At 72.2% G+C, this 57,149-nt stretch carries 51 protein-coding genes (1 of these 51 running past the window's edge); 23 read left to right on the top strand and 28 right to left on the bottom strand.

The window, feature by feature from the left end; translation table 11 throughout:
- The 3 genes from QCZ28_RS22235 to QCZ28_RS22225 all read right to left on the bottom strand — a co-directional run.
- Positions 1–1,612 carry the 5' portion of a discoidin domain-containing protein gene (locus QCZ28_RS22235; RefSeq protein ID WP_279518462.1) on the bottom strand. 776 nt of this gene lie to the left of the window's left edge, so 1,612 of the gene's 2,388 nt are visible here — the first part of the coding sequence; its start codon is at positions 1,610–1,612; its stop codon lies beyond the left edge, outside the window.
- A gap of 125 nt (positions 1,613–1,737) precedes the next feature.
- A complete protein-coding gene (locus QCZ28_RS22230) occupies positions 1,738–2,778 on the bottom strand; it encodes a GDP-mannose 4,6-dehydratase (RefSeq protein ID WP_279518461.1) in 1,041 nt (346 codons plus the stop codon).
- Between the two features lie 265 nt (positions 2,779–3,043).
- The gene (locus QCZ28_RS22225) at positions 3,044–4,897 is read right to left on the bottom strand and encodes an adenylyl cyclase (protein WP_279518460.1); all 1,854 of its coding nucleotides are present in this window, start codon (positions 4,895–4,897) and stop codon (positions 3,044–3,046) included.
- A 206-nt stretch (positions 4,898–5,103) separates the two neighbouring features.
- Here QCZ28_RS22225 and QCZ28_RS22220 point away from each other — a divergent pair, with 206 nt between their 5' ends.
- The gene (locus QCZ28_RS22220; RefSeq protein WP_279518459.1) at positions 5,104–5,565 is read left to right on the top strand and encodes a hypothetical protein; all 462 of its coding nucleotides are present in this window, start codon (positions 5,104–5,106) and stop codon (positions 5,563–5,565) included.
- A 91-nt stretch (positions 5,566–5,656) separates the two neighbouring features.
- Here the strand turns inward: QCZ28_RS22220 and QCZ28_RS22215 are convergent, their stop codons facing one another.
- Positions 5,657–6,406: an alpha/beta hydrolase gene (locus QCZ28_RS22215; protein WP_279518458.1), complete on the bottom strand. Its 750-nt coding sequence runs from the start codon at positions 6,404–6,406 to the stop codon at positions 5,657–5,659.
- A 122-nt stretch (positions 6,407–6,528) separates the two neighbouring features.
- Between QCZ28_RS22215 and QCZ28_RS22210 the strand changes: the two genes are divergently transcribed.
- Positions 6,529–9,567 (top strand): BTAD domain-containing putative transcriptional regulator, encoded by a 3,039-nt coding sequence (locus QCZ28_RS22210; protein ID WP_279518457.1) that lies wholly within the window; start codon positions 6,529–6,531, stop codon positions 9,565–9,567.
- Between the two features lie 7 nt (positions 9,568–9,574).
- On the opposite strand, the gene QCZ28_RS22205 is transcribed toward QCZ28_RS22210, so the two are convergent.
- From QCZ28_RS22205 to QCZ28_RS22180, 6 genes are all read right to left on the bottom strand, one after another.
- Positions 9,575–10,123: a dihydrofolate reductase family protein gene (locus tag QCZ28_RS22205; RefSeq protein WP_210862741.1), complete on the bottom strand. Its 549-nt coding sequence runs from the start codon at positions 10,121–10,123 to the stop codon at positions 9,575–9,577.
- 73 nt (positions 10,124–10,196) lie between these two features.
- Positions 10,197–10,799 carry a hypothetical protein gene (locus tag QCZ28_RS22200; RefSeq protein ID WP_279518456.1) on the bottom strand — a complete coding sequence of 201 codons (603 nt, stop codon included), beginning with the start codon at positions 10,797–10,799 and terminating at the stop codon, positions 10,197–10,199.
- 17 nt (positions 10,800–10,816) lie between these two features.
- Positions 10,817–12,655 (bottom strand): prolyl oligopeptidase family serine peptidase, encoded by a 1,839-nt coding sequence (locus QCZ28_RS22195; RefSeq protein ID WP_279518455.1) that lies wholly within the window; start codon positions 12,653–12,655, stop codon positions 10,817–10,819.
- On the bottom strand, positions 12,656–14,434 hold the full coding sequence (locus QCZ28_RS22190; protein ID WP_279518454.1) for an N-acetylglutaminylglutamine amidotransferase: 1,779 nt from the start codon (positions 14,432–14,434) through the stop codon (positions 12,656–12,658).
- A 98-nt stretch (positions 14,435–14,532) separates the two neighbouring features.
- Positions 14,533–17,202, bottom strand: coding sequence for a carboxylate--amine ligase/circularly permuted type 2 ATP-grasp protein (locus QCZ28_RS22185; RefSeq protein WP_279518453.1), 2,670 nt, complete (start codon positions 17,200–17,202; stop codon positions 14,533–14,535).
- A gap of 151 nt (positions 17,203–17,353) precedes the next feature.
- On the bottom strand, positions 17,354–17,920 hold the full coding sequence (locus tag QCZ28_RS22180) for a DJ-1/PfpI family protein (RefSeq protein WP_279518452.1): 567 nt from the start codon (positions 17,918–17,920) through the stop codon (positions 17,354–17,356).
- A 53-nt stretch (positions 17,921–17,973) separates the two neighbouring features.
- Here QCZ28_RS22180 and QCZ28_RS22175 point away from each other — a divergent pair, with 53 nt between their 5' ends.
- Complete coding sequence (locus QCZ28_RS22175) at positions 17,974–18,918, top strand: DJ-1/PfpI family protein (RefSeq protein ID WP_279518451.1); 945 nt, start codon at positions 17,974–17,976, stop codon at positions 18,916–18,918.
- A 102-nt stretch (positions 18,919–19,020) separates the two neighbouring features.
- Here the strand turns inward: QCZ28_RS22175 and QCZ28_RS22170 are convergent, their stop codons facing one another.
- The 6 genes from QCZ28_RS22170 to QCZ28_RS22145 all read right to left on the bottom strand — a co-directional run bounded on the left by QCZ28_RS22170 (position 19,021) and on the right by QCZ28_RS22145 (position 22,873).
- Entirely contained in the window at positions 19,021–20,367 is a 1,347-nt protein-coding gene (locus tag QCZ28_RS22170; protein ID WP_279518450.1) for a cellulase family glycosylhydrolase, read from the bottom strand.
- Positions 20,368–20,465: 98 nt separating this feature from the next.
- A complete protein-coding gene (locus QCZ28_RS22165) occupies positions 20,466–20,948 on the bottom strand; it encodes an SRPBCC family protein (protein ID WP_279518449.1) in 483 nt (160 codons plus the stop codon).
- Entirely contained in the window at positions 20,945–21,289 is a 345-nt protein-coding gene (locus tag QCZ28_RS22160) for a metalloregulator ArsR/SmtB family transcription factor (RefSeq protein ID WP_279518448.1), read from the bottom strand. Before QCZ28_RS22160 ends, QCZ28_RS22165 begins: the two co-directional genes overlap by 4 nt.
- 59 nt (positions 21,290–21,348) lie before the next feature.
- Positions 21,349–21,915 (bottom strand): helix-turn-helix domain containing protein, encoded by a 567-nt coding sequence (locus QCZ28_RS22155; RefSeq protein WP_279518447.1) that lies wholly within the window; start codon positions 21,913–21,915, stop codon positions 21,349–21,351.
- A gap of 4 nt (positions 21,916–21,919) precedes the next feature.
- Positions 21,920–22,480, bottom strand: a complete 561-nt coding sequence (locus QCZ28_RS22150; protein WP_279518446.1) for a carboxymuconolactone decarboxylase family protein — start codon at positions 22,478–22,480, stop codon at positions 21,920–21,922.
- 33 nt (positions 22,481–22,513) lie between these two features.
- Positions 22,514–22,873, bottom strand: a complete 360-nt coding sequence (locus QCZ28_RS22145) for a hypothetical protein (protein ID WP_279518445.1) — start codon at positions 22,871–22,873, stop codon at positions 22,514–22,516.
- Positions 22,874–23,025: 152 nt separating this feature from the next.
- Between QCZ28_RS22145 and QCZ28_RS22140 the strand changes: the two genes are divergently transcribed.
- On the top strand, positions 23,026–23,436 hold the full coding sequence (locus QCZ28_RS22140) for a VOC family protein (RefSeq protein WP_279518444.1): 411 nt from the start codon (positions 23,026–23,028) through the stop codon (positions 23,434–23,436).
- A 110-nt stretch (positions 23,437–23,546) separates the two neighbouring features.
- On the top strand, positions 23,547–24,524 hold the full coding sequence (locus QCZ28_RS22135) for an aldo/keto reductase (RefSeq protein WP_279518443.1): 978 nt from the start codon (positions 23,547–23,549) through the stop codon (positions 24,522–24,524).
- Here the strand turns inward: QCZ28_RS22135 and QCZ28_RS22130 are convergent.
- From QCZ28_RS22130 to QCZ28_RS22120, 3 genes are read right to left on the bottom strand one after another with little or no spacing between them, the layout of a single operon-like run.
- A complete protein-coding gene (locus tag QCZ28_RS22130; RefSeq protein ID WP_279518442.1) occupies positions 24,518–25,282 on the bottom strand; it encodes a DUF2071 domain-containing protein in 765 nt (254 codons plus the stop codon). The two genes, QCZ28_RS22135 and QCZ28_RS22130, sit on opposite strands and share 7 nt — an antisense overlap.
- 35 nt (positions 25,283–25,317) lie before the next feature.
- On the bottom strand, positions 25,318–26,475 hold the full coding sequence (locus QCZ28_RS22125) for a winged helix DNA-binding domain-containing protein (protein ID WP_279518441.1): 1,158 nt from the start codon (positions 26,473–26,475) through the stop codon (positions 25,318–25,320).
- Entirely contained in the window at positions 26,472–27,605 is a 1,134-nt protein-coding gene (locus tag QCZ28_RS22120) for an epoxide hydrolase (protein ID WP_279518440.1), read from the bottom strand. The genes QCZ28_RS22125 and QCZ28_RS22120 overlap by 4 nt, the downstream gene beginning before the upstream one ends.
- A 63-nt stretch (positions 27,606–27,668) precedes the next feature.
- Here QCZ28_RS22120 and QCZ28_RS22115 point away from each other — a divergent pair, with 63 nt between their 5' ends.
- The 4 genes from QCZ28_RS22115 to QCZ28_RS22100 all read left to right on the top strand — a co-directional run bounded on the left by QCZ28_RS22115 (position 27,669) and on the right by QCZ28_RS22100 (position 31,234).
- Positions 27,669–28,637: a YafY family protein gene (locus QCZ28_RS22115; protein ID WP_279518439.1), complete on the top strand. Its 969-nt coding sequence runs from the start codon at positions 27,669–27,671 to the stop codon at positions 28,635–28,637.
- 94 nt (positions 28,638–28,731) lie between these two features.
- Positions 28,732–29,655, top strand: a complete 924-nt coding sequence (locus QCZ28_RS22110) for a sigma-70 family RNA polymerase sigma factor (protein WP_279518438.1) — start codon at positions 28,732–28,734, stop codon at positions 29,653–29,655.
- Between the two features lie 111 nt (positions 29,656–29,766).
- Positions 29,767–30,651 (top strand): alpha/beta hydrolase, encoded by an 885-nt coding sequence (locus QCZ28_RS22105; protein WP_279518437.1) that lies wholly within the window; start codon positions 29,767–29,769, stop codon positions 30,649–30,651.
- A 121-nt stretch (positions 30,652–30,772) separates the two neighbouring features.
- Complete coding sequence (locus QCZ28_RS22100) at positions 30,773–31,234, top strand: DUF5709 domain-containing protein (RefSeq protein ID WP_279518436.1); 462 nt, start codon at positions 30,773–30,775, stop codon at positions 31,232–31,234.
- Between the two features lie 54 nt (positions 31,235–31,288).
- Here the strand turns inward: QCZ28_RS22100 and QCZ28_RS22095 are convergent, their stop codons facing one another.
- The 4 genes from QCZ28_RS22095 to QCZ28_RS22080 form a co-directional block, all read right to left on the bottom strand.
- Positions 31,289–32,869 carry a DHA2 family efflux MFS transporter permease subunit gene (locus QCZ28_RS22095; RefSeq protein WP_279518435.1) on the bottom strand — a complete coding sequence of 527 codons (1,581 nt, stop codon included), beginning with the start codon at positions 32,867–32,869 and terminating at the stop codon, positions 31,289–31,291.
- Between the two features lie 466 nt (positions 32,870–33,335).
- Entirely contained in the window at positions 33,336–34,586 is a 1,251-nt protein-coding gene (locus tag QCZ28_RS22090; protein ID WP_279518434.1) for an HNH endonuclease signature motif containing protein, read from the bottom strand.
- A 124-nt stretch (positions 34,587–34,710) separates the two neighbouring features.
- Positions 34,711–35,220: a pyridoxamine 5'-phosphate oxidase family protein gene (locus QCZ28_RS22085; RefSeq protein WP_279518433.1), complete on the bottom strand. Its 510-nt coding sequence runs from the start codon at positions 35,218–35,220 to the stop codon at positions 34,711–34,713.
- A 75-nt stretch (positions 35,221–35,295) separates the two neighbouring features.
- On the bottom strand, positions 35,296–35,421 hold the full coding sequence (locus QCZ28_RS22080) for a hypothetical protein (RefSeq protein ID WP_279518432.1): 126 nt from the start codon (positions 35,419–35,421) through the stop codon (positions 35,296–35,298).
- A 187-nt stretch (positions 35,422–35,608) separates the two neighbouring features.
- On the opposite strand from QCZ28_RS22080, the gene QCZ28_RS22075 reads away from it, so the two are divergent.
- Both QCZ28_RS22075 and QCZ28_RS22070 read left to right on the top strand, forming a co-directional pair.
- Positions 35,609–37,033, top strand: coding sequence for an aldehyde dehydrogenase family protein (locus QCZ28_RS22075; protein ID WP_279518431.1), 1,425 nt, complete (start codon positions 35,609–35,611; stop codon positions 37,031–37,033).
- A gap of 259 nt (positions 37,034–37,292) precedes the next feature.
- Positions 37,293–38,126, top strand: a complete 834-nt coding sequence (locus QCZ28_RS22070) for a helix-turn-helix transcriptional regulator (protein WP_279518430.1) — start codon at positions 37,293–37,295, stop codon at positions 38,124–38,126.
- 9 nt (positions 38,127–38,135) lie between these two features.
- On the opposite strand, the gene QCZ28_RS22065 is transcribed toward QCZ28_RS22070, so the two are convergent.
- A complete protein-coding gene (locus tag QCZ28_RS22065) occupies positions 38,136–38,939 on the bottom strand; it encodes an AraC family transcriptional regulator (RefSeq protein ID WP_279518429.1) in 804 nt (267 codons plus the stop codon).
- Between the two features lie 50 nt (positions 38,940–38,989).
- Here QCZ28_RS22065 and QCZ28_RS22060 point away from each other — a divergent pair, with 50 nt between their 5' ends.
- Complete coding sequence (locus tag QCZ28_RS22060) at positions 38,990–39,412, top strand: DUF2000 domain-containing protein (protein WP_279518428.1); 423 nt, start codon at positions 38,990–38,992, stop codon at positions 39,410–39,412.
- Positions 39,413–39,508: 96 nt separating this feature from the next.
- Positions 39,509–41,122, top strand: a complete 1,614-nt coding sequence (locus tag QCZ28_RS22055) for a ricin-type beta-trefoil lectin domain protein (protein WP_279518427.1) — start codon at positions 39,509–39,511, stop codon at positions 41,120–41,122.
- Between the two features lie 51 nt (positions 41,123–41,173).
- Here QCZ28_RS22055 and QCZ28_RS22050 read toward each other — a convergent pair whose 3' ends face one another.
- Both QCZ28_RS22050 and QCZ28_RS22045 read right to left on the bottom strand, forming a co-directional pair.
- Positions 41,174–43,705, bottom strand: a complete 2,532-nt coding sequence (locus tag QCZ28_RS22050; RefSeq protein ID WP_279518426.1) for an ABC transporter permease — start codon at positions 43,703–43,705, stop codon at positions 41,174–41,176.
- The gene (locus tag QCZ28_RS22045) at positions 43,702–44,460 is read right to left on the bottom strand and encodes an ABC transporter ATP-binding protein (protein ID WP_030338156.1); all 759 of its coding nucleotides are present in this window, start codon (positions 44,458–44,460) and stop codon (positions 43,702–43,704) included. The genes QCZ28_RS22050 and QCZ28_RS22045 overlap by 4 nt, the downstream gene beginning before the upstream one ends.
- A gap of 146 nt (positions 44,461–44,606) precedes the next feature.
- Between QCZ28_RS22045 and QCZ28_RS22040 the strand changes: the two genes are divergently transcribed.
- From QCZ28_RS22040 to sthA, 4 genes are all read left to right on the top strand, one after another.
- On the top strand, positions 44,607–45,809 hold the full coding sequence (locus tag QCZ28_RS22040; RefSeq protein WP_279518425.1) for a histidine kinase: 1,203 nt from the start codon (positions 44,607–44,609) through the stop codon (positions 45,807–45,809).
- Positions 45,806–46,444, top strand: a complete 639-nt coding sequence (locus QCZ28_RS22035) for a response regulator transcription factor (protein ID WP_279518424.1) — start codon at positions 45,806–45,808, stop codon at positions 46,442–46,444. Before QCZ28_RS22040 ends, QCZ28_RS22035 begins: the two co-directional genes overlap by 4 nt.
- Positions 46,445–46,532: 88 nt before the next feature.
- Positions 46,533–47,555 (top strand): cellulose binding domain-containing protein, encoded by a 1,023-nt coding sequence (locus QCZ28_RS22030; protein WP_279518423.1) that lies wholly within the window; start codon positions 46,533–46,535, stop codon positions 47,553–47,555.
- A 53-nt stretch (positions 47,556–47,608) separates the two neighbouring features.
- Entirely contained in the window at positions 47,609–49,012 is a 1,404-nt protein-coding gene (gene sthA, locus QCZ28_RS22025) for a Si-specific NAD(P)(+) transhydrogenase (protein WP_279518422.1), read from the top strand.
- On the opposite strand, the gene QCZ28_RS22020 is transcribed toward sthA, so the two are convergent.
- Positions 49,009–49,416, bottom strand: a complete 408-nt coding sequence (locus QCZ28_RS22020) for a MerR family transcriptional regulator (protein ID WP_279518421.1) — start codon at positions 49,414–49,416, stop codon at positions 49,009–49,011. The genes sthA and QCZ28_RS22020 overlap by 4 nt on opposite strands.
- A 28-nt stretch (positions 49,417–49,444) precedes the next feature.
- Here QCZ28_RS22020 and QCZ28_RS22015 point away from each other — a divergent pair, with 28 nt between their 5' ends.
- The 6 genes from QCZ28_RS22015 to QCZ28_RS21990 all read left to right on the top strand — a co-directional run bounded on the left by QCZ28_RS22015 (position 49,445) and on the right by QCZ28_RS21990 (position 56,006).
- Entirely contained in the window at positions 49,445–50,140 is a 696-nt protein-coding gene (locus QCZ28_RS22015) for a methyltransferase domain-containing protein (RefSeq protein ID WP_279518420.1), read from the top strand.
- Between the two features lie 141 nt (positions 50,141–50,281).
- Entirely contained in the window at positions 50,282–53,029 is a 2,748-nt protein-coding gene (locus QCZ28_RS22010) for a LuxR family transcriptional regulator (RefSeq protein WP_279518419.1), read from the top strand.
- 46 nt (positions 53,030–53,075) lie between these two features.
- Positions 53,076–53,360, top strand: a complete 285-nt coding sequence (locus QCZ28_RS22005; protein WP_030338145.1) for a hypothetical protein — start codon at positions 53,076–53,078, stop codon at positions 53,358–53,360.
- The gene (locus QCZ28_RS22000; protein WP_210862896.1) at positions 53,357–53,890 is read left to right on the top strand and encodes a hypothetical protein; all 534 of its coding nucleotides are present in this window, start codon (positions 53,357–53,359) and stop codon (positions 53,888–53,890) included. The genes QCZ28_RS22005 and QCZ28_RS22000 overlap by 4 nt, the downstream gene beginning before the upstream one ends.
- Before the next feature lie 47 nt (positions 53,891–53,937).
- Positions 53,938–54,519: a DUF3558 family protein gene (locus QCZ28_RS21995; protein WP_279518418.1), complete on the top strand. Its 582-nt coding sequence runs from the start codon at positions 53,938–53,940 to the stop codon at positions 54,517–54,519.
- Entirely contained in the window at positions 54,516–56,006 is a 1,491-nt protein-coding gene (locus tag QCZ28_RS21990) for a hypothetical protein (protein WP_279518417.1), read from the top strand. Before QCZ28_RS21995 ends, QCZ28_RS21990 begins: the two co-directional genes overlap by 4 nt.
- 157 nt (positions 56,007–56,163) lie before the next feature.
- Here the strand turns inward: QCZ28_RS21990 and QCZ28_RS21985 are convergent.
- On the bottom strand, positions 56,164–57,149 hold a 986-nt coding region (locus tag QCZ28_RS21985), incomplete at its 5' end, for an endo-1,4-beta-xylanase (protein ID WP_279518416.1).

Raw genomic sequence — 57,149 nt, 5'->3', positions numbered from 1 at the left:
GGATGTGGCGGGCCGTGGTGGTCGTCAGCGTGCGCGTCACGGTGTTGCCGGTGGCCGGGTCGAAGGTGAACGCGGAGGCGGCGGCGATGGTCGAGAAGGAGCTGCCATCGACGCTGCCCTGCACCGTGATGGTCTGGGTACGCGCGCCCCAGCCGGCGGGCAGCCGCACGACGAGCTTGTTGACCTGGTGGTTGGCGCCGAGGTCGACCTGCCACCAGTGCGGGAACGCGCCGCCGCCGCTCTCCCAGTAGCTGCCGGCGTCGGAGTCGACGGCGTTCGACGCCGGGAACGGGCCGTTCTGGCTGCTGGCCGCTGTGGACCGCCCGGCCGCGAGGTCACCGCCGGTCGGGGGCGGGGTGCCGACCATCGGCGGTGTGGGCCGGACGGCGGTGAGGGCGAGCTGCCCCTTGAGCATCCGGCCGCCGTCGGCGGTGATCCGCAGGTAGTAGTCGGCGGAGCAGGCGACGCCGTCCTCGTCCAGGGCGCGGATGTTCGCGCCGGCCGGGGTGGTGGCCTGGGTCTCGGACGTCTTGGCGATCTGGTTGCCCTCGTTGTACTCGTCGAACATGGACACGTACAGGCCCTGGGAGCCGAGCCGGACCATGTTGTAGATGTGCCGCCAGTAGAAGTCGCCGTGTTTGCGGTGCCCACCGGCCAGGTCGCCGGGCATCACGCAGGGCAGGTAGTCGATGCCGCGGGCCGCGCAGTCGGCCATGTCGCCGACGTTGACGTTGTTGTAGTACGAGTCCAGCTCCTCCACCGTCCTGGCCCGGTAGACCATCCACGGCGAGATCGCGTGGAAGGCGTGGTAGACGTCGAGGAAGCCGGGGCGGGAGTCCTCGATGCCCTGCCGCCACCAGGTGGGCACGCCGCCGATGACGTAGCAGCCCTGCGCCTTGAACCAGTTGATCACCTCCAGGCAGGGCCCGGGGGTGAAGGGCCGGCTGGGTTCGCTGAACCCGAAGCCCCAGATGCAGACGACCGGCTTGCCGTTCTGCCGGGCGTACGCGGACGACGCGGTGTGCGCCGCCATCTTCGTCGTCCAGTCGGTCTTGATCTCCGACTGGAAGCTGAACCAGTCGGTGACGTCGTACATGATGTAGAACTTGCGGCTGTACCGCTCGGCCGCGGAGCGCACCTTCTGCGCCATCGCGTCGCGGGTCGGGCCCTCGTCCCCCATCGGGTTGAACCGTTGCAGGGCGGCGGTGTCGCAGCCGTACTCCTGCATCCAGCGGAAGTGGGTGTCCACCGTCTGCTGGTCGTACGAGGAGAAGAGGGTGGCCGGCTGGCCGTTGCCCAGGTTGGGGTACGCGGTGGGGTAACTGCGGGTGTACTCCCGCATGTCGGGCCAGGACACGATGGTGGTGTTGGCGGGCGAGGGCGGCTGGAACCGGTCGCGGCTCCAGTGCCACCACCCGCCGATCGGCGCGCCGTCGCCGGGGGCGCTGAACCAGCCCTGGTAGCCGACGGTCACCTTGCCGACCACGTCCCCGGGGGGACTGGCGGCGTGCGCGGGGCCGGCCATTGTGGTGAGCAGCTCGGTGGTGGAGGCGGTGGCGAGGGCGGACCCGGCCAGTACCGATGTGACGAACCTGCGGCGGGACACCGCCATGACGGCCACTCCTTCTTCGACGGAAGGCATTGACGGTCATCGTGGCAGCAGTGGATGCCGCACCGCAAGAGTGAGACTGTTCGATGAAATTCCCGATCAGATGACGGGAAATACGCGCTGGACTGTCAGCGACTGAGCGCCCACGCCGGGGACAGGATCTGGCTGCCGGTCTGGCGCCGGCGCGCTTCGCGCACCGTCATCCGGACGCCCTCGGTGAAGCCGACAGTGGGGTGCCAGCCGAGCAGCTCGCGCGCCCGGCGGGTGTCCAGCGCCATGTCGCGGACCTCACCCCACCAGGGCAACGGCTCGTAACGGGCCACCTCGTCGACGCCGAACGCCTCGCGGACCGTGTCGTACACCTCGTTGACGCTGGTCTGCCGTCCCGAGGCGATGTTGACAGTCCCCACCCCGTCGTGGTGACAGGCGAGCGCGATCGCCTCGGCGACATCGCCGACGTAGACGAAGTCCCGGGTCTGCGTACCGTCGCCGTGGATGACCGCCTGCCGGCCCCCGAGCAGCGCGTCGACCATCAGGGACACCACACCGCAGTCGCCGCCCTCCTGCCGGGGCCCGTAGACATTGCCCAACACCATCGAGGTGTACGACAGGCCGTGCTGACGTCCGTACCAGTCGAGGTAGTGCACGCCGACGGCCTTGCTGACGCCGTACGGGCTCACCGGCGCGATCGGGTGGTCCTCGCGCACCGGCAACTCGTCCGCGGCGACGCTGCCGAAGATGTCGCTGCTGGTCGCGTTGACGATCAGCCGTACGCCGCTGCGGGCGCAAGCGTCCAGCACGTTGACGGTGCCGAACACGTTGACGTCGGCGTCGTACAGCGGTGCACGACGGGCCGTGGGAAGGCTCGGCTGCGCGGCGAGGTGCACCACCACGTCCGGCTGCCACTCGTGGATGACCTCGACACCCTCCGACGCGCGGATGTCACCGGAGATGACGTCCGCCTCGGTCAACCCGCCGCACACGGCGTCGGCCAGGTTCTCGATCCGGCCGGTGGAGAAGTTGTCGAGCACCCGGACCTGGCTGCCCATCAGCATCAGCCGGGCGACCACGTGGCTGCCGATGAAGCCGGCGCCTCCGGTGACCAGCACGCGCCGGGGCACCAGGCCCGTCGGCGAATCGACACCGACGGCGGTGACGGGCAGGTCCATGAGGAACTCCTTGGAACGACGGAACGGTCGGCCCGCAGCTGCAACCGGCCGACCGTAACCCACCCAACAGCTACCAAACGGACACTTAGCCCAATGTCCCGGGTGGATACCCGAGATTCGGTCCCTTGAGGTCAGTTTTGCGCCAATCAGCTGCACGTCGCCGGTGACGCTAGTAATTTGCGCGGCCTGTGCGTCGATGGCTGCTTGTCGAGACGGCGCCGGAGCCGAGACCGGCTCCGGCACCGTCGTTACGCCCGGATCCCCGCTACGGGCTCGGGTACTGGCTCAGGTAGACCGGGGCGCCGACACGAGTCGTGTCAGCCGCGTCGCCGACGCCGTTGACCACGTGGTCGATCGTGCCGGCGCTGAGGTTGACGGTCATGATGTGGTGCAGTCGCACCCCCGGCCGGTTCGGGACCTCGAAACCGTTCTCGGTGTGGATCGACGGGTTGTTCTGGTTGAAGACGTACACCCCGCCGCCGTACAGGGTGTGGTGACGCACCCGGTCACCGACCTTGTACCCGGCCCAGCCCTCGACCGGGCCGTTCATCCAGTCGGCCTGCGTCGGCGGGTCGTACGGCAGCTCGTTCTGGTAGAGGATCGTGGTGCCGTGCTCGCCGTTCCAGACCGTGTTGTACCGCTGGAAGTGCTCGACGAACAGCCCGGTAGCGGTCACCCGGTCGCCGTTGATGACGGCCCCGTAGCGACCGGTGTTGGTCCGCCAGCGGTCGGTGTCACCGTTGACGCCCTCGGTGAAGCCCTCGACGCCGTGATCGCCGCGCCACACCCAGGTGTGGTCGATGAGCACGTTGTCGCTGTTGACCTCCAGCGCGGTGTTCGTCCGTCCGATGTGCGGACCGCCGACCCGGAAGTACACGTCGGAGAGCGTGGTCGGGTTGTGCGGGCTGCTCGCGTTGTGGCCGTGCTGGCGTCCGACCCGCAGCAGGACCGGCGACTCGACGGTGCCGGCGTCGATCGTGACACCGGCGACGATCACCCCGGGCACACCGGCCACGTCCAGCGGGATCGTGCCGTTCACGGCGGTGAGCGTGGCGTGCCCGATCCCGAGCACCACGGTGTCCGGACGCCGGACCTCGATGCTGCGCGCGATGTCGTACGTGCCGGGGGTGAGCAGCAGGTGCTTGCCCCGGGCCAACTGGCTGTTGATGACCCGCACCGGGTCGGAGGGCTTGGCGATGAAGAAGTCGCCGATCCCGATGGTCCGCCCCGGCGTCATGCCGTCGGCCCAGGAGACGCCCCGGCTGTCCCGCTGAGCGGCGGGCACCCGCACCTGGTAGCGGCCCTTGCCGTCGACGAAGAGGTAGGGCTTCTCCCGGCTGAGCGGGGTGGTCTCCAGCGTGGTGTACGGCGGGTCGGGGAAGCTGGCGTCGTCCGGCGCGCCCTCGACACCGGCGAACACCTGGTTCCACACCGCGTTGGACCAGCCCGCGACCTCGCTGTTGCGGGTGAGCCACTGCTGCTGGGAGCCGTTGGTGGTGGCGGGCAGCCGCGAGTCGGCGATGAAGCCGCCGCTGGCGTACTGCGGACCTGCCGTGCAGTAGTCCATCAGCGACAGACCACCACCGCCGATGTTCAGCCGGCGCATCGACACCGCCTGGGACACCGCCCAGAAGTTCGCCGACGACCGACAGTCGTCCTGGCCGGCCGCGTTGATGGTGAGCGAGAGGTTGGACAGGGTGCGCCAGAAGTTCACCAGCGCCAGGCAGTTGCCGGTGCCGCCGTCGGCCAGGCAGCGGTTGTAGACCTCGAGTTTGCCGGTGATGGCCACGTCGGTGGGCGAGGCGCCCAGGCCGGACACCTCGGTGTAGTAGCCGACCCTGGCCTGCAACGGTTGCGCGGCGGTGCCGTACGTGCCCGGCTTGAACAGGTAGGCGTGCCGCTCGCTACCCATCTCGTTGTCGACCTGCCGGGCGTGCGCGGCGTCGAGGGTCTGCTGGATCTGGCCGACCGGCATGGACGGGTCGAAGATCGTCACGTTCGGGCCGAAGTCGGGCGCGCCGTGCGTCGGGCGGCCGGCGGTGGCGGCGGTGCTGGACATGGTGACGGCGGCGGTCACCACCAGGGCAAGGGTGAGGGTACGTCGGGACGGGCTTGTCATGTGGTTCGTCCTCTCCGCTGACCGGACCGTCTCGTCCGGCGCAGCTGGGGCGGCGTGAGAGCGCTCTCTGACCACAGCGGCCGAGAACGGGTCGCGCGCCGAAGGGGTCGACATGTTTCTACCCGTTAATTCGGCCGGCCGCCATGACCGGGACGGCGAACTTCGCACCGGGCGGAGGAGGATGACAGGCGACCTGGGAGGTGCCGATGCCGATCGACCCACTGCCCCACCTGGACGAACACACCACGATCATCAACGCCGGGCCCGACCGGGTCTGGCCCCACCTGATCGACGTCGTGCAGCGGTCCTTCTCGCGGTTCGGCGCGAGCGGGTACGCCCGCCTGGTGCGTGCCGCCGACCCCGTCATGTCCGGGCCCCGACCTCTCACCGAGGGCTCGACACTGCCCGGATTCCACGTCGCCACCGCGATCCCCGGTCAGGAGCTGGCCCTGCGGGGCAGCCACCGGTTCTCGACGTACGCGCTGATCTTCCGCCTCGACGCCGACGGTCCGACCCGGTCACGTCTGCGCGCCGAGTCACGCGCCGTCTTCCCCGGCCTGGCCGGCGGCCTGTATCGGCAGATCCTGCTGGCCTCGGGCGGCCACGTGCTCGGCGTACGCCGCCTGCTCGCGGCGGTCCGCCGCCGATCCGAGCAGGACCCCCGGTAACCTTCCGACGATCGTGCACTTTGTGCTGCCGTAACGCGGCTTCCATGCCTTGTGTCACCGCAGAAAGTGCACGATCGCGAATCGGGGTCGGTCAGGTCAGGAACTCGTCGATCATCGGGGCCAGCCAGTCGGCGCGCTGCGGGATCGTGGTGTGGGTGGTGCCGGGCAGGATGGCCAGCCGGCAGGCCGGCAGGCCGGTCAGGTCGCCGGGCACCGCGCCGCCGAGCAGCCGGAACATGTGCACCGCGTGCTCGGGTTGGACGATGTCCGCGTCGCCCAGCACGATCATGGTGGGTGCGGCCAGCGCGCGGATCTGCTCGGGCGTCCACCGGGGCAGGTTCGCGTCCAGCACCTTCATCTTCGTGACCAGGGTGGCCCAACCCGCCGGGTCCGGAGCGGTGCGCAAATACTCCTCGTGGAACTCCGAGCCGTGCAGGTGCTCCGGTTGCAGGTCCTGGATCCCGTCGAGCAGCCCGGGGTGCAGGCCGTCCTCGTCGAAACTCACCGAGGCGAGCACGAGGCGGCCCACCCGGTCGGCGTGGTGGGTGCCGAGGCGCAGCGCCACCGCCGCGCCCATGCTCCAGCCGAACACGTCCGCCCGCCCGATGCCCAACCGGTCGAGCAACTCGACGACGTCGGCGGCGAAGTGCTCCACGGTCAGCGGACGGTCCACGTCGGGGGTGTGGCAGTGGGCCTGCAACTCGACGGCGATCACCCGCCGGGTCTTCGCCAGCGACGGCAGGATCGTGCCGAACGACGTACCGATGCCGGAGAGCGCCCCGTGGATCAGCACCAGCGGGCGACCCTCACCATTGCCATGCGTCTCGTGGTAGATGTCCATGCCCACACCGTGCGCCCGCGCGCTTACGGTCGACTTCAGGTCGCCTTACCGGCGTCGGTGCCGGTGTCGAAGCCCCTGGCCGGCCTGCGGCGGGCCCGGACGGCGCCCGGCAAGGCCCTAAGATGACCGCCGTGCAGTTCGGGGTGCTCGGGCCGCTCGCCGTGACCACCGACGCCGGCGAGCCGGTGGTGGTGCCCGGCACGAAGGTACGGGCGTTGCTGGCCGACCTGCTGGCCAACCGCAACCAGGTGGTCTCGGCGGACCGCCTCATCGACGACCTGTGGGGTGACGACTCCCCCGCCAACCCGGCCGGCGCCCTCCAGGTGCGGGTGTCGCAGCTGCGTAAGGCGCTCAACGACGCCGAGCCGGGCGCCCGTGAGCTGGTCGAGTCCCGGCCACCCGGCTACCTGCTGCGGGCCGACGCCGTCGACGCGGATCGGTTCGTCGACCTGAGCCGCAGCACCGATGTCGAGCGGCTGACCGAGGCGCTGGCACTGTGGCGCGGCGAGGCGTACGCCGACGTGGCCGACGCCGCTTTCGCCAGTGCCGAGGCGGCCCGGCTCGCCGAGCAACGTCTCGTCGTGCAGGAGCGGTTGGCGCAGGCCCGGCTGGCCCGGGGCGAGCACGACCTGGTGGCCGCGGACCTGACCGAGCTGGTCGCCCGCCATCCGCTGCGCGAGGGGCTGCGGGCGGTGCAGCTGCGCGCGTTGTACGCGGCGGGCCGCCAGTCCGAGGCGTTGGACAGCTACGCCGACCTGCGCGAACGCCTCGCGGAGGAGTTGGGCCTCGACCCCGGCCCGGAGCTGGTCGCCCTGCACCGCAGAATCCTCGAACAGGACGCCGGCCTCAGCGCCCCACCCAAGGCGGCGATCATCCGGAACAGCCTGCCGGCCCAGCTCGACGAGTTGGTCGGTCGGGCCGAGGCGTTGGCCGAGCTGCGGGCGCTGCTGTCCCGGCAGCGGCTGGTCACGCTGGTCGGCCCGGGTGGCGTCGGCAAGACCCGCCTGGCCACCGAGACGGCCCGCGCGCGGTCCTTTCCGGACGGCGTCCAGCTGGTCGAGTTGGCGCCGCTGCCGGCCGGTGACGCCCGGGTCGCCGAACAGGTGCTCGGCGCGCTGGGCGGCTACGAGGCCGCCGGCACGAGCCTGTCCCCCGCCGACCGGGTGGTCAGCGCCCTGCGGCACCGGCAGCTGCTGCTCGTGCTGGACAACTGCGAGCACGTCATCGAGCCGGTCGCCGAGCTGGTCGCCCGGCTGCTGCGCGACGTGCCCGGGGTGAGCGTGCTGGCCACCAGCAGGGAGCCACTCGGGCTGACCGGTGAGCAGCTCTGGGAGGTACCCCCGCTGCCCGTGCCGGACGACGGTGACCTGGACACGGTCCGGCGCTCGGCGGCGGCCCGGTTGTTCGTCGCCCGCGCCGCCGCGCAGCAGCGCGGTTTCCGCCTCGACGGGCAGAGCGCGGCGGCCGTGGCCCAGCTCTGCCGTCGCCTCGACGGCCTCCCGCTGGCGCTGGAACTGGCCGCGACCCGGGTGCGTGCGCTGGGCGTGCGCGGGGTGGTGGACCGGCTCGACGACCGGTTCCGGCTGCTCACCACCGCGCAGCGGGACGTGCCACCCCGACAGCGGACGCTCACCGCGGTGATCGCCTGGAGCTGGGACCTGCTGGACGAGACCGACCGGATGGTGCTGGCCCGACTGGCGGTGTTTCCGGACGGGTGCACCCCGCACGCCGCCGAACACGTCTGCCGCACCGACCTGGACACCCTGGCCCGACTGGTGGACCGATCGCTGGTGGTGCTCGACGACTCCGGCGCGGCCCCGCGCTACCGGCTGCTCGAATCGGTGGCCGCGTTCTGCCTGGAACGCCTGAGCGACGCCGACGAGGTACGCGCCCGGCACGCCGCCTACTACACCGAGCTGGCCGAGCGCGCCGACCCCGGGCTGCGCGGGGCCGAGCAGCGGCGCTGGCTGGCAGAGCTGGACGCCGAGACGGCGAACCTGCGTGCCGCGCTGGGCCACGGTGGCGGGCTGCGGCTGGCCGTCGCACTGAGCTGGTACTGGTTTCTGCGTGGCCGGCTCACCGAGGCACGGCGTGCCCTGTCGATGCGCGGCGAGCTGGCGCAGGAAGCCCGCGCGGCGGCCTGGCGGGTGGGCTTCGCGCTGTTGCGGGGCGACGCCGTCGCGCCGGCGCAGGTGCGCGCCGCGGTCGCCGGCGACCCGGACGGGCGGGGCGCCTGGTTCGCGGCCAACGCGGTGACCGACCACAGTGACCTGGCCCTGGCGGCGGAGCTGTTGCCCACCCCCGCCGACGCGTGGACCGGGGCCGCGGTGCTCACCACCCAAGCCAAGATCGCGCACGTGCTGGGCGACCAGGCGGCGCTGGAGCGGGCGGCGACCCGCAGCGCCGCGCTCTTCGCCGACCTCGGCGACCGGTGGGGGCAACTTCAGGCGACCGGGTGGGTGGGCGCGTTGGCGGAGATGCGCGGCGAGCACGACCGCGCCGCCGCACTGCACCGCGACGGGCTGCGCTGGGCCGAGGAGCTGGGGCTGTGGCCGCAGGTCGGCACCGAGCTGTCCTGGCTGGCGTGGCTGGCGGTGCAGACCCGCGACTACCCGCAGGCCAGGGAGTTGGCCGAACGCGCGTACCGGCTGGCGCGGGAGCAGGACTCCCCCAGCGCGCTGGTCTTCGCCGAGATGAGCCTCGGGCTGGCCGCCCGCCGCGACGGCAAGCTCGATCTGGCCGTCACCCACCTCACCAACCTCGTCGAGCGGGGCCGGGCCGAGGCCCAGCCGGCGCTGTACCTGCCGCCGGTCCTGGTCGAGCTGGGCCACGCGGTCGAGCAGGGCGGCGACCCGGACGCCGCGCTGGCCCTGCACGTCGAGGCGTTCGAGGTCGCTGAGGCGATGGCCGCGCCCCGCGACGCGAGCTATGCCCTGGAGGGGATGGCGTCGGCGGTGCGGGCGCCGGAGGCCGCCGCCCGGTTGCTCGGCGCGGCCGCCGCGGCGCGGCTCGCCACGCAGGCTCCGCCCGCCCCGGCCGAACGCGACGAGATCGAGCGGGTGACCGATCGGGTGCGCGCCGCGCTCGGTCGGGAACGCTTCGACGCGCTGGTCGCCGAGGGCGCGAAGCTGAGCCCGGGCGAGGCCCGGGCTCAGCTCTGACCGGTGCTCAGCGCTTCGGCTGGTACGAGGCGACGATCACGCCGCTCTTGTGCACCCGGGTGTCGACCAGGTCGAACGACGCCTTGAAGTCGGTCAGCGGCACGGTCACGCTGGCGGCACCCTCCAGCACGGGGTGGATCCAGAACCGGACCTCGTCCACCAGACCGGCCCGGATCAGCTGGGCGGTGACCGAGCCGAAGCCGTACTGGATGATGTTCTTGCCCTCCTGGGCCTTGAGCGCGGTGACCGCCGCGACCAGATCGCCCTGGAGCACCTCCGTGTTGTTCCAGGTGGGGTTGGTCAGGGTGGTGGAGGCGACGTACTTCTTGACGTTGTTGAAGTACGCCGCGCCCGTGGTCGGGTCGCTCTCGTCCATGTTCGGCCAGGCCACGGACATGCCGTCGTAGGTTGCCCGGCCCATCAGCATCGCGTCCGCCTCGTCGGTCTGCGCTCCGGCGAGGCTCATGGCCTCCTCGTCGAAGTACGGCCCGGTCCACATCGGGTTCTCGATGACGCCGTCGAGGGTGATGTAGGTCGAGTTGATGAGCTTGCGCATCGGTTTCTCCTGGGTGTCGGTCGTGCTCTCCGGTGACACCCAGAACTCTGCCGGCGACCGCTTACGATTCGCTTCAGGTGCCCTTTCGCGGGTCCGGGAGCGGGCCCGACGACGGGCCTGACAGCGGGCCCGACGGCGGGTCCGGAAGCGGGTCGGTCAGCGGGATCGGCAACGCCTGCGGGGTCACCGCGCCGCCGCCGGTCGAGTGGGCCGGGGCGGGACGGTCGCCGACGCGGCTGTGCAGCCGCCCACGCCCGGCCGGCCCGGCGCGGCGGGTCACCTCGACAGTCACCATCCGCACCGGCGGTGGCGGTACGGCGAACCGCCCGACGCCCCACCGCACCCAGATCGGGATCCGGCCGGCGTCCGCCTCCGCGCGCAACTTCTGCACGGTGCGGGCCCGGTCGGTGTGGTCGACCTCCACCACCACGGGCGGGCCGTCCGGGCGGGCGCACGCCACGTCGAGCACCGAGTGCCGCTGCTGAAGCGGCGGTGGCAGCGGCAACACGCTGGGCGCGCGCCGGTAGACCCGCCAACCCTGGCCCTCGGCCCACCGCACCACCGCGTCGATCACCCGCGCGGTGACCTCGTCGGTGTCCAGGTCGACGAACGTCAGCTCGGCCAACCAGCGGCCCAGGTCCGCGGCCAACCGCTCGCCCTGCGCCGCGACCTCCACCGGCGCAGGATAACGCCTCAGCCGAGCACGCTCGCGGTGGCGGCGAGATGCCGGGTCAGCCAGGCGGTGGTGGCCGTCCGGGCCGCCTCGGCGTTGGCACGGCTCAGGAAGTCGTGCCCCTCACCGGCGAGCACCAGGTGCCCGTACGGCACACCCCGGGCGGCGAGCACCTCGGCGACCTGCGCCGACTCGCCCGCCGGCACGTTGGTGTCGTTGGCGCCGTGGATGAGCAGCACCGGCACGTCGAGCCGGTCGATGTGGGTCATCGGCGACAGGTCGCGCAGCAGGTCCGCGTCCCGCCGCGGGTCGCCGTACTTGCTGACGGCGGCTGCGGCGATCCACGGCTCGGTGCCGGCAAAGAAGGTGTGGAAGTCGGAGATGCCGCACTCGGCGACCCCGGCGGCGAACAACCCGGGGAAGTTCACCAGTGCCGCCAGGACCAGATAGCCGCCGTAGGAGCGGCCCAGGCAGCCGAGCTGACCGGGCCGGGCGACACCGGCGTCGACGAGGAATTCGGCGCAGGCCGCCACGTCGGCGATCGCGCCGTAGCGGCCGGCGAGGTTGTCGGCGACGACGAAGGAACGGCCGAACCCGGACGAGCCGCGCACGTTGGGCGCGAACACCGCGACGCCCTGCGCCACCAGGGCCTGGAACAGCGGGTGGTAACCGGGACGCTCCTGCGCCTCCGGACCACCGTGCAGGCTGATCGCGGTGGGCCAGGGGCCCGGCCCGGCCGGGCGGTAGAGCCAGCCGGAGAGCGGCAACCCGTCGCGGGCCCGCAGGTCGACAAGGTGCGGCGCGACACCGGCGTCGTCGGTACGCGCGGCGGTGTCCGACCGCAGCGGGCGCGACGCCCCGGTCGACGGGTCGACCAGCCACACCTCGCGGGGCCGCACCGGCCCCTGCGCGGTGAGGCAGAGCAGGCCGCCGTCGGCGGCGAAGACGGCGTCGCCGAGCACCTCGCCGGGGGCGGTGACGGCCCGCTGCACCCCGGTGGTGAAGTCGAGCAGGCTCAGCTCGCTGCGCCCGCCGTAGGTGTTCCACAACAGCGCGCCGCGCTGCCCGTCCGCGCTCGGCGTGACGTGTTCCAGTTCGGCGTCCGGCCGCCCGGCGAGCCGGGTCGGCGGTTGCTCCGGTCGGGTCAGGTCGACCCGCACCAGCGCGGCCAGCTCCGAGTACGCGTCGGTGCGGGCCAGCACGCTCGTGCTGTCCGGGCCGAACCACCCCTGGTCGGTGCTGCCCCGCCCGCTGTCCGGCAGCAGCCGCCGGCGAACCCCGGTGGCCACGTCGAGCAGTTCCAGCCAGCGGGCGTTACGCGGGCCGCGACGCAGCAGCGCCGCCCCGCCGTCGGCGGTGACGTCCAGGAGGGTGAGCAGCTCACCCTCGGCGAGCACCCGCCGGTGTCCGGTGGCCGCGTCGACCAGGAGGGCCCGCCCGCGCTCGTCGGTCTCGGTGACCGCCATCAGCGCGCCGCCGGGCAACCAGCCGGCCAGTGTGGCGCTGCGCCGGCCGAACCCGGCGACCTGGCGGCGTCGCGTACCGTCCGGGCGCAGCACCCACAGCTCGGTGCGGGGCGCACCGCCGGGGGCGACGACGCAGGCCAGCCACTGCCCGTCCGGGGACCAGCTCAGCGCGAGCACCGGCTCGTCGCCGACGGGCAGCGCGACGGGCGTGCCCGCGTCCACCTCGCAGACCCAGACGCCGGGCGTACCCGCCCGGTCGGAGAGGAACGCCACCCGGCGGCCGTCCGGCGACGGCGCGGGAGCGAAGTCCGCACCCACCGGCGACGACACCGGCCGAGGGCTCGCGGGTCGGGCCCGCCGGGCGGTGCGCGGCGCCTCGGTCCGTACGCTCATCTAAACCCCGATCCGCTGCAACCAGAGCTCCAGCAGCCCGAGCTGCCAGAGCGCGTTGGAGCCCAGCGTGGTCCGCCGGGCGTTCGGCGCGTCCAGCAACTCCTCCAGGTAGTCCTTGCGGAACAGACCCCGCTCGCGCGCCGGCCGGGCGGTCAGCGCGTCCCGCACGTCGTCGAGCAGCGGGCCGCCGAGGTGCCGGATGGCGGGCACCGGGAAGTAACCCTTGGGCCGGTCGATCACCTCGTCCGGGACGATGCCCCGGCTCGCCGCCTTCAGCACACCCTTGCCGCCCTGCGCGAGCTTCATCGCCGGTGGGCAGGCGGCGGCCAGCTCGACCACCTCGTGGTCGAGGAACGGCACCCGGGCCTCCAACCCCCACGCCATCGTCATGTTGTCGACCCGCTTCACCGGGTCGTCGACCAGCATCACCAGGCTGTCCAACCGCAGCGCCGCGTCCAGCGCGGTGTCCGCGCCGGGCGCGCCGAAGTGCGCGGCGACGAACTCCAGACTGGCGTCGTGGTCGAGCATCCACTCGGGCGCCAGGTGCCCGCCGAGCGCGTCGTGGCGACGATCGAAGAACACCCGGGCGTACGCCTCGACGGCGTCCGCGCGGGCCACGTTGGCCATCGGCGGGTACCAGTCGTAGCCGGCCAGGATCTCGTCCGCGCCCTGCCCGGACTGCACCACGGTGATCCGCTGCGAGACCTCCTCGGAGAGCAGGTGGAACGCCACGCAGTCGTGGCTGACCATCGGCTCGCTCATCGCCGCGATGGCCTGGTGCACGGCGGGGACGAAGCGCTGCGCGCCGATGCGGATCTGCTGGTGGTCGGTGTCGAAGTGGCGGGCCACCAGGTCGGAGTAGTGGAACTCGTCGCCGCTCTCCCCCGCCGCCGCCTCGAAGCCGATGCTGAAGGTGGCCAGGCCGCTCTGGCCCTGCTCGGCCAGCAGGGCGACGATCAGGCTGGAGTCGAGACCACCGGAGAGCAGCACGCCGACCGGCACGTCGGCGACCATCCGCCGACGTACGGCCGCGCGCAGTGCGGCCATGAGCCGTTCCTGCCACTCGTCGACGGACATGGCGGGAGCGGCGGCCCGGTTGAACTCCGGCCGCCAGTAGGTGGTGTCGGTGCTCCGACCGTCCGAGGTGATCACCCGCACGGTGGCCGGCGGGAGCTTGCGGACCCCGGTGAGGATCGTGCGGGGCGGCGGCACCACCGAGTGGAAGCTCATGTAGTGGTGCAGCGCCACCGGGTCGAGGTCGGTGTCGACGTCACCGGCGGCGAGCAACGCCGGCAGCGTCGAGGCGAAGCGCACCCGGCCCGGCCCCTCGGCCAGGTAGAGCGGCTTGATGCCGAGCCGGTCCCGGGCCAGCACCACCGTGTGCGTGGCCACCTCGACCACTGCGAACGCGAACATCCCGTAGAACCGTTCGACGCAGGCGGTCCCCCACCTGTGGTACGCCTTGAGGATCACCTCGGTGTCCGAGGTGGACCGGAAGACGTAACCGGCGGCGGTCAGCTCGTCGCGCAACTCCCGGTAGTTGTAGATGCAGCCGTTGAACACCATGGCCAGACCCAGCTCGCTGTCGACCATCGGCTGCGCCCCCGCGTCGGACAGGTCGATGATGCGCAGCCGGCGGTGCACCAGTGCCACCGGTCCGTGCTGCCACCGCCCCTCGCCGTCCGGGCCCCGGGAGGCCAGCGCGGGGAGCATCCGCTCGACGGCCGCCAGGTCCGGTGGTGACCCGTCGAGGCGGAGTTCGCCGCCGATACCGCACATTCGCACGCACCTCTCATCGGCTGGGTCCGCTGGGCCGCTGACCGGTCCAGGCTTGGCGGGCCGGGTTGCGTCCCGATGACGGGTCAGTCAAGCGTGGGTTACACCGGCGGTTCGTCGGCTCCACCGAGCAGCCAGGTGTCCTTCGACCCGCCGCCCCGCGACGAGTTGACGATCATGCTGCCGGCCGGTGCCACCCGGGTCAGCGCCACCGGCGCCACCTCGGCGGTGTCACCGAGGAACACGAACGCCCGCAGGTCGACGTGGCGGGGAGCCAGCGCCGCGCCGTCGAAGACCGGGTGGGTGGTCAGCGCGACCACCTCCTGGGCGATCCACCGGTGCGGGGCCGCGAGGATCTGCTCCCGGACCGCGTCCAACTCCTCGGCCTCGGCCCGGGGGCCGATCACCACCCGGTCACCGCCGTACCCGTCGACCGGTTTGAGCACCAGTTGGTCGAGCCGGCCCAGCACCTCGGCCCGCTGCTCGGGCAGCCCACACAGGTAGGTGGGCACGTCTCCCAGCAGCGGCTTCTCGCCCAGGTAGTACTCGACCAGCCGGGGAACGTAGGCGTACAACGCCTTGTCGTCGGCGACGCCGTTGCCCAGCGCGTTGGCCAGGGTGAGCCGCCCGGCGTGCACCGCGGCGAGCAACGGCCACCCCAAGGGCACCCCGTCCGCGCCCGGGGCGTGCAGCAGCGCCTCCTCGTCCATCCGCAGGTAGATCACGTCCACCTCGCGGCGGCAGCCCTCCCGGACCAGCCGGACCCGGCCCTCCTCCACCAGCAGGTCGCTGGTCTCGGTCAGCGGCACACCCATCTCGTCGGCGAGCAGCCGGTGCTCGAACCACGCCGGATCACCGGGGCCGCCGCTGAGCACCACCACGGCGGGGTCGTCGGTCGTGGCGGGCGCGGCGGCGACCAACGCCCGGTACAGCATCGCGGGCGTCTCGTCGGCGGGCAGCAGATCCTCCGGCACCGGCAGTTCCGGCAGCACCGCCCGGGTGAGCCGACGGTTCTGCACCGCGTAGCCGATCCCGGAGGGCACCCGCAGGTTGTCCTCCAGCACGTACCAGCCGCCGTCGGGGTCGCGGACCAGGTCGGTGCCGGACACCTGGGCGCGGGTGCCCCGCCGGCCCATCAGCGCCCCGGTCGGGCGCAGCCCGGGTGACGACTCCACCACCCACGCCGGCACCACGCCGTCGGCCACCACGGCCCGGTCGGCGTAGACGTCGCGCAGGAACGCGTCGAGGGCGCGGGCGCGTTGCACCAGGCCGGTCCGCAGGGCCCGCCAGTCGGCGGCGGGCACCACCCGGGGCACCAGGTCCACCGGGAAGAGCCGCGTGCTCGCCTCACCCGCCACGCTGAACGTCACCCCCCGGGCCCGCTGCTCCTCGTCCCGGTCGTGCTCGCGTTGACGCAGGACGCCGGCACCGAGCTGACGCAGGGCCGCCAGCATCGGGGCGTACACCGGTTGCGGTCCGGCCGGTCCGAAGACCTCGTCGCCGGCGTCGGCGTACGTGGGCAGCGCCGGCGGTGTCGGCGCGCCCGGCAGCGGCCCACGGACCCGGCCCCGGGTCTCGTCGAGCAGCAGGTCGACCACGTCGGCCAACCGGCCACGCCGCTGGTACGCCCGCCGCTGTCGCGCGGCGGAGCTGCCGCGTTGCAGCGCGTACCGGGTCAGCTCGCTGACCTGCTCCCAGTCCCCCGTCGCCGCCAATTGCGGGCGCAGGTCGGTCACCAGGCGGCGGACCGCCTGGGCGGCCGGCACCGGCCGGGCCGAGCGGGGCAGGTCGAGCAGGTCACCTTCCAGGCCGGAGCGGGCCGCCCGCCACACGGCCGCCCGCAGCACCGGTGGTCGCACGGCGGTGCGCTCCACCCCGGCGCGCAGGGCCGCGACCTCCCGCCGCACGAGCGCCCGGAACAGGCCGGTGAGCAGGACGATGGTCTCCACGTCCGGGTTGGCGTCGGTGATCCGCAGTTCCACTGTGGGCACGTGCGCCGACGGCCGGACGTCGAAATAGATCATGGCGGGGTCGGTGATGGTCTCGGAGGCGATCAGTTCGGCGACCAGCGCCTCGTGGTCGGCGGCGCCGGTCACCTCGCCCGGGTCGCCGGCGGTGGGCCAGCGCTGCCAGACCAGCGACCGGACGCTGGCGTACCCGCTGTCCTGCCCCATCCAGTACGGCGAGCTGGTGGAGAGGGCGAGCAGCACCGGCAGCCACGGCTGGACCCGACGGGTGACCGCCACCGCCAGGTCCCGGTCCGCGACGCCGACGTGCACCTGCGCCCCGCAGATCAGCTGCTCCCGGGCGAGCAGCTGGTACTCGTCGAGCATCCGCCGGTAGCGGGAGGTGGGTGTGACGCTGGGGTCACCGTCGGCGCGCAACGGCACCGTGCCGGCCGCCACGATGCCCAGCCCGGCCCGGTCGGCGACCTGGACGGCGCTGTGCCGCAGCCCGGTCAGCTCGGCGCGGATCTCGTCGAGGGTGCGGCAGACCGCGGTGTTGGTCTCCACCACGCTGCGGTGCAGCTCGGCGGTGAACGAGGCCGCCGGCAACCGGTCGAGCAACTCGCCGGCGCGGGGCACCAACTCCCGGGTGTGCAGGTCGACGACGTGGAACTCCTCCTCCACCCCGATCGTGGCCAGGTCGGCCGGGTCGCCGTCGGCAAGCGACAGGGCCGCGTTGGTGCGCGGGGTGGGCGGTGTCCGGCCATTACCGGACCGGCCCACCGGCCCGTCGTACGTCGGCGCGTTCGTGGTGTTGTCGGCCATGGTCACCCCGGTTCGCGTGTCGGTGGTGTCGACTGTCCGACGAGCGTTCCCAGGGTTGGTACCGGGGGTGTTTCCAGCGCGTTAAGGTGACGCGCCCGTTCTGTCCTGCCTGCTCAGGCGGGTTGGTCAGGCAGCGGACGGGGTCGCGCCGTCAGCGGGTCTGCGGCCGGTATTCGATGGTCGCGGCGACCCGGTTCGCCGTGGCGGCACCGAGTTCCCGTTCGGTGAGCCACAGGCCCAGATCGAGCCCGGCCGAGAGCGCGCCGGCGGTGACCCGATCACCGTCGTCGACCACCCGCTCGTCGAGCACTGTGACGTCCCGCGCGCGCAACTCGTCGTACGCGTTGCGGTTGGTGGTCGCCCGGCGGCCATCCAGCAGACCGGCGGCGGCGAGGAGCAGCGCACCGGTGCACACCGACGCCATCCAACGCGCCGACGGCGCCAGCGCGGCCAGCCGGGCCGGGAGCACGCCCCGCCGCGCCTGGGCCCAGGCACCCTCGGCGGCCCGGTTCAACCACCCTCCACCGGGGACGATCACGCCGTCGGCCGGACCGAGCACCTCGGGGACCTGGAGGTGGACGCCCCGCATGCTGGTGACCGGCCCGGGCCGTTCGACGGCGACCAGCCGCACCTCGAACCCGGCCATCGACAGCACCTCGAACGGCCCGAAGACGTCCAGTTCGTCGAAGCCGTCGAACACCACAATGTCGATTCGCATACCGCCCAGGATCGCCGGACGACCGGACGGCGGCGAGTGGCATTGTTGCCATCATGCGTAAGATTTCCGCCACGCATCGGGTCGCCGTCCTCGCCCTACCCACTGTCGTCGCCTTCGACCTGACCATCGCGACGCAGGTCTTCGGCCACGAGGGCAACGGCCGGTACGCGATGACGGTGTGCGCACTGGACAGCGGCCCGGTCTCCACCACCACCGCCGGCCTGGAGCTGACCGTCGCCGCGTCGCTCGACGCCCTCGACGACGCCGACACGGTGATCGTGCCCGGGTTCCGCCGTGGCCCGGCACCGGCGCGCGCCCTCGAAGCGCTGCGGCGGGCGCACGCTCGGGGCGCCCGCATCGCGTCGATCTGCACCGGCGCCTTCGCGCTGGCCCAGGCCGGTCTGCTCGACGGCCGTCGCGCGACCACCCACTGGGCGCACGCCGACGCGCTGGCGGACGAGCACCCCCGGGTGCTGGTGGACGCCAACGCGCTCTACATCGACGAGGGCGAGGTGCTGACCAGCGCCGGGCTCGCCGCCGGCCTCGACCTGTGCCTCTACCTGGTCGGCCGCGACCACGGGCAGGATGTCGCCATCCACCGGGCCCGTCACCTGGTCACCCCACTGCACCGGGCCGGCGGCCAGGCACAGTTCATTCCGGTCGGCGGCGCGGGTGCGGACGACGAGTTGGCCGAGGTCACCGCCTGGGCGATCAGCAACCTGCATCGTCCGATCACCGTCGCGGACCTTGCCCGACAGGGGGTGATGTCCAGCCGTACGCTGCACCGCAGCTTCCAGAACCGGTTCCGGATGAGCCCCCGGGCCTGGCTGATCCAGCAACGGCTGCGCGCAGCCTGCACTCTGCTCGAGAACGGCGACATCACCGTCGACGAGATCGCGCGGCGCACCGGCCTGGGCACGGCAACCAACCTGCGGGCGCATTTCCAACGGGCCTTCGCCACCACCCCTACCGCGTACCGGCGGGCCTTCACCCCCTGACCCGTCCGACAGTGCCTGGCGATGTCGGGGCATCCTGCCGGCCTGGACACCCCGACATCACCAGTCGCGACTGGATCGATCACGGCCCCGCAGCGACCGGGGTCACCTCATGTTCGCCACGACGAACGGCGCGTGGCCGTGCAGGTAGTTGGTCCACCCGCCGGTCACCGGCGCGCCCGGGCTGAGCAGGTTGGTGGTGTCGGTGCCGACGTCGAGCTTCCAGGCCGTCCAGGAGATGCCGTTCGCCTTCATCCAGTCGATCCAGGACTGCGCCTCGGGCAGGCAGGCCCGGCCGTCGAGGCCGCCGTCGGCGTTGCTGGCGCCCCACTCCGTGACGAACAGCGCCAGACCCGCGCGGATCGCGGCGTCCCCCTTGGCCCGCAGTGACGACCCGTGGGTGCAGGAGTAGAAGTGCAGCGTGTACATCAGGTTGGTGCCGGTGACCGGGCTGGCCGCCGCGACGTCGACGTCCTGTGACCAGGTCGGGGTGCCGAGCACGATGATGTTGTCCGGGTCGGCGGCGCGGATCGCGGACACCACCGCCTGGTGGTACGGCTTGATGACGTTGGTCCAGCTGACCTGGAGCGGCTCGTTGTAGGGCTCCCAGATGACGTTGGGCAGGTTGCCGTACCGGCGGGCCAGGTCGCCGAAGAACGCCACCGCCTGGGACTGGTTGTTCTGTGCCTCGTGCGCGTGCCAGTCGACGATCACGTACACCCCGGCGGTGACCGCGTTGTTGATGATGGTCTCCACCTGTGCGCGCGCCTTGGCCGGGTCGCTGAGGTACGCCCCCGCCGGCTCCACCCCCATCGCCGCGCGGATCACCTGGAGGTTCCAGTTGTCACGCATCCAGCGCAGCGCGGAGAGGTTCTCGGCGTACGGGGCGGTCTCCCAGTTGAGCCACATGCTGCTGATGCCGCGCAGCTGCACCCGGGCGCCGGACCTGTCGCACATCGTGGTGCCGCAGACCCGCAGCTGCCCGTGCCGCTCGACGGGCGTGCCGGTGGTGGGCGGCGGCGTGGTCGGCGGCGTGGTCGGGGGCGTGGTCGGGGGCGGGCCGCCGGCACAGCCGGCGCCGTTCACCGTGCAGTTGACCGGGGTGCCGGTGCCGTTGACGAGGAAGCCGAACGAGGTCGAGGCGCCAGCGGCGAGGTTGCCGTTCCAGGACACGTTGGCGAAGGTGTGGTGACTGCCCGAGGTGGTCTGCTGCGCATTCCACGACTGGGTGATGGTCGAGGAGGACGGCAGGTCGAACTCGACCCGCCAACTGCTGATCGGCGCGGAGGTGTCGTTGGTGACGGTGACCTGCCCCTGGTAGCCGTTGCCCCAGTTGTTCGTCACGGAGAACACGGCGGTCGCCGCGCTGGCCGGTGTGGCGGTGACCACCGCCGCCCCACCGGCCAGCAGTCCGGCGACGGCCATGGTCGTGACAAGTCTCAGTGTGCGCATGCGGAACCCGCTTCGGATCGACGATGGTGGCCTGAGGCGGGGCGGCGCCTCCGCGAACAATATCGATCAACGCCGATGCATGCAAGCGGAGCCGCTGCTCAGAGGGTCCTGGCGAGCTCGACGAGCTGGTCCAATGCCGCACCCCAGCCCTCGTGGAAGCCCATCTCCTCGTGCGACTTCTTCGCCGACGCGTCGGCGTGGATCGCGGTGGCGGTGTACTTCGTGCCGGCGCCGTCCGGCTCGATCTGGACCACCGCGGTGAACGGGAAGCCGTCGGCGGTGACGATCGGGCGGAACCCGGCGCCCATGGCGGAGGTGAAGACCAGCGTTGAGCCCTCGTCGGCCACCAGGATGCAGCCGCTGCTCGGAAATTCCTCACCCTCGGGCGAGCGCATGGTGGTGTCGAACCGGCCGCCGGGCCGCAGGTCGATCTCGCAGGCGATGGTCGACCAGGGTTTCGGGCTGAACCACCGCATCAGCAGCTCGGGCGTGGTCCAGGCGCGCCAGACCAGTTCGGGGGCCACGTCGACGCGGCGCTGCAGGACGAGATCGAAATCGGGGTTCACCGGGTAGGCGGTCATCGCTGTTGCTCCTTCAGGTCGTAGAGAACCGAGTCGAGTTGGTCGAGGCGTCGGGTCCACCGGGCGCGTTGCGCGGCGAGCCAGGTGTCGAGGCCTTCGAGCGACCGAGGCGCGAGCCGGTAGGTGCGCACCCGGCCCTGCTTCTCCGACGTCACCAGGCCGCAGCGCTCAAGGACGTGCAGGTGCTGGGTGAACGACGGCAGCGCCATGTCGAACGGGCGGGCCAGCTCGCTGGTCGTGGCCGGGCCTACCGCCAGGCGCTCCACGACCTGGCGGCGGGTGGGGTCGGACAGCGCGTGGAGCACGCCGTCGAGCGCGTCGCCCTCCATATGCTTAGCCATACACCTAACAATTCCATCGGGCTGACACTTAGGTCAAGCACTAAGTGTCAGCCCGATGGTCAGCGGCGGAACGCGTTGACCACCAGGTCGGCGTAGCGGCGCCACACCGCCGGGTCACGCTCGTCGAGCACGATGAGCTGCCGAACCGCCCCGCAGAGAAGCACCCGGGTGTCCAACTCCCCGGCGTCCTGGCGGATCTTGCCGGACGGCCGGGCCGCCGCCACCAGCTGCCCGATCAGGCTCAGGATGCGCGCGGCGGGCACCAGCCGGCCCTCGAAGAACGCGTCGGCGAGGACCCGGTCGCGCGCCAGGCGTCCGAACAGGTCGGGCACGAACGAACACCACTCCTGGTACGCGTCAGCGCCGTCGAGCGCCGCGTGGATGCGCTGCTCCAGCTCCTCAAACTGCCGCTGGACCACAGCGACGATCAGGTCCTCCTTGCTGGGGTAGCTGCGGTACACCGTCGCGCGACCCACCCCGGCCCGCTCTGCCACCTGCGGCACCGTCACCTGCAGACCCTGCTCGGTGAAGAGTTCCCGGGCGGCGGCGATGACCCGTTCCTGGTTGCGACGGGCGTCCAGCCGCCGACGGGGTGCGTCCGGGTCGCTCGGCGTCGGTGGGGTCATGGCGTCAGTCTGCCCGTTCGGTCCCGCCGGTCAGCAGCGGCTCGTCGCCGTACACGGTGGTGAGTTCGACGTCGAGCACCGTGGCCACCCGGCCGAACGACCAGTAGTAGCCGATCACCTGGAGCACCTCGACGATCTCGCGCTCGCTGAGGTTGCCCCGGACCTCGTCGAAGAGGTCGTCGGGAACGCGCGGTGAGCGCACCACCTCGGCGGCGAACCGGATGAGGGTCCGGTCGTCGGCCGCAAGGCCCGGGTTGTCGAGGTCCCGGCTGCTGATGATCTCGCGGGTGCGCTGGTCGACGCCGGCGGCCTCGGACATCGGGCGGTGCTGGGCCGCCACGAACTCGCAGCCGGCGTACTCGGCGACCGTCAGGATGACCAGCTCCCGCGAGCGGGCGGGCAGCTCCAGCGAGGTGAACTGCGCCTTCGCGAGCTGGATGAAGAGGGCCACCGTGCCGACCGAGTGGGTCAGCATCTTGACCATCGGGTCGGGCGGCAGGGCGGCCAGGACGTCGCGGACGTCAGCCGGAATGGCGTTCGGGTCGGGGTCGGCAAGGCGGGGCATGGCTCTCTCTCCGGTGCTGATTGTCGAGGTGGGTCAGGCGGGCAGGTCGAAGCCGGTTTCGCTGAGGTGGCGGAACCGGCCGTCCTCGGCGTACGACCCGAAGATGGCGATCTCCCGCCTGGCGGTCGACCCGTCGGTCAGGGTGATCTCGTAGACGTGCCGTTCGGCGTAGCGGAGACCGTCGCGCAGCTCGTCGAGAACCCGCACGGTGCCGCCGACGATCTGGCCGCGCACCCGGGTCACCATCTCGACGAATCCGGCCCGGTCGAGGGTCTCGCCGTCGCTGCGGTGGGTGTAGTCCGGGGCGTAGAACTCGTCGAGCGCCTCGGTCAGGTCGCGGGTGGGTTCGAAGACCACCGCGCGCAGGGCGTCGCTGATCCGTACCGGGGTCATGGGGGCTCCTCGTGGTGACGGTGGGTCATATCCGGACTCGCAGGTCCGCTTCGTGTCCACCGTACCGGACTCACGAGTCCGATTCTGGTGAGAGTCGTCACCGAGCAGTTTCGGATAAGCGTCCGGCGGCGCGGACCCCTACCGTGACGTGCATGTTCACCGCGATCACGCACTCGCAGATCTACGTCCTCGACCAGGACGAGGCCCTCGCCTTCTATGTCGGCAAGCTCGGCCTGGAGGTCAACGCCGACGTCGACATGGGCTTCATGCGCTGGCTGACCGTCAACGTCCCCGGCGAGCCGGGTCGCCAGATCCTGTTGGAGAGGCCCGGCCCACCGGCGCTGTCCGAGGAGACCGCCCAGCAGGTCCGCGCCCTGGTCACCAAGGGCGCGATGGGCGGCTCGCTGATCTTCTCCACCGACGACTGCCGCAAGACGTACGAGACGCTGCTGGGCCGGGGCGTCGAGTTCACCGAGGAACCCACCGAACGCTTCTACGGGATCGACTGCGCCCTGCGCGATCCGTTCGGCAACAGCATCCGCTTCACCCAGTTGACGTCCTGAGCGGCGAGGAGCCCGAGGGGCGACGCGGGCACCCGAGCGTCGGGGCGGTCGACCCGGCCACCCCGACGCGCGAGGTGCCCGCCGCCCGCGTCGGTCGTAGCCTGGGTCGCATGCGAACCACCACGCTGGGCAGCACCGGCCCCGAGGTCGGCGTCATCGGCCTCGGCTGCATGGGCATGAGCCACGGCTACGACATCACCGGCCCTCGCGACGACGACACGTCGATCTCCGTCATCCGACAGGCGCTGGACCTGGGCGCGACACTGATCGACACGTCGGACGTGTACGGGCCGTACACCAATGAGGAGCTGGTCGGGCGGGCGCTCGCCGACGGCGAGCGGGAGCGGGCCGTGCTGGCCACGAAGGTCGGCCTGGTGGCCACCTCCCCCACCGGCGGCCCCGGCAACTCGCCGAGGATCGGCAACAACGGCCGCCCGGAGCACATCCGCGCGGCGATCGACGAGAGCCTGCGCCGCCTCGGCACCGACCACGTCGACCTCTACCAGCTGCACCGGGTCGACCCGCAGGTGCCCATCGAGGAGTCCTGGGGCGCGATGGCGGAGGTCGTGGCGGCCGGCAAGGCCCTGCAGATCGGGCTCTCCGAGGTGACGGTCGCCCAGATCGTGCGGGCCCAGGCGGTGCACCCGGTCGCGTCGGTGCAGTCCGAGCTGTCACTGTGGACCCGCGACCCGTTGACCGAGGTGCTGCCGTACTGCGCCCAGCAGGGCATCGCCTTCCTGCCGTTCTCCCCGCTCGGCCGCGGTTTCCTCGCCGGCCGGTTCAGCTCGTTCGACGACCTTCCCGCCGACGACTTCCGACGCGGCCTGCCGCGCTTCCAACAGGACGCGCTGCGCGCCAACCTCGCCATCGTCGCCCGGGTCCGGGAGATCGCCGATCGGGCGGGCGTGAGCCCCGCCCAGGTCGCCCTCGCCTGGGTGGTGGCCCAGGATGATCAGGTCATCCCGATCCCCGGCACCAAGACCCCGACATACCTGGTGGACAACTGTGCGGCCGCTGACGTGCGGCTCAGCGCCGAGGACCTGGCCGACCTGGACGCCCTGCCCGCGCCCGAGGGCGGCCGCTACTGAGCCCGCGGCGGCCCGGCAGCACGTAGCCGGGCCGCCACCGGCCGGCCGAACCGGACTCCGACACCGGGCGAGTAGAGCACGCTGACCGGCGGCCCGACCGGTGCCGGCAACCCGGCGGCGGCAACCAGCTCGTCATCCAGGTGCAGCAACTCGCACCGGTGCAGCGGCCAGCTCGGATGCCAGTTCGGCAGGTGCAGCGTGCGTCCGTACGCCCGGGTGTGCAGCCCCCAACGGGCAGTGAGGAAATGGTCGAGCGGGGTCGGCTCGACGATCCGCTCCCCGACCCGCACCACCATCCGGCTCGTCGCGCCCGCCGGCCCCGGCCAGCGCCGCCGGCACCGGTAGGTGCGGCGGTCACCGTCGCGTGCCAACCGCATCGACGACCAGAGGTACGGCAGGCGCAGCGTCGCCCGGGCCACCAGCACCGGCACCAGGCGGGACGCGTCGAGCGACCGGAACACCACGGCTCGTCGGCCGTCGTCGTCGACGGAGTAGAGCCGGACGTTGGTTTCTGAGAAGGCGCCGAAGTAGGGCACCCCCGGGCCACGGCCGAAGCCCAGCCCGACCATCCGGAAACCGATCAGGCCGACGTAGCTGACCCCGTGGAGTGTGTCCGGCCGGGTCCCGACGGGAAGCAACGGCGCGACGAGCGCCGGATCGACCGCCCAGTGCAGGAACGTGAGATCCTCCCAGCGCTGGCGCAGCATCGCCCAGGGGAACGCCTGCCGGGGCGCGTGGTCGACCGGTTCGGGGAGCACCCTCTCATCCTCGCCCAGCCGGCAGGCCGGCGTGCTCAGGCGTGCGGGCCGACACCGACGGTGCCGACGGTCAGCGACGCCCGGCCCTCCAGGATCTCGCCGACCCGGTCGACCTCCTGCGCCAGCGCACGTTGCCGGGCCGCGTCGAGCGGGCGCAGCGGTTCGACGGTGACGCGGATCGACCGGCCGGAGCGGCGTTGGTGCCAGACGCCGGCGACCACCCCGTCCACCAGCAGCACCGGGTAGTTGCCGGCCTGGCCTCCGGCGAGCGCCCGGGTGGCGGCGGCACCGGGGAAGAGCCGCTCACGCGGGTGGCAGCCGACCGCGTACGCGTCGAAGTAGGGCAGCAGCCGTAACCCGGACGGCCGGTCATCGGGGAAGTCGGTGTCGTCGGCGGCCACCCAGGCCGTGGTGCCCTCCACTGTCACCTCGGTCAGGTCGAGCGAGTCGAACAGCCATTTCCCCCACGCCGGAGGGACCGCCAACCACCTGGCGAACTGCGCCGGGGTGGCCGGGCCGTACGCGTACAGGTAGCTGCGCACGAGTGCGGCCAGTGCGGCGCGACCGGGCATCGGCGCGAAATCGGGCAGCCACCGGGTCGGGCTGGTGTACGTGGTGACCCGACCGCGGTTCGGGCCGAAGCAGATCACCCCGCTGCGGGTGGCGTCGGTCATCGCGGCGACCCACCGGGGCCACCTGTCCTGAAAGGCCTCCATGACCAGGTCGCCCGCCCACGGGCCGGTACGGGCGACGATCTCCTCGGTCAGCTCGGCGGTGGTCAGGTCGGCCTCGGCGACCGCGTCGGCGATGGCCGCGAGGACCTGCTCGCTCTGCTGGGGCGTCAGCAGGACCACGCTGCGTTCCCACGACGGGGCCGGCAACGCGGTCAGCGCGCCGACCCACATCGGCAGGTCCGCGGCGGCGAGCAGGTGCACGGTGCCGCGTGGGCCCCGGGTCTTGACCAGGGTGCGATCCGTCCAGAGTGCCCGGCGCACCAGGGCGCGGGTCGCGCCCGGCACCCGCAGCCCGACGGACAGCTCGGCGGCCGACGCGACCTGGGCGTGTGCGCCGCACATCGTCGACACCACGTCGGCGACGCCCCCGGCGTCCGGTGCCGCGCCCGCCGCCGATGTGCGCAGCCCGTGCCGCCGAAGCCGTCGGGCGGAGACCTGGTCCCAGGTCAGCTCGGTCATCGCAGCCCTCGGAAGAACGCCCGGATGTCCGCGGTGTGCGCCAGCGGCTCGTCCATCGCCACGAAGTGGCTGCCCGGGTTGCCCTGCGGCCAGTGCACGATGGTGTTGTCCCGCTCTGCGAGGCGGCGCATCAACGCGGACCCACCGCCGTACACACCGGACGGCACCCGCCGTTGGCCCGTCGGCCAGGCGAAACCGCCATCATCGGCAACGGTCAGCCGCTCGTACATGGGCCACGACGACGTTCCCGACGTGCCGGTGAACCAGTAGAGGCTGACGTTGGTGAGCAGGTGATCCCGGTCGATGGCCTGCTCCGGCGTGGGCACCGTCATGGTGAACTCCTTGAACTTCTGCATCATCCAGGCCAGCAGCCCGACCGGCGAGTCGTTCCAGGCGTACGAGAAGGTCTGCGGCGCCGCCCGCAGCAGCGCGTGATGGTCCACGCCACCGCTCATCCACCGCTGCATCTGCTCCCACTCGGCGCGTTCCGCCACGCTCATGTCCGGCACGTCGGCGGCGGTCGGGAAGCCGAACCCGCCGTCGATGTGCACACCGACCACCCGCTCCGGCGCCAGCGCCGCCACCCGCGGCGCGACGTACGCGCCAAGGTCGCCGCCCTGGGTGCCGTAGCGGTGGTAGCCGAGCCGGGCCATCAGTTCGGCCCACATCCGGGCGAGCCGGTCGATCGTGAAACCGGCCGGTGGCGCCTGCGAAAAACCGTAGCCGGGCACCGACGGGACCACCACGTGAAACGCGTCGGTGGGATCACCGCCGTGGGCGCACGGGTCGGTGAGTGGACCGATCAGCTCGGTGAACTCGACGACGGAGTTCGGCCACCCGTGCGTGAGCAGCAACGGCAGCGCGTCCGGCTCGGGCGAGCGGACGTGCAGCAGGTGCACGTCCAAGCCGTCGATCTCGGTGACGAGTTGGGGAAAGTCGTTCAGACGCGCCTCGTGCACCCGCCAGTCGTAGTCGTTCGCCCAGTACCCGGTCAGCTCACGGAGGTAGTCCACCGGCACCCCGCGGCTCCAGCCGGCGCCGGGCAACGAGCGGGGCCACCGGGTGCGGGAGAGCCGGTCACGCAGGTCGTCGAGGTCCGACTGGCTGATGTCGATGCGAAAGGGTGTCATGCCGAAGACGCTACGGCCCATATAGGACAGCTTCTGGCACACATCGCTGGCATTCTGGGAGCCATGTCCGACACCCCCGCCCGACTGTTGAGCCTGCTGTCGCTGTTACAGACACCCCGCGAGTGGCCCGGCAGCGAGTTGGCCACCCGGCTCGGGGTCAGCCTGCGCACCATCCGCCGCGACGTGGAGCGGCTGCGCGATCTCGGCTACCCGGTACGGGCGACGATGGGCGCGATCGGCGGATACCGCCTGGTCGCCGGCAAGGCGATGCCTCCGCTGCTGCTCGACGACGACGAGGCGGTGGCGATCGCTGTCGGCCTGCGCACCGCCGCCGGTCACGCGGTGGCCGGCATCGAAGAGGCCTCGGTGCGGGCGCTGGCGAAGCTCGAACAGGTGCTGCCATCCAGGCTGCGGCACCGGGTCAGCGCGCTGGGGGCGGCCACCGAACCGATGCTCACCTGGGACCAACCGACTGTCGACCCGGAGCGCCTGAGCGCGCTGGCCGCCGCCGTCAACAACCGGGAGCGGCTGCGGTTCACCTACCGCCGTCGCGACGGCGTGGACGCCGAACGGCTCGTCGAGCCGTACAAGCTGGTGTCGGCCGGGCGGTGCTGGTATCTGGTGGGCTACGACAACGACCGCGACGACTGGCGGATCTTCCGGGTCGATCGGATCACCGACCTGCGGCCCACCCGGAACCGGGTCGCCGCCCGGCAACTGCCGGCGTCCGACGCCGCCACGTTCATGACGGAGAAGCTGCTTGAGCTGACCCCCGTCTACCGGGCGGTGGTGACGCTGCACGCGCCGGTCGAGCGGATGGCGGGCCCGCTCAGCGGCGCCGGCGTCGAGCTGGACCCGATCGACGCGACCTCGTGTCGGCTGCGCAGCAACGCCGACACGCTGGAGTGGCTGGCGTGGCGCCTGCTCACCCTCGGTTGCGAGCTGGAGGTGCACGAGCCGCCGGAGTTGATCGCGCACCTGCGGCAGATCGGCACCCGTGCCACCCGCGCCGCCGGCCCTCCCGCAGCGTAGGACGGCCGGCCGCTCGGGGCATCGACACGCCGGCCCGCCGTACGCTTGAGCGAGCACAAGCCGGCAAAATCGGCTTTTCGGGGAGGAGCTGGACGTGACGCAGAGCGACGTCGAGCTGGTCGTGCTCGCGCAGGCAGGAGACGCCGCCGCGCTCGGTGTGCTGCTGGCCCGGCACGAGGCCGGGATGCGGGCCGTCGCGCTGAGCGTCCTCGGTTACGGGCCGGACGCCGAAGACGCGGTGCAGGACACCATGGTCGTCGCCCTGCGTCGGATCGGCGAGGTTCGCGACCCGAACGCCGTCGGGTCCTGGTTACGGGCCATCGTCCGCAACACCAGCCGCACGACGCTCCGCAAGCCCCGAGCCGTCCCGGTCGCCGAACCGGAATGGTTCACCGGCCCGGCCGACAGCCCCACCCCGGAGGAGGCACTGGACCGGGTCGCGATGCGCGACTGGGTGTGGCACTCCATCGAGCAGCTGTCCGAGCCTGACCGCCTGGTCACCCTGCTGCGCTACTTCAGCGACGCGTCCTCGTACGAGCAGATCGCCGCCGTGTGTGGGGTGCCGGTCGGCACCGTCCGCAGCCGCCTCAACCACGCCCGCCGTGCGCTCGCCGGCGGTCTGCGCACGGCCGCGACCACGGCGCACGCCGACGTCGCCGCCGCCAACGACGCCCGGTGGCGCGAGGGCCGCGACGTGATCGCCACCGCGATGGGTGGCGACTTCGATCGGGTGGTCCGCGAGAGTTGGTGGCCGAACGCCGAAATGATCGTGCCGGGCGGCCCGCGCGGCGGTCGTGACATGGCTATCAACGGCATGAACCGCGACCTGACCGCCGGGGTACGTCAGCGGCTGCGCAACGTGGCCGCCAGCGGCGACGTCCTGATCTGGGAGACCGACCTGATCAGCCCGCCCGACGACCCGGAGCACTGCCCACCCGCGGCGCTGTGGTTGCAGGTGCTACGCGAGGGGCGGGTACGCCAACTGACCCTCTTCCACCCCGTCCCCGCGCTGGTCTGAAAAACCCTCCCGGGAGAGCGAACTTTTCCCCCGACCCGAGCATCTGGTCCGCGTCATGCACAGTCGCCGTGTCGGCGGACGCCGCGCGGGTCTCGGATCGGGAGATAGTTCATGGGTTCCACCAGCCACGACGTCAGCGCCCTCGCACCCGGTGCCCACACGTTCACCGTCGACGGCGTTCGGCAGGTCTACCACGTCGCCGGCACCGGCCCGGTCTGCGTGGCGCACTCCGGCGGCCCCGGCATCGAGTGGGCGTACCTGCGGACGCCGAGCCTTGAGACGCATTTCACCATGGTCTACGTCGAGCCGGTGGGCACCGGCGCGTCCGGGCAGCTGAACAACCCCGCCGATTACCGCCTGGACACCTATGTCCGGTTCCTGCACGCCGTCGTCGAGCACCTCGGCGAACCCCGGGTGTACCTGCTCGGGCACTCGCACGGCGGTTTCGTCGCCCAGCGGTACGCGCTCACCCACCCGGACCGGATCGCCGGCCTCGCCCTGTACGACACCTCACCCGTCACCGGCGCCGAGTTCTGGGCCGAGGCCATGGCGGGCCTCGCCGCCTACCCGCAGCGGCACCCGGACCGGCCGGAGGCGGCGGCGGTCCCGGCCGCCTTCGCGCAGATCGGCGGCGCGACGGACGACGAGTCGTTGGGCGCCGCGCTGCGCGCCGCCCTGCCGGCGTACTTCGCGGACTTCTGGGGTCGACAGGACGAGTTCGCCCCGTTTCAGGCGGCCGTCCGGATCTGGTCGACGCCGGCCGGCGCGCAGGACCCCACGCCCTTCGACGTGCGGGACAACCTGGGTGAGATCACCGTGCCCGTCGTGGTGATCGTCGGGGCGTACGACTTCATCTGCGGCCCGCGCTGGGCCGAGCAGCTGCACGCGGGGCTTCCGGACTCGCGGCTGGTGACCCTGCCGCGAAGCGGACACTTCGCGCACATCGAGCAGCCGGTCGAGTTCACCGACGCCGTGGCGGAGCTGCTGAAGCGCTGACCCGCCCGGGTGCGGCGCACCCCGAGGTCCGTTCGTCACAGCGGGCAGGCCTCGGGGTGCGGGCGCGTTGCACGGTCATAGGCTGAGCACTTTGCCGCACCGTGACACAGAGGAGACCGCCGTGAGCCAGACCGAACGGATGGATTCCGTCGACGAGTGGAACGTGGCCGAGGACGACGGGGTGCTGGACGCCTCCGACACCCTCGACGACGACCTGGTCGGCGACCCCCTCGACACCGGGATCGTCGCCGAGGACCGCTGGACGGCGGCCAACCGGTTCGGCACCACGCCCGCCGAGGAGCGGGCGGGCGAGTCGCTGGAGCAGCACCTCGCCCAGGAGGTGCCGGATGTCGACCCGTACGCCGAGGGTGGCGACGACGAGGACGAGCTGACCCGCCGGGGGTACGAGGCGGAGGCGCGCGCCGGCCGTCTCGTCGCCTACGACGACGGCGTCCGCGAGGACGACGAGGCCGAGGCGGTGGCGTGGGACGCCGGCATCGACGCGGGTGCCGCCAGCGCTGAGGAAGCGGCGATCCACGTGGTCGAGGACCCGGACGGGCCCGGCGACGGTCCGTTGCGCTGACGACGTACCCGCCGCGCCCGGCACCTCACCGGGTGCCGGGCGCGGCGGGGTCGGTCAGTGGATGACGACGGGCGTCTTGACCTGCTCGCCCTGCGGGTCGTCGAGCTGCGCCGGCTGCCGTCGGCGCGGCAGCAGGGCGGCCGGGATGAAGGTGAGCACGACCAGCGCGAACGCCACCCAGAACGTGGTGGCGAACGACTTGGCGGCGAAGTCGAGCCCGCGCTCGATGAGCGACGGGTCGACCGGCATCTGCTGAAGCAGCTCCGGCCGCTGCTGGGAGGCGATGGCCAGCCCCGCCTCGGTGACCGGCTTGCCGCTCTCGTCCACCAGGCCGGGGATCGGCCGGGAGCCGTTCAGCTCGTTGGTGAGGATCACCGACATCACGGCGGCACCGACGGACCCGCCGATCTGCTGAAGGATGTTGACGAGCGTCGAGCCGCGCGCCACCTCCTGCGCCTGCAACGTCCGCAGCGCCGACGTCATGATCGGCATCATCGTGCCGCCCATGCCCAGACCCATCACGAACAGCGACGCGCCGAGCAGCCAGTACGAGGTCTGCGGGTCGACCTGGGTGAAGCCGAAGAACCCGATCACGATGAGCCCCAACGCGAACGGGACCGTACGCCCGATCGGCACCCGGTCGGCGAGCGTGCCGGCGATCGGCATGGTGATCATCGCGCCGATGCCCTGCGGGGCCATCAGCAGGCCGGCGGCCAGCGTCGACTCACCGCGCACCTGCAGGAAGTAACTTGGGAACAGCAGCCCGGCGCCCATGAACGCGATGATGAACACGAACATCGTCACCGACGCGATGGTCAGGCTGCGGTTGCGGAACAGCCGCAGGTCAAGCAGCGGGTGCCGGGGCCTGAACGAGTAGAGCACGAACGCCACCACCAGCGCCCCGCCGACCAGCATCGGGGCCCACACCCTGGCCTCGGCGAAGCTGCCCACCTCCGGCAGGGACGAGACGCCGTAGAGGAAGAGGGCCAGACCCGGGGAGAGCATGAGCATGCCGACGAAGTCGAACGACTCGGACGGCTCGGGCGCGTCCTTCGGCAGCGCGAACTGCGCGTAGATCAGGGCGATCAGGCCGATCGGCAGGTTGATCAGGAAGATCCAGTGCCAGCTCGCGGTGTCGATCAGCCAGCCACCGAGGATCGGGCCGCCGATCGGGCCCAGCAGCATCGGGATGCCGAGGACGGCCATCAGCCGCCCGATCCGGTGCGGCCCGGCCGCCCGGGTCATGATGGTCATGCCCAGCGGCATGAGCATGCCGCCGCCGAGGCCCTGTAGGACCCGGTAGCCGATCAGCTCGCCGATCGTGTCGGCCATGGCGCAGAGCCCCGACCCGATCGTGAACAGAGCCAACGCCACCATGTAGAGCCGTTTCGTGCCGAACCGGTCCGCCGCCCACCCGCTGAGCGGGATCACGGTGGCGAGCGCGAGGGTGTAGGCGGTCATGGTCCAGGCGACGCGGGCGTAGGACGCGTCGAACTCGCTCTGGAATTTGGGCAGGGCCACACTGACCACCGTCACGTCGAGGATCGACATGATCGCGCCGAGGACGACGACGCCCGCCACCTTGAGCACCGCACCGTCGAGTTTGTCCGATGTCGCAATGGATTGCTGTGTCACTAACTCTCCTGAAATCGATTGAGCCGGCCGATGGTGGGCGGTGGCGGCGATGCCGCGCCTACCGGGCGCGGGGCGCGACGTGCCGGGGCAGCGACGCGCGGAGGCAGACTAACCGCCAGTTGTGACGATTCGCCGCCGGTTTTCGTGACCATCGGGCCGCCTATCCGAACGGCCGTCCATCTTCAGCCACTCGTCGGGGTGGCGATTCAGCCAGCAGCGCGACCAGCCGGACGGGCAGCGGGCGGATCAGCCCGGCGCGCGCCAGGGGCCGGCTGCGCGGCGGACCGGCAACGCGGCGGGCAACCCCGCCTTCACCAGAAGAACCGGGACGACCGGGGTCAGGGCGAGAGCAGCGTACGGATCCTGGTCCCGCGCCTCGCCTCGCTGCCCGGGCGGGATCAGGGCGCGCTGCGCTGACCACTCGATCGGCCTGCTGACCGGGATGATCGTTGCGTGCTCGTGGTGCTCACGTTCGTCGGTGGTAGTGGTTGCGGCGCGGTAGTTGTTCGGGGTCGAGCCAGGCCGGTGGGACGAATTCGGGATGGCCGTCGCCTGCCAGGCGCACGGTCCAGTCGCTGTGGTGCAGGTGCCGGTGATGGTGGCCGCAGAGCAGGACGGCGTTGTTGATGCTGGTGTCGCCGCCGTCGGCCCAGTGCTCGATGTGGTGCGCGTCGCACCAGCGCGGTGGTCGGTCGCAACCCGGGAAGGCGCAGCCACGGTCGCGCAGCACCAGGGCTCGCCGGAGAGGGCCGGTGATGAGGCGGCGTTGTCGACCAAGGTCGAGTGGTTGGCCGGCGCCGCCCAGGACGGTGGGGAGGATGGCGGCGTCGCAGGCGAGGCGGCGCACGGCCTCGGGAGTGAGGCGCAGGCCGGTGTCGAGGGTGCCGATGCCCAGTTGCCGGATCAACCCGTCGTAGCTGGTCGTGACGACGACCTGGGCCGGATCACCGCCGTGCTCGGGCAGCTCACCGGTGCGCAGGGCGAGGCGGCACACGTCGCTGAGGGCGTCGTGCCGGCGCTGCCCAGGAGTGCGCTGGTCATCAGGGCCCGACGGTGCGCTGAGGGGGTCGATGGCGGCACGGAGCAGCCCGGCGGTCTCGGAGTCGAGGATGCCGGTGAGTCGCAGCCGGTCGCCGGCGAGGGTGGAAACGGTGAGGTGGCGGTCACGGGTGGCGCGGCGGGCTGCGGAATCCAGGGCGGCTTCGGCTGCGGCGTCGGCGATGTCGGGTGCGACGTGGTCGAGGATGCGGGTGCTGAGTTTGCGCAACAGGGTCGGGTCGAATTGCCCGGCCCACTCAACGAGCACTCCGAGAGACTTGTCAGCTGCCTCGGGGCCCGCGGCGGTCCGCACGGTGTCGACCGTGTCGGCGATCACCCGGGCCTGCTCCATGGTGATGTGACCATCGGCCAGCGCGTGCCGTACGCCAGGGTTGCCGGTGTCCAGGACGGCGGCGAGGTCGACGAGGCGGCGAGCGGCCGGGATGGTGAGGCGTAACCGTTCGCGGAGCCAGACCGCGATGGAGGATGCCCCGCGCGTGGTTGCGGTGCCTCGGCCGTCGAGCTCACGGATCAGGGCCAGCTTCACCGCGGCGAGACGCTGCTCGATGCGGTGCGCGGTGTCGAGCGCGGCGATCAGCTCACCCTCGGACAACGCCCAGATGGCCGTGTCGGCGCAGGCCGCGATGGCGTCCTCAGCCTGCGGCAACTCCTCGACCATGAGCCGAATCTAGAACACGCGTACGACACTTTCAGTCATCATGATCGATACGCTGCGGACCAGCCCGGCCCTCGTCGCCGCCACCATCTGGCTTGCATGATCTGGTTGGCAGGAAGAGCCATCTTCAGCGACGCCAGAACTGGCGGGGTGCGAACCCTTCACGTCGCAGCCAGTGTTCGGTATAGACAATCCGCTCCGTCTCAACGACCACCAGGGTGTCCTCGGGCGGCTCGGACAGCGATCGCCCCCGCTCGGCGTGCTCGTTCTCCCATCGGAACGCTTCCCAATAGTGCGCACGGTCCGAATGCCCCGGTTCAAGCGCCCTGGCAGCTCCGAACAGCTGGGCCCCGCGGCTGCTGGCCAGCCCGACCAGCGGCGCGAAGATCCCGACGGACACCCGCGGATCGGCAGCGATGTTGCGCATCTTCGGCGAACGCGGCACGGCCGTGAACAGCACCGTGAAGCCGAGCGGGTAGTACCGCACCGGGGTGGCCAGCGGCCCGTCCGGACCCGTGGTCGCGAGCACGCACATGTTCTGTGACGACAGCAGGTTGAGAATGCGCTCTTCAAGTCGTTCACGATCGAGCCGCTTCGCCGGCGTGGGCTCGGCCAGCCAAGGATTCGTCAACGGCATGCGGGGGCCTCGATCATGGCGAGCACCCTACCCACACGGTCTGCCCAGCGGCCACCAAGATCGACAGGACATGCCCTAGGCGGTGACCACCGGCACGGCGGCGGTGAGCGCCCGGTCGTGCCCGATGTCGGCGGCGGCACGCAGCAACCCCGGCAGGTACTCCTCGCGCAGGGTCTCCACCGAGGTCTCGGCGGCGTGCACCGTCACGTTGATGGCGGCGACGACCCGCCCGTCGCCGTCGCGGGCGCCTGGCCCCGGCAGGACGCCGGCGCCGCCGCCGGCCGGATCGTCCTCGCGCTCTGAGGGGGGCCGGACCCCAGCCAGGGATCGCGAAACCCTGGATGAACCGCACCTGGTTGGGGTTCCGGCACGGTGCGACGGTCGGTCCATGACACCTTCCACCCACACCGTCGCCGGCCACTGGATCGGCGGCGAGACCGTCACCGGCTCCGCCGGCACCCTTCCCGTCGTGAACCCGGCCACCGGCGAGGTCGTCACCGAGACCCCGGCCGGCACCGCCGCCGACGTCGAGCGCGCCGTCGCCGCCGCCCGGGCCGCCTTCCCGGCCTGGTCGGCGACCACCCCGCAGCACCGGGCGGACGTGCTGCGCCGCCTCGGCGCCGGCCTCGCCGCCCGTACCGAGGAGATCGCCCAGGCGATCACCGCCGAGATGGGCTCGCCGATCGGCATGTCCCGCACCGCCCAGGTCGCCTTCCCGGCCGCGGTGCTCGAATCCATCGCCGGCCTGGCCGACGACTTCGCCTGGACCGAGGAGGTCGGCAACTCGCTGATCGTCCGCGAGCCGATCGGCGTGGTCGGCGCGATCACGCCGTGGAACTTCCCGCTGCAGCAGATCGTCTCCAAGCTGGCCCCGGCCCTGCTCGCCGGCAACACGATGGTCTTCAAGCCGTCCGAGAACGCCCCGCTGACCGCGCGCATCCTCGCCGAGAGCGCCGCCGAGGCCGGCGTACCGGCGGGCGTCTTCAACGTCGTCTACGGCACCGGCGCGACGGTCGGCGAGGCGATCTCCGCCCACCCGGACATCGACATGATCTCGTTCACCGGCTCCACCCGCGCCGGGCAGCGCATCTCCGCGGTGGCCGCGGCGAGCGTCAAGCGGGTCGCGCTGGAGCTGGGCGGCAAGGGGGCGAACATCATCCTGGACGACGCCGACCTGCCCGCCGCTGTCGAGCGGGGCCTGATGATGGCGTTCAGCAACGGCGGTCAGGTCTGCGGCGCCTGGCCCCGGATGCTGGTGCCCGCCTCCCGGCAGGACGAGGTCGTGGCGTTGGCCGTCGAGGCCGCGAAGCAGTACACCGTCGGCGACCCGGGCGACGAGGCCACCCGGATCGGCCCGATGGCGTCCGAGGCGCACCGACAGAAGGTGGTCGGGTACATCGAGCGGGGCATCGCCGACGGTGCCCGGCTGGTGTTCGGCGGCCCGCAGCGGCCCGAGGGGCTGACCGTCGGGGCCTACGTCCAGCCGACGATCTTCGCCGACGTCGACCCGGCCTCCGCGATCGCCCAGGAGGAGATCTTCGGCCCGGTGCTGACGATCATCCCCTACGCGGACGAGGAGGAGGCCGTGGCCATCGCCAACGGCACGGTGTACGGCCTGACCAGCGGCGTCTTCGGTGAGCCGGAGCACGCCCTCGCCGTCGCCCGGCGGCTGCGCGTGGGCCAGGTCGACGTGAACGCCGGCCACTGGAACCCGCTCGCCCCGTTCGGCGGCTACAAGCACTCCGGCAACGGCCGCGAGTTCGGCCGGATGGGCCTGGAGGAGTTCCTGGAGACCAAGTCCATCCAGCGCTGACCGGGCTGTCGGCCCATCATTCGGTCAGATTCTCCCGCTTGTCGGGAGAGCGGTGATGATCGACTCGGATTCCATGAAGTCGGGGTATCACCATGGCCTCGACACCGCGATTTCCGCAAACCCGTGTTGATCTCGGCCCTGCCGGCCCTGCCGGCCCCAGGATCCCGTGCGATCTTGGGGCCGGCGGAACACTGTCCCCGGGCTCGCCTGTTGCAGTGAACAGGCCGGCTCCTGCCGGCGCGCATGATTGGAGACACCCGTGGACCGCGCCCAACTCGCGAGCTTCCTGCGCACCCGCCGCGAGGCCCTCCAGCCCGAGGACGTCGGGCTGCCCCGGGGGCCGCGCCGACGCACCGGAGGGCTCCGACGCGAGGAAGTCGCCGCGTTGAGCGGAATGTCCACCGACTACTACAGCCGGTTGGAGCAGCAGCGTGGGCCGCACCCCTCGGAGCAGATGCTCGCCGCGCTCGCTCGTGGCCTGCGGCTCTCCCTCGCCGAACGCGACCACCTGTTCCAACTCGCCGGGCACGCGGTTCCACGTCGGGCGCTGCGCGCCGATCACGTGAACCCGGGCATGATGCGGATCCTCGACCGGATGCACGACACCCCGGCCCAGGTCGTGAACCACCTGGGCGAGACCCTGGCGCAGACCGCGCCGGCCGTCGCGCTGCTCGGTGACGAGACCCGGTACACCGGCCTGGCGCGCAGCGCCCACCACCGCTGGTTCACCGACCCGACGGCACGGCAGCTGCACCCGGCGCAGGACCACCAGACGCAGAGCCGCCTGCTCGTGGCGCACCTGCACGCGGCGTACACCCGTGACGGGCGCGGCTCGCGGGCCGCCGCACTCGTCGACGACCTGCTGGCCCGGAGCGTCGAGTTCGCGCGGCTGTGGAGCGAACACCCGGTGCCGGCCGGCTACTGCCCACCCAAGCACTTCGTGCACCCGGAGGTCGGGGCGTTGGAGCTGCACTGCCAGACGCTGGTCGACCCGGACCAGTCACAGACGCTGTTGGTCTTCACCGCCGTGCCCGGGTCGCCCAGCGACGAGAAGCTGCGGCTGCTCTCCGTCATCGGCGGCCAGCTCGTCTGACCCGTCCGATCAGCCCCGGGCGGGGTAACGGGCCGGGCTGACGCCCAGGTAGCGCCGGAAGTGGCGACCCAGGTGCGCCTGGTCGTAGAACCCGGCCGCGACGGCGGTCTCGACGGGCCGCTGCCCGGCGAGGAGCAGACGCCGGGCCAGCTCGACCCGACGACCGGTCAGGTACGAGTGCGGTGGCACGCCGTACACCTGGGTGAAGGTCCGGACCAGGTGGGTCGGGTGGGCGTGCAGCAGCCGCGCGGCCTCCCCCAGCGTGACGCCCTCGACGGTCCGGGCGTCCAGCAGCTCCCGTAGTCGGACCGCGAGACCGCGTCCGGCCGGCTGGCCATGGACCGGAGGGCGCTGGCGCAGCCGGCGGCGTAGCCGGTCCAGGATGAGCGCGAGGCGGCTCTCGGCCTCGAACTCGTCGCCGGGCGCGGCCAGCGCCCGGTGCAGGTGGTGGATCCGGTCGCGCAGCTGCGGATCGGCCAGGTCCGGCTCGTCCACGGCCCGGCCGATCAGCTCGGCGTCGAGCGCGGAGGTGTCCAGGTAGAGGACCCGCTTGCGGAAGCCGTCCGGGGTGGCGGAGCTGCCGTCGTGCGGGACGTGCGGCGGCAGCAGGGTGACCGACGTGCGCAGCGCGCCGTGCCGGTGCCGGTCCAGGTCGAAGCTGACCGCGCCGTCGTCGACGATCAACAGGGTCCACACCTCGTGGATGTGCCGGGGGTAGGCGTGGTCCACGAAATGGGCGTGGAAGACCTCGGCGACCCCGGCTACCGCGGGTCGCCATGCGCTGACGTGCGAGCCAGCCGGGCTGGTGGCCACGCTAAGAACGTACAAGACCGGGCGGCGTCGGGGCGGGCAGGCTCGACGCCATGACCGAACCGATCCGCTTTCCCACCAAGATCGCCGTACTGCTCCGGGACGACCTGGCGAGCTGGCAACGGCTGAACGTCACCGCCTTCCTGGTCAGCGGCATCGCGAGCACCCTGCCCGAGTTGCTCGGCGAGGAGTACCGGGACGCTGACGACACCCGCTACCTGCCGATGTTCGGCCAGCCGGTGCTGGTGTTCGCCGGGGATCGGGCGACGGTGGTCGGCGCACACTCACGCGCCCTCGCCCGGGGCCTACGGCTGACGATCTTCACGGCCGAGCTGTTCGCCACCGGCAACGACCGGGACAACCGCGCCGCCGTCCGTGCGGTCGGACGGGAGAAGCTCGACCTGGTGGGCCTGGCGCTGCACGCGCCACGCAACGTGGTGGACAAGGTGCTCAAGGGCGCGTCGATGCACCCGTAACGGCATCCGTGGCGACGAAGACATTGATATCGGTGTGTACGACTGTAATGATTAACACACTTTACAGTTATTTCGCCGCCCCGGAAGGACCCCGACATGGCGCGACGACCGGCCGGGCCCGTGCCCCGCCACCCCCGCATCAGACTGACCTCCGCGCTCGCCGCGGCCCTGCTCGCCGTACCGGCCGCGATGGTCGTCGGCGCGGCACCCGCCACGGCGGCCGCGACCGGCGCCATCACCGGGTACGGCGGCAAGTGCGTCGACGTGGCCGCCGCGAACCCGGCCAACAACACCCAGGTCCAGCTCTTCACCTGCAACGGCTCCACCGCACAGCAGTGGACGGTGGCCGACGACGGCACCATCCGGGCGCTGGGCAAGTGCCTGGACATCGCGGCCGCCAGCACGGCGAACGGCGCCCGGGTGCAGATCTACGACTGCAACGGCACCGGGGCGCAACAGTGGTCGCCCAACGCCGGCCAACTGGTCAACCCGGCCTCCGGCAAGTGCCTCGACGCCACCGGTCCCAGCTCGACCGACGGCACCCCGCTGCAGATCTGGAGCTGCACCGGCGCCGCCAACCAGACCTGGACGCTGCCCAGCGGCGGCGGCACGACTCCACCGCCCTCTACCGGTTTCACCCACCCCGGCGTGCTGGTCAGCCGAGGCCAGCTCGACTTCGTCCGGGGTCGGGTCCAGGCCGGCGCGCAGCCGTGGGCGGCGGCCTACAACCAGATGATGGGCAGCCGGTACGCCTCCCTGTCGCGTACCCCGGCCCCCCGTTCGGTGGTCGAGTGCGGTTCCTACTCCAACCCGAACAACGGCTGCACCGACGAGCGTGAGGACGCGATCGCCGCGTACACCGACGCGCTGGCCTGGTACGTCACCGGGGACGCCCGGTACGCGCAGAAGTCCATCCAGATCATGGACGCGTGGTCGGCCACGATCACCGCCCACACCGGCAGCAACGCCCCGCTGCAGACCGGCTGGGCCGCCTCGGTCTGGCCCCGGGCCGCCGAGATCATCAAGTACACGTACCCGAGCTGGCCCAACGCCAGCCGCTTCGCCACCATGCTGCGCACCGTCTACCTGCCGATGGTGCGCAACGGCTCGAACAGCAACGGCAACTGGGAACTGACCATGATGGAGGCCGCCGTCGGCATCGCGGTGTTCCTGGACGACCGCAGCGCCTACGACGCGGCGGTCACCCGCTTCCTCAACCGCACCCGGGCCTTCGTGTACCTGCCCAGCGACGGCGCGTTGCCGTACACCACGCCCGGCAGCGGTCTGGACACCAGCGCGGAGATCATCGGCTACTGGCAGGGCCAGTCCACCTTCGTCGCCGGCCTGGCCCAGGAGACCTGCCGCGACTTCGTCCACACCGGGTACGGGATCTCCGCCATCTCACACGTCGCGGAGACCTCCCGGATCCAGGGCCGGGACCTGTACCCGCAGGTCGGCGAGCGACTGCGTCAGGCGCTCGGCTTCCACTCGCGCTACCAGCTCGGCGAGGCGCCGCCCTCCTGGCTCTGCGGCGGCAGCCTCACCCGGGGCCTCGGCCCGATCACCGAGGTCGGCTTCAACGCGATGAGCAACCGGTTGGGCAACGTCATGACCAACACCCAGACCCTCACGCTGCAACAACGTCCGGCCGGAACCAACAACCTCTTCGTCGCCTGGGAGACGTTGACCCACGCCAACAACCCCAACTGACCAGGCCGCCGTGGGGCGGCGCCGACAACCGACGCCACCCCACGGCGGTGCTCAGCCGTCAGTCCCCAGCGCCACCACCGGGCTGACCCGCGACGCCCGACGGGCCGGCAGCACCCCGGCCAGCGCGGTCAGCCCGACCAGCACCACGAACAGCCCGGCCAGCGGCAGCAGCGGCGCGGTCAGCGGTGCCGCGATCCCGAGGGCCTGCACCGCCAACCAGGCGTACGGGACGCCCAGCACCAGGCCGATGCTCGCGCCGATCAACCCGTACAGGCCGGACTCGACAGTCAACATGGTGCGCAGACCCGTCCGGGACAGCCCGATCGCCCGGAGCAGCCCGGACTCGCGTACCCGCTCGACCACCGACAGCGCGGTCGTGGAGCCCACCCCGACGACCGCGATCAGCACGGTCAGGCTGACCAGACCGACCGCGATCCAGACCAGGGTGCGCACCAACGCGTCGTTGCGGTCCCGTTCGTCGGCGAGCACCGTGAGGCCCACCCCGTCGCTGCCCGCGATCGCCTGCCGCAGCGCCCGCACGCCGGCGGTGCGGCCGTCCTCGCCGGCACCGGCCGCGTCGGCCAGCAGACCGGTGTACGCCGACGGCACGCCGAGCCGGTCCAGGTCGGCCGGGTCGGCGAGGATGCCCGCGTGCAGCGGCCCGTCACCGGGCAGCACCGCGACCACCCGGACGTCGACCCGGCGGTTGGCGACGGCGAGCGTCGCGGTGTCGCCGGCCCGCAGACCCGCGTCCCGCGCGACCCAGCTGTTGAGCACGATCCGGCCGGGGCCGCGATCGTCCAGGCTGCCCTGGGCCACGTCCAGGTCGCCGGTGCTCGGCAGCGCCGCCACGTCCAGGTCGCTCATCGGATAGCCGGACTCGACGGCGCCGAGCCTGTCGGCGCCGCGCAGCAGCGTGGCGTCGTCGACCTTGCGGTACGGCACCACCCGGGCCAGCGCGCCGTGCGCCGCCTCGGCCCGACTCACCACAGCCGGCGGCAGCGCCTGACCGTTGCCGGTGACCTCGAAGTCGGTGGGGGCCGCGAGCGCCATCTCGCGGTCGGCGAGGACCTGCAACGACGTGCCGCCGATGACCACCCCGGAGATCAGGGTCGTGCCCAGCGCGACCACGACGGAGACCGCGGCCGCCCGGCGCGGTGCCCCGCCGATGCCACCGACCGACATCCGCCCGAGCGGCCCGAGCTGGCGCAGCGGCCAACCGACCACTGCCAGCACCGGGCGTACCAGCAGCGGACCGAGGGCGACCAGGGCGAAGAACGCCAGCGCGCCGGACCCGACCAGCAGCAGCATCGGCATCGCGGGGTCGTAGCCCGACTGGTCCGGCTTCGGCAACTGACTGATCGTCGCGACCGCCGCCAGGGTCGCCCCGATGGCCAGGAGCAGCCCGCCGACCAGACGCAGGACCCCGATGCCGCGTCGGCCGGCGGTGGTGCTCGCCGTCCGCAGCGCCTCCAGCGGGGAGACCCGGGCGGCCGAGAGCGCCGGTGCCAGCACGGCCAGCACGGTGAGCACGACAGCACCGATCACCACCAGGACCGCCGTCGCCAGTGGCAGGCCCGGCGCGGAGACCGCGCGGCCGGTGGCGCGCAGCACCGCCGGCAGCGCGTACCCGAGGGCGAGGGCGCTGACGACCCCGACGACGCCGGCGACCAGCCCGGTCAGGGCTCCCTCGGCGGTCAGGGCCCGCACCAGGGTGCCCCGACTCGCGCCGACCGCCCGCAGCAGCGCGAGCTGCCGCATCCGCTGGGCGAAGACGATGCGGAAGGTCGAGGTGACCACCAGCGCCGCGGCGACGACGGCGATGGAGACGAACATGCCGACCAGGATGAAGAGTCGCCCGACCTCCTCGGCCGCCGCGTTGGCCTCGGCCTCGCGCACCTCGGCGCCGGAGCGGATCGGCTGGCCGGCGACCGCCGCGGTCACCCGTTGGCGGACGACCTCCGTCGAGGCGTCGGCGGCAACCCGCAGGTCGACGCGCTCCACGCCGGTGAGGCGCGCCCAGGTGATCACGGCGTTGTCCGGGGCGTACGTGTCGTAGCCGGCGTCGGCGGCGGTCTCCACCACGCCGGTCACGGTGAGTGCGGCGGGGGCGGTGAGCTCACCGCCGGTACCGCTGGTGGTGGTGCCGACCGAGAGCCCGAGCCGCTCGGCGGTGCGCGGCGTGACCGCGATCTCGCCGGGCTGGTCCGGGTAGCTGCCCTCGATCACCCGTACCGTGCTCAGCGGGCCGGTGCCCGGATCGGACTGGAGGTTGAGGTAACCCTCGCCGACGGAGATCCCGGCCGACGCCCGGGCCACCGCCTCGGCCACCCCGGGCACGGCCCGGATCTGCCGCACGTCCGCCACGGTGGGTGGCGGCACGCCGGGGCTGCCGATCACCAGGTCGGTGACGGCCGGGGTGCCACTGAGGTTGTCCCGCACGGTCCGCTCGGTGATCTGCTGCACCAGCACGGTGCCGAAGACGACGAACGACGCGACCAGGATCGCCAGGCCGGTCAGGATCAGCCGGCCGGGCCGCCGGGCCGCGGCGGCCGTCTGGGTCCGCAACACCGTCGCCCTCATGCCCGGGCCGCCAGCTCACGCAGGGCGTCGGTGACCGACACCTGGTCCGGCTTGTCGATTTCGCCGGCCAGCCGCCCGTCGGCGAGCAGCACCACCCGGTCGGCGTACGCGGCGGCGATCGGGTCGTGGGTGACCATGACGACGGTCTGGCCGAGGTCGCGTACCGAGTCGCGCAGGATGGTGAGCACCTCCGCGCCGGAGCGGGAGTCGAGATTGCCGGTCGGCTCGTCGGCGAAGACGACCTCGGGCCGGGCCACCAGCGCCCGGGCCAGCGCGACCCGCTGCTGCTGGCCACCGGACAGCTCGCTGGGACGGTGGTTCAGCCGGTCGCCGAGGCCCAGCACCCGCACCAGGTGCGCGAGGAGGTCGGCGTCGGGCCGCCGACCGGCGAGGTCCAGCGGCAGGGTGATGTTCTGCGCGGCGGTGAGCTGCGGCAGCAGGTTGAAGGACTGGAAGACGAAGCCGATCCGCTCCCGGCGTACCCGGGTCAGGGTCCGGTCCGACCGGCCGGTCAGCTCGGTGCCGCCGAGCAGGACGCGTCCGGAGGTGGCCGTGTCGAGTCCGGCGAGGCAGTGCATCAGAGTCGACTTGCCGGACCCGGACGAGCCCATGATCGCGGTGAACTCGGCCCGGCCGAAGCCGACCGAGACCCCGTCCAGGGCACGGACGGCGGTCTCGCCGCTGCCGTACACCTTCACCAGGTCGACCGCGGCGACCGCGGCGTGGCTGGTCTGCGGCGGGGCGTGGGTTGTCATCGTTCCTCCAGTGGCTGCGTGGTGACCGGGGAAGCGTCGCCGCCGCCGTGGGGTTGGCGCATCGGCCCGGGGCCGGGTATCGCCGCCGCCGGGTCTGCCTTTTGGCCGATCCGGCAGCTCCGCCCGGCTGGCTACGCTGGGTCACCATGAGCGCTCCGGATCTTCGCCGTCTGTGGGTACGCCTGGCCCAGGCGGCCGGGCTGGTGGCCTTTGGCCTCCTCGCTCTGTTCGACTTCACGGCCGGCACGGCGGACGACCGCCGGATCTCGGCTCTTCTGCTCCTGCTGGTGCCGGTGGGGTTGGCGGTGGCGACGGTGCCGCTCTGGCTGCCGGTGCACCGACCGGGTTCGCGCCGGCTGCCGATGGCCGCACTGGCCCTCGCCGCGGCCTCACTGGCGGTGACCGCAGGGGTGGTGCTCCTCTCCGCAGGCGGCGGCATCCTGATCGCCCGCACCTGGGGACTCGCCGAGTCGGCCGGGCTGATCGGCGTGGTCTTCGTGGTGAGCCGCTGGGGTGCGCCCCGGCTCGCCCCGTGGGCGGCGGTGACCGCCGGGCTCGCCGTGGCAGCGATGCCGCTGCGCGTCGGCACCGACAGCCTGCTGGTGATCTTCGGACTGCTCCAGGCGCTCGCGGCGGCCGGCGCCGCCGGGGTGGGGCTCTACCTGCGGGTGATCGCCGCCGGCCGGGCGCGGGCGATCGCGCTGGTCCGGGCGGAGCAGCGCGCGGAGTTCGCCCGTGACCTGCACGACTTCATCGCCCACCACGTGACCGGGATCGTGGTGCAGGCGCAGGGCGCCCGGTTCGTCGCCGAACAGGACCCGCAGCGGGTGATCGTCGCCCTGGAGCAGATCGAGCGGGCCGGCGCGGAGACGATGGCCTCGATGCGGCGGATGGTCGGGATCCTACGTAACCCGGACGCTCCGCCGGACGCGCCACTGGCCCCGCTGGCCGGGGTGACCGAGTTGGAGCCACTGCTGACCGGGTTCAACGGCGCGGCGAACGCGCCGGCCACGCTGCACGTGGACGGTGACCTGACCGGACTGCCGGTGGAGGTCTCGACGTCGGCGTACCGGGTGGTGATGGAAGGGCTGACCAACACCCGTCAGCACGCGCCGGACGCCCGGTCCGTGGACGTGGTCGTGCGGCGTACCCCGGACTGGTTGCTGGTCCGGGTCGCCGACGACGGTGCGTCGCCGCGCACCGCGCCGGCCCGGGGGCACGGTTTCGGTCTGATCGGTCTCACCGAGCGGGTCCGTGCGCTCGGCGGCACGATCACCGCCGGGCCCGGCGTCGTCGGTGGTTGGGTGCTCGACGCGGCGTTCCCGCTGTCCGCGGCGGTGGCCCGGTGATCCGGGTGTTGATCGCCGACGACCAGGCGATGGTCCGGACCGGCTTCGGCATGATCATCGGCGCCCAGTCGGACATGGAGGTGGTGGGCGAGGCCGCCGACGGGGTGCAGGCTGTCGAACTGGCCCGACGACTGCGCCCGGACGTGGTGCTGCTGGACATCCGGATGCCCCGCCTCGACGGTCTCGAGGCGCTGCGGCTGCTCGCCGGAGCAGGTGTCACCGACCCGGTCCGGGTGGTCGTGGTGACGACCTTCGACCTTGACGAGTACGTGCACACCGCGCTCGCCAACGGTGCCTGCGGCTTCCTGCTCAAGGACTCGGGCCCGGCCCTGCTGGTGGAGGCGGTCCGCGCGGCGGTGTCCGGCGACGCGCTGATCAGCCCCTCGATCACGGTACGGCTGTTGGAGCACCTCAGCTCACCGGCCCCGGCGCGCGACGACGGCGGGCTGTCGCCACGGGAACTCGACGTCGTGAAGCTCGTCGCCCGCGGCCTGACCAACGCCGAGATCGCCACCCGGCTCTTCATCGCCGTGGGCACTGTCAAGACCCATCTGGCGAGCGTGCAGATGAAGCTCAAGGCCCGCAACCGGGTCGAGATCGCCGCCTGGGCCTGGGAACGGCGCCTCGTCGGCTGACGGGGCAACGGTGCGACCAGCAGTGGCCTAACATCGTCAGAAGTCGATGACTGGTCCGCTGCGGTCACCCGGAAGCGAGGCAAGCATCATGCGCGATCATCAGGTGCGCGGCGTCCGATCCAGGGCCGCCGCGCTGACCGCCTGCGTGCTCACGGCGACACTGCTGGCGGCGGGCGCGACCCCGGCGTACGCCACTGCGGACACCGAACGACCCACCGCCCCCGGCCCGATCACCGTCGTCGCCGTCGACACCACCTGGATCGAGCTGACCTGGGCGCCCGCGACCGACAACGTCGGCGTGGTCAGCTACCCGGTCGGCGTCCGGTTCGAGGATTTCGGCGCCCAGTACTCGACCGACACCACCAGCATCCGGATCACCGGCCTGCGGCCGTCGCGCACGTACGTCTTCTCCGTCGCGGCGGTGGACGCGGCCGGCAACCGGTCGCTGTCCGACCCGACCCTGCGGGTGACCATGCCACCGGGAGACGACCAACCGCCCGGCGCACCCGGCCAACCGGTCGCCTACGACGTCGCCGCCACGCTGCTGTGGCTGCGCTGGGCGCACTCGGTCGAGAACGTCGCCCTCGACCGGTACGAGGTGTTCCGGGTCGACGCCGGCGGCGCCCTCACCCGGGTCAGCGAGGTGTACCAGTACCCGCCCGGGCGCAACAGCACCCAGATCAGCGGGCTGACGCCGAGCACCACGTACACCTTCGTGGTGCAGGCCCGCGACGAGGCCGGCCACCTGTCACCGATGTCCGCGCCGGTCACCGTGACCACGCTGCCGCCACCGCCGAGCTGCACGGTCCGCTCGACCGTCGGGCAGTGGCCCGACGGTCTGGTGGCACGCCTCCTGGTCACCAACACCGGCTCGACGGCGATCGACGGTTGGACGATGCGGTGGCGGTTCTACGCCGCCCAGCAGCTGCGCAGCCTGTGGGGCGCGGAGGTCGTCGACCGCGACAGCAGCTACCTGCGGGTGCGCAACGTCCGCCACAACGCGCTGATCCCGCCCGGCGGCACGGTGTCGCTGGGGTTCGTCGCCACCGGGTCGCAGCCGCCGGAGGAGGTCACGCTCAACGGCGGCACCTGCACGGTGGCGGGTGAGTAACACTCGGGTACGAAGTCTGGCGCGCGTCAGGACATCTTGCGACGCTAACGCCTGTGTATGACTACGACCTGTTGGTGCTGGGTTCCGGACCCAGCGGTCAGAAGGCCGCGATCGCCGCCGCCAAGCTCGGCCGGCGGGTCGGCATCGTGGACCGCCGCGACATGATCGGTGGGGTGTGCATCAACACCGGCACCGTCCCCTCCAAGACCCTGCGCGAGGCCGTGCTCTACCTGACCGGCCTGAGCCAGCGGGACCTGTACGGCAGCAGCTACCGGGTCAAGGAGGAGATCACGGTCAGCGACCTGGCCGCCCGGACCCAGCACGTCATCACCCGGCAGACCGACGTCATCCGCAACCAGCTGGCGCGCAACCGGGTCGCGATGATCACCGGCACCGGGCGGTTCGCCGACGCGCACTCGATCTGGGTCGACGGCGGCTCCGGCCGCGAGTCCAGGGTGACCTTCGACAAGATCGTCATCGCCGCTGGCACCCGCCCGGCCCGCCCGGACAGCGTCGACTTCGACGACCGGACCATCGTGGACTCCGACGGCGTCATCAACCTCCAGGCCGTACCCCGCAGCATGGTCGTGGTCGGCGCGGGCGTGATCGGCATGGAGTACGCCTCGATGTTCGCCGCGCTCGGCACGAAGGTGACGGTGGTGGAGCGCCGCGACCGGATGCTGGAGTTCTGCGACGACGAGATCGTCGAGTCACTCAAGTACCACCTGCGCGACCTGTCGGTGGCGTTCCGCTTCGGCGAGGAGGTGGCCGCCGTGGAGAAACACCAGACGGCGGCGCTGTGCGTCCTCAAGAGCGGCAAGAAGATCGTCGCCGACACGGTGATGTACTCGGCCGGCCGGCAGGGCCAGACCGACGACCTGGCGCTGGAGGCGGCCGGGCTGGCGGCCGACCGACGCGGCCGGATCACCGTCGACGGCAACTACCGCACCTCGGTGGAGCACATCTACGCGGTCGGCGACGTGATCGGCTTCCCCGCGCTCGCGTCCACCTCGATGGAGCAGGGCCGGCTGGCCGCGCAACACGCCTGCGGCGAGCCGATCCGGGAGATGCACGGCCTGCAACCGATCGGCATCTACACGATCCCGGAGATCAGCTTCGTCGGGCAGACCGAGGCGCAGCTCACCGAGAGCTCCACCCCGTTCGAGGTGGGCATCGCCCGCTACCGCGAGTTGGCCCGGGGTCAGATCGTGGGTGACTCGTACGGCATGTTGAAGCTGCTCGTCTCCCCCGACGACGGCCGACTGCTCGGGGTGCACGTGTTCGGCACCGCCGCCACCGAGATCGTCCACATCGGTCAGGCCGTGATGGGCTGCGGCGGCACCATCGACTACCTGATCGACGCGGTGTTCAACTACCCGACGCTGGCCGAGGCGTACAAGGTGGCCGCCCTGGACGCGTCCAACAAGATCCGCAACATCACCCGCATCGACGGCTAGCCACTGCCCCCGACCTCCACCAGCTCCGCCAACCGGGTGCGGTAGTTCGGGCAGGTCGAGACGTCTTCGTGTGAGCAGTTCAGCCCGGCCTCCAGCAGGTCGAGCGCCGACTGCAGCGCGGCCATCCTGGCCCGCAACGCGCCGTGGTTGCGGCGCAGCACGTCCTTGCGGACGGCGGGGTCGCCCGCGGTGAGGAACGCCCGGATGTCCGGCAGGGACAGACCGGCCTGTTTCGCGCGCAGGATCGACGCCACCCGGAACAGGTCGTCGCGGGTGTAGCGGCGACGGCCGCCGGTGACCCGGGCGGGGCGGAGCAGGCCCACCGATTCCCAGTGCCGCAGGACGTGCGCCGGCAGGCCGAAGTGATTGGCCACCTCGCCGATCGTCATCGGGCTTGACGTCATGTCGACATTAAGTCCGACCATGGCGGGCATGTCCAGTCTTCTCGCTGTCCTCGATGCCATCGAGAGCGAGTCCGCAGCCGTCGAACTGCGCGCCCGCTCCTACGAGTTGCTCGGCGACCTCACCGGCCGAACCGTCGTCGATGTTGGCTGTGGCGGTGGCCGCGCCGTAGCCGAGCTGGCCGAGCGCGGAGCCCACGCGGTCGGCGTCGACCTCGATCCCGACATGATCGCCGTGGCCCGGACGCGCTGGCCGGCCGGCGAGTTCCACGTCGGCGACGCCACCGCGCTGCCGATCGAGACCGGATCGGCCAGCTACTACCGGGCGGACAAGGTGTTGCATGCGCTCGACGACCCGGCACTCGCCGTGGCCGAGGCCCGGCGGGTGCTCACGCCAGGCGGCCGAGCCGTGCTGCTCGGCCAGGACTGGGACCTGATCGCCATTGACTCGGACGACTCGGAGACCACCCGTCGGCTGGTCCACGCGAAGGCGGACTCGATGCCGTCGCCGCGCGTCGCCCGCGGGTATCGCAACCTGCTGCTCGACGCCGGCTTCACCGACCCGGTCGTCGAGGTGCACACCGCCGTGTTCGCCGACGACACCGCGCTCGACGTGTTGAAGCGGATCACCGACGAGGAGGGCTGGCTCGCCGAGCAGGCCGAGCGTGCCAACGCGAACCGGATCCTCGTCGTCGTGCCGATGTTCCTCGTCGCCGCCCAGGCCTGACCGGGAACATCGATGGTGCTCGGCGAGTCGATGTCGGTGCGTCTCCGGCGACGACGGCCGACTGCTCGGGGCGGCCGTTCCATCCCCGATCACCCGTTGGCGGGATGCCCCGGCGACCGTCGCCGATGCCAGAATTCCCCCATGCGACGCGCCATCGTCGGGCGGGACGAGGTGTTCGACCGGGCCTGGCGGCACCTGGGCCGATCCGGGCCGGTGCTGGTGGAGGGGCCTGCCGGCATCGGCAAATCCGAACTCTGGCGGGCGCTGGTCGGGCACGCCACCCAGGCGGGGTGGCTGGTGCTCAGCTGCGCGCCCACCGAGGCCGAGGCGGAGCTTCCCTACGCCGCCCTGGCCGACCTGTTGCGTCCGCTCGCCGACCGGGTCACCGCGCTGCCCGGGCCGCAGCGGGCCGCGGCCGAGGTCGTGCTCCTCTCCGGCACCGTCCGGGAGGCCGTCGACACCCGGGTGGTCGGGGCGGCGACCCGGACACTCCTGGAAGCCGCCACGACCGGCCCCCACCCGGGGACGCTGGTGGCAGTGGACGACGCGCCGTGGCTGGACCGGCCGAGCGAGCGCGCGTTGCGGTACGCGCTGCGCCGGGTGGCGGGCCTGAGCGTGCTGGTGAGTCGCCGACGCGGCCAGGGCGACAGCGAGGACGTGCCGCTCGGGCTCGACGACGGCCGCCACGGCAACCGACTCGACCGGGTGGAGCTGCCGCCACTCGACGTCGGCGCGCTGCACCACGTCCTGCGCGACCAGCTCGGCGTCACGCTCACCCGACCGATGCTGGTCCGGGTGGCCCGGGAGGCCGGGGGTAATCCGCTGCTGACCATCGAGGTGGTCCGCGCCATGCAGCGGCTGCCACGCCACCCCTCGCCCGGCGACGATCTGCCGGTGGCCGCGTCCATGCACCACCTGCTCGCTGACGTCGTCGCCGGGTTGCCCCCGCCCAGCCGCGACGCGCTCCGACTGGCCGCCCTGCTGACCGTGCCCACGCTCGTCGACCTGTCCGCGGCCGGGGTGCCCGCCGCCGCGCTGGACGCGCCCGAGGAGGCCGGGCTGATCGTGGTGACACCGACGGGTGTGCGGTTCACCCACCCGGTGCACGCCGCCGCCGTACGGGCCGGCATCCCGCCCGGGGTCCGCCGCCGCCTGCACCACCGACTGGCCGAGCTGGTGGCCGACCCGGACGAGCGGGCCCGGCACCTGGCGCTGTGCACGACAGCACCCGACCCGGTCGTCGCGGAGACCCTCGCCGCCGCGGCCGAGCGCTGGCACAGCCGGGGTGCGCCCGACCTCGCCGCCGATCTGCACGAGCGCGCCAGCCAGCTCACCCCGGTCGAGGACCGGGCACTGCTGGGCCGGCGGCGGCTGGCGGCGGCGCGCTGCCGGCTGGACAGCGGTGACCTCCCGGCGGCCCGGCAGACGGCCGAGGCGGTCGCCGCCGATTTCACCGGCGACCTACGGGCCGAGGCGTTGCTGCTGCGCGCCGTCGTCGCCTGGTCCAGCGGCGAGGCCGGCCAGGCGGCGGTGGAGATCGGCACCCGGGCCCTGACGGCGGCCCGACCGGGCTCCGCAGTGGCCGGCCGCGTCCACGCCCACCTGGCCGTCTTCGACGACCACACCGAGGCCGCGCGGGCGCACGCCGAAGCCGCCGCCGCGTTGTTGGACGGCCGCGACGGCGAGCACGACCTGCTCGCGGCCGCCCTGCTCCTGCTCTTCTTCCAGGAGGTACGCCTCGGCCGGGCGCCGCGTACCGACCTGCTGGAGCGGGCGCTGTGCCTGGAGGGCGACGAGCCCGCGTGGCTGGCGAGCACGGTGCCCGCGATCTGGTGGAAGTCGATCGACGACGCGCAGCGGGCCCGCGATCGGCTGCACCGGATGCTCGTTCGGGCGGAGGCCCGCGGTGACGAGCCCCTGCAGCACGAGTTGCTCTCGCACCTGGGTGAGGCCGAGTTGCTGGCCGGCCGGTGGGACACTGCCGAACGGCACATCGCCGCCGCCCGGGACCTCGGTGACCAGCTCGGCAGCGGCCTGGTCGCGGAGACCTGGCTGGCCGCCCTGCTCGACGCCCACCGGGGTCGGCTGGCCGAGGCGACCCGGGTGGCCGAGTCCGGCCTGCGGCTCGCCGAGGAGCTGGACGACGACTGGTGCCGACGCATCCACCAGCAGTTGGCCGGGTTCGTGGCCCTGTCGGCAGGCCGGATGGCGGAGGCCGCCGCCGCCTACACGGCGCTGGCCGCGACGATCGATGCCCGGGGTCTGGTGGAGCCTCTGGCGATGCGCTTCGAGCCGGACTGGATCGAGGCGTGCGTCGGGGCCGGCGACCTCGAACGGGCCGCCGCCGCGCTGCAACGCCTGAATGACCGCCATCGCCGCCTGCCCCGACCCTGGACGATCCTGGGCACCGCGCGGGCCCGCGTGCTGCTGGACAGCGCCACCGGCCGGGACCCGGGGCCGGCGCTCGACGCGTTGACGGCGGCGCGCGACGCCGTACCGCCGGATGTGCTGCCGCTGGATCGCGCACGCTGCCTGTTCGTGGCGGGCATGGCGCACCGGCGCTCCCGCCGCAAGTTGCCGGCCCGGCAGGCGCTGGAGGCGGTGGTGGCGGAGTTCACCGCGATCGGCGCGGCCGCGTTCGCCGAGCGCGCCCGGGCCGAGCTGGCTCGCGTCGGCGGCCGGGCACCGACACCCCGACATCTCACCCCCACCGAGGATCGGGTGGCGCGGTTGGCGGCGCGCGGCCGGACCAACCGGGCCATCGCCGACGAACTGTTCGTCAGCCCGAAGACCGTCGAGGCCAACCTCGCCCGGGTCTACCGCAAGCTCGGCATCTCCACCCGCGCGGAGCTGGGCGCGGCGATGACCAGGGCAGAAGCGCAAACATAGGGAAACGCCCGATTCCTCGCCGCCGGCCACGTCCTAGCGTCGGGTCATGGCCAACCACCTGTTCGTCCTGGAGCAGTACTACTGCTCCGCCGACGCGGGCGCGGTGGCACCGCTGATCGCCACGGTGGGCTGCCGGCTGGTCGCCACCATCCGGTTGCCCACCGACGATGTCGTGATCGCGCTGGTCGAAGGCCCCGACGCGGAGGCGGTGGCCGCTGCCGCCGCCGTCAGCGCGTGGCGGGTGGACCGGCTGATCCCGGCCTGGTGGATCCATCCGCCGCAGGCCAACCCCACCATTTCGGACGTTCCACGACAGGTGAAGGAAGCATGACCGTGCGCCGACTGATCGCACCCCTGTGGTGCTCGCTGCTGCTGATCCCGCTCGTCGCCTGCGGCCCCGACGACACCGGGGGCAGCGACCCCGTCGTCGGCGTCGGGGTCGACGCCGACGCGGACACCGACGCCGGCGGTGACCTGCCCGATGTGCCCCGACCCGCATGCCCGTTCAGCGCTGCCCAGGTCTCCGACCTCGTCGGTCAGTCGATGCAGGACCAGGGCAACTGCCTGTTCGGCGACGGCAAAGGCGTCGCCTCACTGACCATCACCACCGCTTCGCCGCTCGCCGGCGAGAGCACCTACGCCTACCAGCGTGATCAGGCCACCCAGGTCTACCGGGAGGTGCGGGACGTCGACAAGGGCCGCAAGGCGTACCTGGCCGTCAAGGACATCGCGGGTGAGGCCGTCGTGGTCAGCGACAAGGGCAGCTACACCGTGATCCTGAGCAGTTTCGAGCGGCTGGGCGCCACCTCGGGCGGATACGAGTCGACGTTGCGCTCGGTGCTCGACGCCCTCCCGCTGTGAGCCCGAGGCCGGGACCGGCCGAGTACGAGACAAGGAGAGGAGCCACGATGACCCACCTCGCACCGGTGTGGCGACGTGCCGGAGGAGCCGTGGCCGCAGCGGTCCTGGCGCTCGCCGGGCTCGGCGGCTGCGCCCTGTTCGGCGGCACGGACGGCGACGGGGACGCCCCCGCCGCCAGCGGCCAGCCGACAGTGGCGGCCACCTCCGACGGCGAACCGTCGGTGACGCCGGAGCAGGTGGCCCCGGCGGCCGCGACCGTCGACGCCTGCACGCTGTTGACCAGGCAGGAGGCCGAGAAGCTGGCCGGCACCCGGCTGGCGGAACCAGCGGAGCCGCCCGCGCCGGATCGGAGCAGCTGCACCTACACCGGGCCGTCGACCGGCCCGACCGCGCAGGTCGAGGTGTATGTCGGTGACGGCGCGAAGAAGTTCCTGGACATCGATCGCGAACTCGGGCACAAGCTGACCCCGATCAGCGGAGTGGGTGACGAGTCGTACGCCGAGGACGGCACGGTCTTCGTCAGCAAGGGCGGGCTGTGGGCCTGCGTCCGGTTGGTTCGCACCGAGGACCCGGCCGTCTACCGCAAGGCCCTGGAATTCGCGGCCGCCACGGTCGCCGGCCGACTGTGACCGTGCGGGGCGGCGACGTGGTGCCCGCCAGGCCGGGGCGTCGTCGTCCGGTGATCGCGTTGCTCGCCGCGACAGTGCTCCTGCTCACCGCCTGCGAGCGGGGTGGCGCCACACCGAGGCCGCCCGACCCGCCGACCGTCGACCCGGCGGCGGAGCAGCGGTACGGGGCCGCGCCGACGTCCGACCCCGGGGTGACCTACCAACCCGACGTGGTGTTCGTCGGTGGCGGCGGCGCGTCGGTGCGCGGGCTCTCCGAGGACGCGCTCACCTGGCGCATCGATCCGCGCGCCAGCGGCGCGAACACGCTCGCCCGGGGAAAGGTCATGTTCCTCACCGGGCGGGCGGTCGGGCGGGTGCTCAACCTCCGCCGTGACAACGGCGACCTGGCGGTGACCCTGGGGCCGGTGGACATCACCGACGTGATCCGCGACGGCACCTTCGCCAGTGACGGCCCGGTCGCGTTGGAGAACCCGACCCGGCACGACGCGGGCACGCCCTTCTGGGCGGAGTACGACGCCGACGGCGAGGGTGCCGGGGGCGCGGCCTCGACCGCCCCGGTCGCCCGGCAACGGCCTGACTCGCCCTCGGGCGGGCGGCTCGGGGCCGCCCGCGCGGTGCGACCGGGAACCTTCGCCGCGCAGCGGCGGGTGGCCGGGTTCGCCGTCACCCCCATCTGTTGTGCCGGCGGTGTGGGCGCGCGGTTCAGTTACGACGGCGGCGGGATCCGCGTGGCGGGCACCGCGACGTTGCTGATGAAGCGGCCCACCGCCCGGTTCCACCTGGAGATTCGCGGCGCCACGGTCCGCCGGGCGGAGTTGCGGATCGGCGGGATGGCCGGGCTGCGGGTCGAGATCGCCGGGGCCACCGACAGCCACCAGAACATCAACAAGCGCATCCCCATCCCCCTGGACTTCAGCGTGCCGGTGGGCGAGATCCTCGGCGTACCGTTCTCGGTCACCGCCAGCCAGCTCATCGGCGTGCAGACGGCCTTCAGCGCCAAGGACGGCAACATCAAGGCGGCCGGCGAGTGGTCGCTGGGCGGCTCCATGGGGTTCGGTTACGCCAACGGCGCGTTCGGCGCTACCGAACCCTGGCGCCTCAGCGTCCGCAACAGCATCACGGACTCGATCAGCGGCCCGTCGGTCGGCGTGAACGGGATCATCGTGCACTACCAGGCCGCGTTCCGGGCTGGTCTGGGCGCGCTCGGCTTCACCGCCGGGTTGTACGCGACGGTCACCGCCTCGGTGGGGCTGACCGTCGGCTCCGCGCTGGGGGCACCGCTCGTGCTGTGCCGCAGCACCCAGCTCGGCCTGTACCTGGACTACGGCGTCGGTTACACGATTCCCGCTGGCCTGACGAGGGCGATCAACGCATTCCTCGATCTGGTGAACGTCGGGCCGATCGCGGCGAAGGCGGGCATCGGCAGAGTCGACAACGTCTTCAACAAACTGGACATCCAACCGCCCAAGAAAATCTGCACCTCCTGACATCCACGGCGCCCTCACCCCCACCTCGACTCGGTGATCAAGAGATTTCGGTCAGCGTCCACGGCGTGGCGTGACGCAAACCTCTTGATCACCCGCTTGAGGGTTGGGGTGGTCCGGCCGGTGCGGAGGTTTTGCCTCCGCACCGGCCGGCGAGGGTTTAGCGGGCTGAGCAGGTGGGGCTGAGAGTGCCGGCGGTGCCGTTGGCCTGGAAGCCGTACTCGGTGGACTGTCCGGCGCCGACCTGGCCGTTGTACGACACGTTCGTCCAGGTTGTGGTGCCGCTGTTACCGCTGCGGTCGGCGCTCCACGCGTTCGTGACCGTCGCGCCCGACGGCAACGCGATCGTCACCGTCCAGCCGTTGAGGGCCGACGAGCCGGCCGTCACCCGAACGTTCGCCACGAAGCCACCCGTCCACTGGTTCACCGTCACCGTGGCCGTGCAGCCACCCGTCCCCGGCGGCGGGGTCGTGGGCGGATCGGTCGGCGGATCGGTCGGCGTGGTGCCGTTGTTCAACGCGGCGAGGACCGCGTCGTACGCCGGCTTCTTCGAGCCGTTGCTGTTGAACAGCAGTGGGGTCTGGGAGGCCCGCCACGAGTCGCTGTCCCGGATGCCCCACACGGTGATGCCGTTGCAGCGCGAAACGGCGAGGCAGTCCTCGACCACGCTGCGGTAGGTGTTCGCCGACGCGCCCTGGATGTCCAGCTCGGTGATCTGCACGTCCACACCGAGAGCCGCGAAGCTGGACAGCGTGGTGCGGTAGTTGCTCACGTAGGGCGAGTCGTTGTTGAAGTGCGACTGGAACCCGACACAGTCGATCGGCACACCACGCGACTTGAAGTCCCGCACCATGTTGTACACAGCCTGCGTCTTCGCGTGCGTCCAGTTGTCGGTGTTGTAGTCGTTGTAACACAACTTCGCGTTCGGGTCCGCCGCATCCGCCGCCCGGAACGCCGCCTCGATCCAGTCATTACCCGTACGCTGCAAATTCGAATCACGACGCGCACCCGAACTACCATCAGCGAACGCCTCGTTCACCACATCCCACGCCACCACCTGACCCCGGAAGTGCGTGGCCACCTGCGTCACATGATTGAGCATCGCCTGCCGCAACGCACTACCACTCATGCTCTGCATCCAACCCG

The sequence above is a fragment of the Micromonospora sp. DH14 genome (genome assembly GCF_029809455.1).
GTDB lineage: Bacteria > Actinomycetota > Actinomycetes > Mycobacteriales > Micromonosporaceae > Micromonospora > Micromonospora parva.
This window is presented reverse-complemented; position numbering and strand designations above follow the sequence as displayed.

Bases quoted from the DNA above. Each gene is read 5' to 3' on its own strand.
- QCZ28_RS22230 (WP_279518461.1), bottom strand. From the start codon at position 2,778: ATGGACCTGCCCGTCACCGCCGTCGGTGTCGATTCGCCGACGGGCCTG.
- QCZ28_RS22225 (WP_279518460.1), bottom strand. From the start codon at position 4,897: ATGACAAGCCCGTCCCGACGTACCCTCACCCTTGCCCTGGTGGTGACC.
- QCZ28_RS22220 (WP_279518459.1), top strand. From the start codon at position 5,104: ATGCCGATCGACCCACTGCCCCACCTGGACGAACACACCACGATCATC.
- QCZ28_RS22215 (WP_279518458.1), bottom strand. From the start codon at position 6,406: ATGGACATCTACCACGAGACGCATGGCAATGGTGAGGGTCGCCCGCTG.
- QCZ28_RS22210 (WP_279518457.1), top strand. From the start codon at position 6,529: ATGACCGCCGTGCAGTTCGGGGTGCTCGGGCCGCTCGCCGTGACCACC.
- QCZ28_RS22205 (WP_210862741.1), bottom strand. From the start codon at position 10,123: ATGCGCAAGCTCATCAACTCGACCTACATCACCCTCGACGGCGTCATC.
- QCZ28_RS22195 (WP_279518455.1), bottom strand. From the start codon at position 12,655: ATGAGCGTACGGACCGAGGCGCCGCGCACCGCCCGGCGGGCCCGACCC.
- QCZ28_RS22190 (WP_279518454.1), bottom strand. From the start codon at position 14,434: ATGTGCGGTATCGGCGGCGAACTCCGCCTCGACGGGTCACCACCGGAC.
- QCZ28_RS22185 (WP_279518453.1), bottom strand. From the start codon at position 17,202: ATGGCCGACAACACCACGAACGCGCCGACGTACGACGGGCCGGTGGGC.
- QCZ28_RS22180 (WP_279518452.1), bottom strand. From the start codon at position 17,920: ATGCGAATCGACATTGTGGTGTTCGACGGCTTCGACGAACTGGACGTC.
- QCZ28_RS22175 (WP_279518451.1), top strand. From the start codon at position 17,974: ATGCGTAAGATTTCCGCCACGCATCGGGTCGCCGTCCTCGCCCTACCC.
- QCZ28_RS22170 (WP_279518450.1), bottom strand. From the start codon at position 20,367: ATGCGCACACTGAGACTTGTCACGACCATGGCCGTCGCCGGACTGCTG.
- QCZ28_RS22165 (WP_279518449.1), bottom strand. From the start codon at position 20,948: ATGACCGCCTACCCGGTGAACCCCGATTTCGATCTCGTCCTGCAGCGC.
- QCZ28_RS22160 (WP_279518448.1), bottom strand. From the start codon at position 21,289: ATGGCTAAGCATATGGAGGGCGACGCGCTCGACGGCGTGCTCCACGCG.
- QCZ28_RS22155 (WP_279518447.1), bottom strand. From the start codon at position 21,915: ATGACCCCACCGACGCCGAGCGACCCGGACGCACCCCGTCGGCGGCTG.
- QCZ28_RS22150 (WP_279518446.1), bottom strand. From the start codon at position 22,480: ATGCCCCGCCTTGCCGACCCCGACCCGAACGCCATTCCGGCTGACGTC.
- QCZ28_RS22145 (WP_279518445.1), bottom strand. From the start codon at position 22,873: ATGACCCCGGTACGGATCAGCGACGCCCTGCGCGCGGTGGTCTTCGAA.
- QCZ28_RS22140 (WP_279518444.1), top strand. From the start codon at position 23,026: ATGTTCACCGCGATCACGCACTCGCAGATCTACGTCCTCGACCAGGAC.
- QCZ28_RS22135 (WP_279518443.1), top strand. From the start codon at position 23,547: ATGCGAACCACCACGCTGGGCAGCACCGGCCCCGAGGTCGGCGTCATC.
- QCZ28_RS22125 (WP_279518441.1), bottom strand. From the start codon at position 26,475: ATGACCGAGCTGACCTGGGACCAGGTCTCCGCCCGACGGCTTCGGCGG.
- QCZ28_RS22120 (WP_279518440.1), bottom strand. From the start codon at position 27,605: ATGACACCCTTTCGCATCGACATCAGCCAGTCGGACCTCGACGACCTG.
- QCZ28_RS22115 (WP_279518439.1), top strand. From the start codon at position 27,669: ATGTCCGACACCCCCGCCCGACTGTTGAGCCTGCTGTCGCTGTTACAG.
- QCZ28_RS22105 (WP_279518437.1), top strand. From the start codon at position 29,767: ATGGGTTCCACCAGCCACGACGTCAGCGCCCTCGCACCCGGTGCCCAC.
- QCZ28_RS22090 (WP_279518434.1), bottom strand. From the start codon at position 34,586: ATGGTCGAGGAGTTGCCGCAGGCTGAGGACGCCATCGCGGCCTGCGCC.
- QCZ28_RS22085 (WP_279518433.1), bottom strand. From the start codon at position 35,220: ATGCCGTTGACGAATCCTTGGCTGGCCGAGCCCACGCCGGCGAAGCGG.
- QCZ28_RS22075 (WP_279518431.1), top strand. From the start codon at position 35,609: ATGACACCTTCCACCCACACCGTCGCCGGCCACTGGATCGGCGGCGAG.
- QCZ28_RS22060 (WP_279518428.1), top strand. From the start codon at position 38,990: ATGACCGAACCGATCCGCTTTCCCACCAAGATCGCCGTACTGCTCCGG.
- QCZ28_RS22055 (WP_279518427.1), top strand. From the start codon at position 39,509: ATGGCGCGACGACCGGCCGGGCCCGTGCCCCGCCACCCCCGCATCAGA.
- QCZ28_RS22050 (WP_279518426.1), bottom strand. From the start codon at position 43,705: ATGAGGGCGACGGTGTTGCGGACCCAGACGGCCGCCGCGGCCCGGCGG.
- QCZ28_RS22045 (WP_030338156.1), bottom strand. From the start codon at position 44,460: ATGACAACCCACGCCCCGCCGCAGACCAGCCACGCCGCGGTCGCCGCG.
- QCZ28_RS22040 (WP_279518425.1), top strand. From the start codon at position 44,607: ATGAGCGCTCCGGATCTTCGCCGTCTGTGGGTACGCCTGGCCCAGGCG.
- QCZ28_RS22030 (WP_279518423.1), top strand. From the start codon at position 46,533: ATGCGCGATCATCAGGTGCGCGGCGTCCGATCCAGGGCCGCCGCGCTG.
- QCZ28_RS22020 (WP_279518421.1), bottom strand. From the start codon at position 49,416: ATGACGTCAAGCCCGATGACGATCGGCGAGGTGGCCAATCACTTCGGC.
- QCZ28_RS22015 (WP_279518420.1), top strand. From the start codon at position 49,445: ATGTCCAGTCTTCTCGCTGTCCTCGATGCCATCGAGAGCGAGTCCGCA.
- QCZ28_RS22010 (WP_279518419.1), top strand. From the start codon at position 50,282: ATGCGACGCGCCATCGTCGGGCGGGACGAGGTGTTCGACCGGGCCTGG.
- QCZ28_RS22005 (WP_030338145.1), top strand. From the start codon at position 53,076: ATGGCCAACCACCTGTTCGTCCTGGAGCAGTACTACTGCTCCGCCGAC.
- QCZ28_RS22000 (WP_210862896.1), top strand. From the start codon at position 53,357: ATGACCGTGCGCCGACTGATCGCACCCCTGTGGTGCTCGCTGCTGCTG.
- QCZ28_RS21995 (WP_279518418.1), top strand. From the start codon at position 53,938: ATGACCCACCTCGCACCGGTGTGGCGACGTGCCGGAGGAGCCGTGGCC.